We start from the raw sequence: 50808 nt of genomic DNA on the forward strand, positions 1-50808 counted from the left end.
GAGCGGAATCAATCAGCGGGCGGCTGCCTGAGGCATAATCCTGTAAAACCAGGTTCGCCCCCTGCAGGGACTGCCAACTGACCTCAAGCAACGCTGCCAGCGGGTCGTCGTCACGGCAGAGCAGCAAAAAAGGCTCAGAAAGAACGCTTTCGCATTCCAGATCGCTCACCTGGCCAGGATCGATCACAATACCAAAATCCACATCGCCCTGGCGGATGCTCTCCAGCACCCACTGCTGCGGTCTGTCATGCAGGACAAAATCAATATCAGGATAGCGATGGTTTCCCTCGGCAATACATTGCGGGATAAGGTGCGCGGATATCGTCTGGCTGGCCGCAACCCGCACGGTGCCCGACAGCTGCTGCCCCAGCCTCCCCACGTCTCTGAGCGTGCTGTTCAGCTCATCAAGCAGCCGTTCAAGACGCAGGGCCAGCTGCTGCCCCGCTTCGGTCAGGACCACTTCGCGCGTGGTGCGATCAAGCAACCTAACGCCGGTCTGGTTTTCCAGCTCTTTCACGCTGTGGCTGACCGCCGACTGGCTCAGGCCGATCATTTCACCTGCCCGGCTAAAGCTGCGGGCATGGGCGACAGTGACGAAAATGCGAAGCTGGCGTAGGGAATAATTCATCTGTTTAATTCATAAATGGATGCAATAAATCAATTTTATTTCTCAAATGGAAAAAAGCACAATAGCGACATCTGTTTTCAGGAGTCATTATGAAACTATTTCGTATTCTTGATCCGTTTACGCTCACCCTGGTGGCTACCGTTTTACTGGCCTCGTTCTTCCCTGCTCGCGGCGGTTTCGTCCCTTTTTTTGAGGGACTGACGACAGCCGCCATCGCTCTGCTGTTCTTTATGCACGGCGCAAAGCTCTCCCGCGAAGCGATTATCGCTGGCGGTAGCCACTGGCGACTGCACCTCTGGGTGATGTGCAGCACGTTTATTCTGTTTCCGATCCTCGGGGTGCTGTTTGCCTGGTGGGCACCGGTTAACGTCGATCCGGCGCTCTACACCGGTTTCCTGTATCTCTGTATTCTCCCGGCCACCGTGCAGTCTGCCATTGCCTTTACCTCTCTTGCCGGAGGGAACGTGGCAGCCGCGGTCTGCTCCGCATCGGCATCCAGCCTGTTAGGGATTTTCGTCTCCCCGCTGCTGGTGGGCCTGCTGATGAACATGCACGGCGCGGAAGGTAACCTTGAACAGGTCGGCAAAATCTGCCTGCAGCTGCTGCTGCCGTTTGTCCTGGGCCATCTCTCGCGTCCGTGGACCGGGGCGTTCGTGGCGAAGCATAAGAAATGGATCTCCAAAACCGACCAGTCGTCGATTCTGCTGGTGGTCTATTCCGCCTTCAGCGAAGCGGTCGTGAACGGGATCTGGCATAAGGTGGGCGCAGGCTCGCTGCTGTTTATCGTGGTGGTCAGCCTCGTTCTGCTGGCAATTGTCATTGCGGTGAACGTTTTTGTGGCGCGTAAGTGCGGCTTCAGCAAAGCCGATGAGATCACCATCGTCTTCTGCGGCTCCAAAAAGAGCCTGGCGAACGGCATCCCGATGGCGAACATTCTGTTCCCCACCTCGGTGATCGGGATGATGGTGCTGCCGCTGATGATTTTCCATCAGATCCAGCTGATGGTCTGCGCGGTGCTGGCGCGTCGCTACAAGCGCCAGACGGAAAAGCTGGCGCAGGAAGAGACCCGCGCCGCGAAGGCTTAAGGACGCTTCAGGGGCTGCACCAGCTGGGTCAGCCCCTCGGTTTTGATCAGTAACGTGATAGCCATCAGCTCGCCCAGGCGCCCGGCGGGGAACTCGTCCTTGCGGGCGAACCACAGCAGGTACTCCTCCGGCAAATCGATCAGCCTGCGGCCCTTATATTTACCGAACGGCATTTCCGTATTGGCGATCTCAACGAGCTGCTCTTTCTCCACGTTACTCTCCTAACAGGCGCATCATTTCCGCTTCGTCGATAACCTCAATGCCGAGCTCCTGGGCTTTCGCCAGCTTCGAACCCGCAGCTTCGCCGGCAATCACCAGGTCGGTTTTCTTCGACACGCTGCCCGCCACTTTGGCCCCCAGCGCCACCAGACGCGCTTTTGCATCGTCGCGTGAAAGCTGGCTAAGGCTACCGGTTAGCACCACGGTTTTACCGGCAAATGGGCTATCAATTTCTTCGGCGTTGACCACCACCGGCGCAGGCCATTTAATGCCCTCTTCCAGCAGCTTGCCGATGACCTCGCGGTTGCTCTCTTCGGCAAAGAAGTTAAAGACGTGCGTGGCGACGACGATGCCGACGTCCGGCACTTTCTGCAGCTCGTCGATGCTTGCCTTTTCCAGCGCCTCCAGCGTACCAAAGTACGCGGCTAAACCTGCCGCCGTCGCTTCGCCGACTTCACGAATGCCCAGCGCGTACAGGAAGCGGGCGAAGGTCGTCTCTTTCGCTGCTTCAAGCGCGTTAACCACGTTCTGGGCTGACTTCGGCCCCATGCGATCCAGACCGGTCAATTTGCCCGCCGTGAGCCTGAACAGATCCGCTGGCGTATGGACATACTCTTTCTCAACCAGCTGATCGATAATCTTGTCGCCCATGCCGTCAACGTCCATTGCGCGACGGGAAACAAAGTGCTTAAGCGACTCTTTACGCTGCGCGCCGCAGATCAGGCCGCCCGTACAGCGGGCCACCGCTTCGCCTTCCACACGCTCTACGTCAGAGCCGCATACCGGGCAGTGGGTCGGGAAAATGACCTCGCGCGTATCATCAGGACGCTCTGATTCAACAACGTTCACTACCTGCGGGATAACATCGCCCGCGCGGCGAATGACCACTTTGTCACCAATGCGCAGGCCGAGGCGTTCGATTTCATCGGCGTTGTGCAGCGTAGCGTTACTCACCAGCACGCCTGCGACCTGCACCGGCTCCAGTCGAGCGACCGGAGTAATAGCGCCCGTACGGCCCACCTGAAACTCCACGTCGCGAACGAAGGTCATCTGCTCCTGGGCAGGGAATTTAAACGCCACCGCCCAGCGCGGTGCACGCGCCACAAAGCCCAGCTGCTCCTGCAGCGCCAGCGAATTGACCTTGATGACAACGCCATCGATATCAAAGCCGAGCGTCGGACGGTCCTCTTCCACTTTGTGGTAGAACGCCAGCACCGCTTCCGGCGAGTCGCAGAGCTGAACGCGGTTGCTCACCGGCAGGCCCCAGGCTTTAAACTGCAGCAGACGCCCGAGGTGCGTGTCCGGCAGCTCGCCGCCTTCCAGAATACCGACGCCGTAGCAGAAGAAAGTAAGCGGTCGCTTCGCGGTGATGCGCGGGTCAAGCTGGCGCAGAGAGCCTGCCGCCGCGTTACGCGGGTTAGCAAACACTTTCCCGCCGGTGCGACGCGCCTCTTCGTTAATTTTCTCGAATCCCGCCTGCGGCAGGAACACCTCGCCGCGCACTTCCAGACGCGCGGGAATGTTGTCTCCCTGCAGCTTCAGCGGGATCGCGCGGATGGTTCGCACGTTAGTGGTGATGTCTTCACCCGTCGTACCGTCGCCACGCGTGGCGGCGCGCACCAGCACGCCGTTTTCATAGAGAAGGCTGACCGCCAGGCCGTCGAGCTTCAGCTCGCAGCACCAGGTGAGGGAATCGCTGCTTTTCAGACGGTCCTGCACGCGCTTGTTAAACGCGAGGAAGCTCTCTTCATCAAAGACGTTGTCCAGCGACAGCATCGGCACTTCGTGACGCACCTGGCTGAAAGCCCCCAGCGGCTCGGCGCCGACGCGCTGGGTCGGAGAATCTGGCGTAATCAGTTCCGGGTGCTGCGCCTCCAGCTCGCGCAGCTCGCGCATCAGCCGGTCATACTCCGCATCCGGCACTTCCGGTGCGTCCATAACATGATAGAGATATTCATGATGGCGAAGCGTGGTTCGCAGTTCAGTGAGTTGTTGTTCGATTGAGTCCATATCGCACCATCAATGAGAAAAAACCCCCGACAGGCGGGGGTTGAGGAGGAGTTGAAGTAAACGCGACAATTACGCGTTAGCTTCCTTTACTTCGCGGATGCGGTCCTGATACTCGCGCAGCTTCTGCGGGGTCATCATTCGACGCTGATCGTCGAGCACCACACCACCCACTTCATCAGCGATGTGCTGAGCGGACTGCAGCATCAGCTTGAAGTTTTGCAGCTCGTCGCCGTAGGACGGCACCTGCATAAAGATAGTGACACCCGGCGTCACGAAATCACCGGCCATTTCCGGGTCAAAGGTGCCTGGGTTGACCATATTGGCCAGGCTAAACAGCGCCGGGCCGCTACCATCCGGACTCAGGTGGCGATGGAAAATGTTCATATCGCCAAACTTGAAGCCTGCCTGTTGAATACTGTTGAGCAACACGTCACCGTTGAGATGGCTGCCGTGATGCGCGGCCACGTTCATGATGATCACCGCTTCTTTACGCTGCGGCTTTTCAACAACCGGTTCAGGCTCGACGACTGGCTCTGGCTCAACGTGCGGAGCCGGAGCGGGCTGCGGCGCAGGCTGTACATGAACAGGCTGCTGTGGCTGCTGCGCAGGTTGCTGTTGCACGGGCTGCTGCACAGGTTGCTGTTGAACCGGCTGTGGCGCAGCGGGCTGCTGTTGGACAGGCGGTTGCGGCGGCTGACGTACAGGTTCTTCCACTGGCTGCGGCGCTGGCTGGCGCGGCTGGGCAGAGGCATACGGCGGTTGATACTGGTGCTGCGGAGCGCGGGGGGCTTCATGCTCCCCATGAGCCGCGCCGGGCGCAGTATTGACCCGATGAACACGAACTTCACCCACGCCGTCGTCGTCGCTACCGGTGATGTCATCTTCAGTGTCATCATCATCACGACTGGACTTCATGCGCTTCAGTGGGCGATCGCGAAACATCGAGGAACGCTCTTTACGGCTGGTCCAGAAACCATGTACCAGTAAAGCGATTATGGCGATCGCGCCAACAATGATTAATATCAGACGCAAATCCTGCATCATTATATTCTCTGTTGTTCTAACACCTTGCCACCACGGCAAACATTTACTCACTAAGAGTATTTGCCGTTTACGTCAAGTGCAAGTGTGTGCAGAGCATTCGCAGCATAAAGATGAAGTAAATCGTGCTTTTTGCTGGTTTTTCGAACATTTCCGAACTGGTCATTGGTCCGCAAGTGGATAATATAGGCGGGCAATTCCACTGGTTGTGAAAAAAGGAGTACAGCCTGGTTATGGTTTCAACATCGTCTTCTCCCCCGCGCAGCGGCGTCTGGTATTTTTCTCAGGGCTGGAAGCTGGTTTCACTGCCAGGTATCCGTCGCTTCGTCATTCTGCCGCTGCTGATCAACATTATTCTGATGGGCGGCGCGTTCTGGTGGCTGTTCACAAAGCTCGAAAGCTGGATCCCGTCGCTGATGAGCTACGTGCCGGACTGGCTGCAGTGGCTTAACTACCTGCTCTGGCCGGTGGCGGTCATCTCCGTGCTGCTGGTATTCGGCTATTTATTCTCAACGATCGCGAACTGGATAGCCGCGCCGTTTAACGGCCTGCTGGCGGAACAGCTGGAGGCGCGGCTTACCGGCGCGACGCCACCGGACACGGGCGTGCTGGGGATCGTGAAAGATATCCCGCGCATTATGAAGCGCGAGTGGCAGAAGTTTGCCTGGTACCTCCCCCGCGCGGTTGTACTGCTTGCCCTCTACTTTGTCCCCGGCATTGGCCAGACGGTTGCGCCGGTGCTGTGGTTTCTGTTCAGCGCCTGGATGCTGGCCATCCAGTACTGCGACTATCCGTTCGATAACCACAAGGTGCCGTTTAAAGCGATGCGCACCGCGCTGCGCACCCGGAAGGTCGCCAATATGCAGTTCGGCGCGCTGACCAGCCTGTTCACCATGATTCCCTTCCTTAACTTGTTCATCATGCCGGTTGCGGTTTGCGGCGCGACGGCGATGTGGGTGGACTGTTATCGTGCTAAGCACGCGTTATGGAAATAATGCAAAAATGTGTAAAGCAGGGGTGGCTTATGCCGCCCCTTATTCCATACTGATCCCCATTATTTCCTTGCAGTATATAGATATGCGAATTCCTTACTTCCCCCTACCTGCTTAGCAGGTATGCTGGGTCGGTATCCCAATTTCATACAGTTAAGGACAGGCCATGAGTAAGATTTATGAAGACAACTCGCTGACTATCGGTCATACGCCCCTGGTTCGACTGAACCGTATCGGTAATGGACGCATTCTGGCGAAGGTCGAATCACGCAACCCGAGCTTCAGCGTAAAATGCCGCATCGGTGCAAACATGATTTGGGATGCTGAAAAACGCGGCGTGCTGAAGCCAGGCGTTGAGCTGGTGGAACCGACCAGCGGTAACACCGGTATCGCTCTGGCCTATGTTGCTGCCGCACGCGGCTACAAGCTGACCCTGACCATGCCGGAAACCATGAGCATCGAACGTCGCAAACTGCTCAAAGCGCTGGGGGCGAACCTGGTCCTGACCGAAGGCGCGAAGGGCATGAAAGGTGCCATTCAGAAAGCGGAAGAGATCGTGGCCAGCGATCCGGCGAAATATCTTCTGCTGCAGCAGTTCAGCAACCCGGCTAACCCTGAAATTCACGAGAAGACCACCGGCCCGGAAATCTGGGAAGATACTGACGGCCAGGTTGACGTATTTATCTCCGGCGTCGGCACCGGCGGCACGCTGACCGGCGTGTCTCGCTATATTAAAGGCACAAAAGGTAAAAAAGAGCTGATTACCGTTGCCGTTGAACCTACCGACTCCCCGGTTATCGCTCAGGCGCTGGCGGGTGAAGAGCTTAAGCCTGGCCCGCATAAAATTCAGGGCATCGGCGCGGGCTTCATTCCGGGTAACCTGGATCTGAAGCTGATCGATAAAGTCGTTGCCATCACGAACGAAGAAGCCATCTCTACCGCGCGTCGTCTGATGGATGAAGAAGGCATTCTGGCGGGTATCTCTTCCGGTGCGGCCGTTGCGGCAGCGCTCAAACTTCAGGAAGATGAAGCCTTTACCAATAAGAATATTGTGGTTATCCTTCCTTCCTCGGGTGAGCGTTACCTGAGCACCGCACTGTTTGCCGATCTGTTCACGGAAAAAGAGCTGCAACAGTAGTGCCAGTATGTTAATAACGCGTAAAAAAGCACCTTTTCGGGTGCTTTTTTGTGACCTGCTTCAGACTTTTGCCCCTCCTGGCATTGCTTCACCCCGATGTGTCTGGTATTTAAACCAGCAATTATTTTGAAGCGTGAAATTAATCAGTGAACGAAATACCCTTGCTGAATCGATTTTATGATTTGGTTCAAGTCTTCCTTTCGCTGCATAATGTTTAATGACGATTGAAACGTCAGCGCTAACAATACAGGCTAAAGTTAAGCCGCCAGGCTAGACTTTAGTTCCACAACACTAAACCTATAAGTTGGGGAAATACAATGTTCCAGCAAGAAGTTACCATTACCGCTCCGAACGGTCTGCACACCCGCCCTGCTGCTCAGTTTGTTAAAGAAGCGAAAGGCTTCACTTCTGAAATCACTGTAACTTCCAACGGCAAAAGCGCTAGCGCAAAAAGCCTGTTCAAACTGCAGACTCTGGGCCTGACTCAGGGCACCGTTGTTACCATCTCTGCTGAAGGTGAAGACGAGCAGAAAGCAGTTGAGCATCTGGTTAAACTGATGGCTGAGCTCGAGTAAGTTTCCGGGTTCTTTTAAATATCAGTCACAAGTAAGGTAGGGTTATGATTTCAGGCATTTTAGCATCCCCGGGTATCGCTTTCGGCAAAGCACTGCTGCTGAAAGAAGACGAGATCGTCATCGACCGGAAAAAAATTTCTGCCGACAAGGTTGATCAGGAAGTTGAACGTTTTCTGAGCGGTCGTGCCAAGGCATCTGCGCAACTGGAAGCGATCAAAACTAAAGCTGGCGAAACTTTCGGTGAAGAAAAAGAAGCCATCTTCGAAGGGCATATCATGCTGCTCGAAGATGAGGAGCTGGAGCAGGAAATCATAGCCCTGATTAAAGATAAAGGCATGACGGCCGACGCGGCTGCGCATGAAGTTATCGAAGGTCAGGCAACTGCCCTGGAAGAGCTGGATGACGAATACCTGAAAGAGCGTGCGGCTGACGTACGTGACATCGGTAAGCGCCTGCTGCGCAACATCCTGGGCCTGGCCATTATCGACCTGAGCGCGATTCAGGATGAAGTGATCCTGGTTGCCGCTGACCTCACCCCGTCTGAAACCGCACAGCTGAACCTGAAAAAGGTTCTCGGTTTCATCACCGACGCGGGCGGCCGTACCTCCCACACCTCAATCATGGCGCGTTCTCTGGAACTGCCTGCGATCGTGGGCACCGGTAGCGTCACCTCTCAGGTGAAAAACGGCGACTATCTGATTCTGGATGCCGTAAACAATCTGGTTTACGTCAACCCAACTAACGAAGAGATCGAAAAACTGCGCGCGGTTCAGGAGCAGGTTGCGACTGAAAAAGCGGAACTCGCTAAGCTGAAAGACCTGCCAGCCATCACCCTGGACGGCCATCAGGTAGAAGTGTGCGCAAACATCGGTACCGTACGCGACGTTGATGGCGCTGAGCGCAACGGTGCGGAAGGTGTTGGTCTCTATCGTACAGAATTCCTGTTCATGGACCGCGACGCGCTGCCAACGGAAGAAGAGCAGTTTGCTGCGTATAAAGCCGTCGCAGAAGCGTGTGGCTCACAGGCGGTTATCGTCCGTACCATGGACATCGGTGGCGACAAAGAGCTGCCGTACATGAACTTCCCTAAAGAAGAGAACCCGTTCCTGGGCTGGCGTGCCGTGCGTATCGCGATGGATCGTAAAGAGATCCTGCGTGACCAGGTTCGCGCTATCCTGCGTGCCTCCGCTTTCGGTAAGCTGCGCATCATGTTCCCGATGATCATCTCTGTTGAAGAAGTGCGTGCACTGAAGAAAGAGATCGAAATCTACAAACAGGAACTGCGCGACGAAGGTAAAGCATTTGACGAGTCAATTGAGATCGGCGTGATGGTGGAAACACCAGCGGCGGCGACCATTGCGCGTCATTTAGCCAAAGAAGTTGATTTCTTTAGTATCGGTACCAATGATTTAACGCAGTACACCCTGGCAGTTGACCGTGGTAATGATATGATTTCACATCTCTACCAGCCAATGTCACCGTCCGTACTGAACTTGATCAAGCAAGTTATTGATGCTTCTCATGCAGAAGGTAAATGGACTGGCATGTGTGGTGAGCTTGCAGGCGACGAACGTGCTACACTTCTGTTGCTGGGTATGGGTCTGGACGAATTCTCTATGAGCGCCATTTCCATCCCGCGCATTAAGAAGATTATCCGTAACACGAACTTCGAAGATGCGAAGGTGTTAGCAGAGCAGGCTCTTGCTCAACCGACAACGGACGAGTTAATGACGCTGGTTAACAAGTTCATTGAAGAAAAAACAATCTGCTAATCCACGAGATGCGGCCCAAATTACTGCTTAGGAGAAGATCATGGGTTTGTTCGATAAACTGAAATCTCTGGTTTCTGATGATAAGAAAGACTCCGGAACTATTGAGATTGTTGCTCCGCTCTCCGGCGAGATCGTCAACATCGAAGACGTGCCGGATGTAGTGTTTGCTGAGAAAATCGTTGGTGATGGCATTGCTATCAAACCAACTGGCAACAAAATGGTTGCTCCAGTTGACGGCACCATCGGTAAAATTTTTGAAACCAACCATGCGTTCTCTATCGAATCTGATAGCGGTATCGAACTGTTCGTTCACTTCGGTATCGACACCGTTGAACTGAAAGGCGAAGGCTTCAAGCGTATCGCGGAAGAAGGCCAGCGTGTTAAAGTTGGCGACCCGGTGATTGAATTCGATCTGCCACTGCTGGAAGAAAAAGCCAAGTCTACCCTGACGCCGGTTGTTATCTCCAACATGGACGAAATCAAAGAACTGATCAAACTGTCTGGCAGCGTCACCGTGGGCGAAACCCCGGTTATCCGCATCAAGAAGTAATTCTTGCCGCACAGAAAAATGGCGCCTTCGGGCGCCATTTTTGTTTATACAGGGAGGATAAGCTCGTCGTAGCCTTTCGACTGGGTATAAAGCATCACGTCAGTCACCCGATCGCCGGCCATGCGAATGGCGTCGGCAACGGTTTTCCCCTCAACAATGCCGCTCACCAGTTCTGAACAGAACAGATCCCCCGTCCCTTTCAGATCGGTTTCTACGCGCGGATGCGCGCTGACGGTCACGCCCTCACGCGTCACCAGCACCACGTGGATGTTTTGCGGGTCACCGGCGACCGGCGCGCTGGTGATCGCCACCCATTTCAGAGTGTCAGAAAGCAACCCCTGCGCGGCGGCAATAGCGCTTTCCGGCGTCCGGCACTGCTTACCGCTCAATACTTCCAGCTCATAGACGTTTGGCGTAATCCCCTGCGCCAGCGGCAGCAGGTGTTCCCGGTACGCTTCCGGGATATCCGGCTTCACGTACATTCCGCTGTCGATATCGCCGATAACCGGGTCGACCAGCACCAGCAGGTCAGGATGCTGCGCTTTGACCGCTTTCAGCCACTGCGCCAGCAGCGCGATCTGGCTGGCGCTGCCCATATAGCCGGTAGTGACCGCTTTAAGCTCGCGCAGGATCTCGCGCTCTTCCAGCGCCTTCAGGTAGCCGCTGAACCACTCGTCGGGGATCACCCCGCCGTAGAAGGTGTCGTAGTGCGGCGTGTTGCTAAACAGCACCGTCGGCACGGCGGTAACGTGCAGCCTGTGGGTACGAATGTTCGGCACAGCAATGCTGTTCCCCACGCTGCCGTAAACCACCTGCGACTGCACCGCGACAATGTCGGTTTGCTGCGCCCGGGTGTTATCCCGGAATAGAATCATCTCCATGACGCTTAAATCCCCGCCCCCTGCGAATAACTCTCTTCACCAAAGACGCCGGTAGACAAATAGCGATCGCCGCGATCGCAGATAATCGCCACCACGACCGCACCGGGATTTGCCTGCGCCACGCGCAACGCCCCCGCTACCGCGCCCCCCGAGCTGACCCCGCAGAAGATGCCTTCACGCACGGCCAGTTCACGCATGGTATTCTCCGCCTCGCGCTGATGAATATCCAGCACCCGATCCACCAGCTGCGCATTAAAGATGCCCGGCATATACTCCGCAGGCCAGCGGCGAATGCCCGGAATACTGCTCCCCTCTTCCGGCTGCAGACCAACAATGGTGACCGGTTTCTCCTGCTCGCGCAAAAAACGCGACACGCCGGTAATGGTGCCGGTGGTGCCCATGCTGGAGACAAAATGGGTGATGCGCCCGCCGGTTTGCTGCCAGATTTCCGGCCCGGTGGTGGTGTAGTGCGCGTACGGGTTGTCCGGGTTATTGAACTGATCGAGCAGTTTACCTTCGCCGCGCTCGGCCATCGCTAACGCTAAGTCTCGCGCCCCTTCCATCCCCTGCTCTTTGGTTACCAGAATCAGCTCGGCCCCGTAGGCACGCATCGCGGCGCGGCGCTCCTGGCTCATGTTGTCCGGCATCAGCAGCTTCATGCGGTAGCCTTTCAGCGCCGCAATCATTGCCAGCGCGATACCGGTGTTGCCGCTGGTGGCTTCAATCAGCACATCGCCTGGCTTAATTTCACCGCGTTTCTCGGCCTGGACAATCATCGACAGCGCCGCGCGGTCTTTCACCGACCCTGCCGGGTTATTGCCTTCGAGTTTGACCCAGATTTCGCTGCCGTTGGCACATCCCATGCGCTGAAGCTTGACCAGAGGGGTGTTGCCGATGGTGTGTTCGAGTGTATTCACGATTTTTACTCAATAAAAAGCCCGGTAAGCATCACGCCACCGGGCGAAAAACATACTCAATAACCTATCAGGCTGACTCCGCCAGAGCAATATCCTCGCGCGTCTCAATCCGCTCCTTACCGTGATAGATGCGCGCATGCTGCAGCCCGACAAACAGGCGCTCACCCCGGTGCGGCGGGACGTCGTCGCGCATGACCACGGTCAGCGGCTCGGTATACCAGCCCAGCGGCTGTACCACCAATTGGGTGTAGTGTCCTTTAGGGCTAGCTTCCAGCACCTGCACCGGCAGCGGGGAATCCAGGCTGGTGCGGCGGCTGACGTCCACTTCCCACGGGCGCAGGAACAAATCGACCGGCCCCTGATGCGCGGAGGTGTAGCCCAGCGGCCAGCGGTGCGCGCCCACGTGGAACTGACCGCCGCGGATGGTGCCCTGCAGTCGGTTCACCTCGCCCATAAACTCCAGCACGAAGCGGGTCGCCGGCTCGCGCCAGAGCTGTTCCGGCTCGTCAACCTGCTCGATGTTGCCCTGGCTCATGACCACCACGCGGTCCGCGACTTCCATCGCCTCTTCCTGATCGTGGGTCACGAAGACGCTGGTGAATTTCAGCTCTTCATGCAGCTGGCGCAGCCAGCGACGCAGCTCTTTGCGCACCTGCGCATCCAGCGCGCCGAAGGGTTCATCCAGCAGCAGTATTTGCGGCTCAACGGCCAGCGCGCGCGCCAGCGCCACGCGCTGCTTCTGCCCGCCGGAAAGCTGCGCCGGGAAACGGTCCGCCAGATGCGCCAGCTGCACCATCTCCAGCAGTTTGGTTACTTTCGCCTTAATGGTTGCTGCATCCGGGCGTTCACGACGTGGCAGCACCGTCAGGCCAAAGGCGATATTGTCGAAAACGGTCATGTGGCGGAACAGCGCGTAATGCTGGAAGACAAAGCCGACTTTACGATCGCGGGCGTGCAGGCGGCTCACGTCGGTGCCGTGGAAGCGGATGTGCCCGCTGGTCTGATGCTCAAGCCCGGCGATGATCCGCAGCAGCGTCGTTTTGCCCGAGCCAGACGGCCCCAGCAGCGCCACCATTTGTCCGGAAGGGATATCCAGCGAGATATCATTCAGCACCTGGGTGCGACCAAAAGACTTCTTAATATTGGCAATCTCAATGCTCATGATTTCCCTCCTGATGCTGACGTTTTTCCTGATTCTCTAAACGCCACTGCACCACACTCTTCAAAAACAGGGTCAAAATCGCCATCAGCGTCAGCAACGCTGCGGCAGTAAAGGAACCGACGGTGTTGTAGTCCTGTTCCAGTAATTCAATCTGCAGCGGCAGCGACAGCGTTTCACCGCGAATCGAGCCGGATACCACCGACACCGCACCAAACTCACCAATCGCACGGGCGTTGGTCAGCACCACGCCGTAAAGCAGCGCCCAGCGAATGTTCGGCAACGTCACGCGGCGGAACATCTGCCAGCCGGATGCGCCAAGCAGAACGGCCGCTTCGTCTTCATTGCTGCCCTGGCTTAACATCACCGGCACCAGCTCACGCACCACGAACGGACAGGTCACGAAGATCGTCACCAGCACCATGCCCGGCCAGGCGAACATGATCTGCAGGTTATGCTCATCCAGCCAGCCGCCCAGCGGGCCGTTGGAGCCGTAAAAGAGCAGGTAAACCAGACCGGCAACAACAGGCGACACGGCAAACGGAATATCCAGCAGGGTCAGCAGCAGCTGACGTCCCGGGAAGTTAAAGCGCGTCACCAGCCAGGCCAGCAGCGTACCGAAGACCAGGTTCACCGGCACGGTGATTAACGCAATCAGCACCGTCAGCCAGATGGCGTGCAGCATGTCCGGGTTCGCCAGGTTCTCCAGCGCGGGCATCAGCCCCTTGCTGAACGCCTGGACGAAGATATAAACCGTCGGCACGACGAGAATGAGGGCGGAAACCAGCACGCCCACGCCAATCAGAAACCATTTACCCCAGTTGATGCGGGGCGCATCGTATCGCTTCAATTGCGTAACTTCCGCCATCAGTGACCTACCACACGTCGACCAAAGCGACTTTGCAGAGTGTTTATCGAATACAGCAGCAGCAGCGAGGCCGCCAGAATCACCGAGGCAATCGCGCTCGCCGCCGGATAATCAAACTCCTGCAGGCGGATGAAAATCATCAGCGAGGTGACTTCCGTTTTCCAGGCGATGTTCCCGGCGATAAAAATCACCGCGCCGAACTCACCCAGACTGCGGGTAAACGACAGCGCGACGCCCGCCATCAGCGCCGGAGAGAGCTCCGGCAGAACCACTTTGCGGAAGCTCTGCCAGCGCGTGGCGCCCAGCGTTTCCGCCGCTTCTTCGTATTCCGGACCCAGCTCTTCCAGTACCGGCTGCACGGTACGCACCACAAACGGGATGCTGGTAAAGGCCATCGCAACCGCGATCCCGAGCCAGGTATAGGTCACCTTGATGTCAAATTTCGCCAGCCACTCTCCGTACAGCCCGTTCACGGAGAAGAGCGACGCGAGGGTTAAGCCCGCAACCGCCGTCGGCAGCGCAAACGGCAGATCCATCAGGGCATCAAGCAGCGTACGGCCCGGGAAGCGATAGCGGGTTAAGATCCACGCCATCAGCAGGCCAAACACGCCGTTAAAAATGGAGGCGACAAACGCCGACAGCAGCGTCACCTTATAGGCCGCCACCACCTGCGGGTTGGTGACCACGTCCCAGTACTGCGCCCAGCTCATCTGAGCAAGCTGCATCACCAGCGCGCTGAGCGGCAACAGCAGGATCAGGCAGACGAACAGCAGGCTGGTCCCGAGGCTTAAGGTAAAGCCCGGCAGCACGCGTTTTGTCGAGACTGCAAACATTACTTACGCCCCGCCGCCAGCAGTTTGTCTAACTCACCGCCGCTGGAAAAGTGCGTTTTCATCACCTCAGGCCAGGAGCCGAAATGATCTTCCACGCGGAACAGTGCGGTCTTCGGGAATTTGTCCTTCAGTTTGTTCATTACGTCGGGGTTGTTCACGCGGTAGTAGTAATCGGTGATGATGGCCTGCGCCTGCGGGCTGTACAGGTAGTTGAGATAGGCTTTTGCCGCTTTCTCGGTGCCGTTCGCCTGCACGTTTTTATCCACCCACGCCACCGGGAACTCGGCCAGGATGTTGGTTTTCGGAATAACCACCTCGAAGCCCTGCGCTTCGTACTGCTTGCGAATGTTGTTCACTTCGGATTCAAAGCTGATCAGCACGTCGCCCAGACCACGCTCGGCGAAGGTCGTGGTCGCCCCGCGGCCGCCGGTATCAAACACTTCGACGTTTTTCAGGAACTGTGTCATGAACTGCTCGGTCTTCGCTTTATCCTTACCGTCAGCCTTGTCTGCCGCGCCCCACGCGGCTAAATAGGTGTAGCGCGCGTTACCTGAAGTTTTTGGGTTCGGGAAAATCAGCTTCACGTCGGAACGCACCAGGTCGCTCCAGTCGTGGATGTTCTTCGGGTTGCCCTTACGCACCAGGAAGCCCATGGTGGAGTAGAACGGCGAGCTATTGTTTGGCAAGCGGCTCTGCCAGTCAGCCGGGAGCAGTTTGCCCTTGTCGTGCAGGATCTGCACGTCAGTCACCTGGTTGTAGGTCACGACGTCTGCTTTCAGCCCCTGCAAAATCGCCAGCGCCTGCTTGGATGAACCGGCGTGGGACTGCTTGATGGTCAGCTTATCGCCATTGTTTTCTTTCGCCCACTGCTGCTCGAACGGTGGGTTAAGGGCGGCAAACAGCTCGCGGGAGACATCATACGAGCTGTTCAGCAGCTCGGTCGCCTGCGCCTGGGCCACCAGCAGTAAACCTGCCAGCGCCAGAGTTCCTTTTTTCAGTACAGTAACGGCCATTGCGCACCCTTATAAATGTGATGACTATCTTATAGTCATAATATTTATAACGGGGATGAAAGGAGTAACGGTTTTATATACCGTTTGGTGATTTACAAGCAGAAAAGGGAATAAGGGTGCGGGGAAAATTGCCGGGTGGCGCTAACGCTTACCCGGCCTACGTATGGGGAGCGTTTTACAGCGCCAGCAGGCGCTCAACGGACGGCGCAAAATAGTAGCCGCCGGTGACCGGGCGGGTGAAGCGCAGCATGGCGTCGCGCTTGCCGTCAGTGTCACCGAACATGCTCAGCAGCTGCTGCTCAATATTGTGCAGCCGCGCGCAGTAGGCGCAGAAGTAGAGGCCGTGCGTGCCGCTTGCCGTGCCGTACGGCAGGCTCTGACGAACAATTTTGAGCCCCTTGCCGTCTTCCTTAAGGTCAACGCGGGACAGGTGCGAGGTCACCGGGCGCGCATCGCCGTCGATCTCTTCGTTGGCTTCTTTGGTGCGGCCAATCATCATCTCCTGGTCGTGCACGCTCATGCGGTTAAGCTGCTTGAGGTTGTGCTCCCAGCGCTGGACGAACACGTAGCTGCCGCCCGCGTCCAGGCCGTCTTTGATGACCGCCACGTCGCGACGAACCTCTTCACCCGCCGGGTTTTCGGTGCCGTCAACGAAGCCGCTCAGATCGCGCTCTTCCACCCAGCGGAAGCCATGAACCTCTTCCTGCACGTCGATGCTGTCGCCAAACGCTTCAACCGCCGCCTGAGCAACGGAGAAGTTCACGTCGTGGCGCAGAGAGAGGATGTGGATCAGCACGTCGTATTGGGTGGCTGGCGCCAGGCCTTTGCCATAAGGGATAAAATCCTTCAGCTCTTCCGCGCCTTCGCCGCCGCTCAGCTGACGCCAGACGTTATTGCCGAAAGCGACAACGGCACCCAGATGGGCGTCCGGGAATTTGGCCTGGAAGGTGGCCAGTTTATCAACGAAAACTTTGCTGGCCGCGCGCAGGGCATCCACGTCCCCTTTAACATTGGCTTCAATCCAAATCGCCGCGCGGCAATGTTCTGGCAAAATGCCACTCTGAACCTGAGACATCGCTCCTCCTGAAATAAAGATGCCACGTCAGCGTGGCATTGATGGCGGCTATTATACCCGGATTTCAGCGAGGCGGTTTGTTCAGGCGCAAATTACTGCTTCCACAATATTTTGCTCACTTTCCAGCTCTTTAGCGTGTCGTCAGAGGGCATCAATCCTTCCGGACCGCTCCAGGTTCCGGTGAAGACATAGCTGATGTGCTGGCTGCCTTCCGCCTTACATTCCACCGCCACGCCATCGTCTGAAGGGGCGCTACTGCAGTTGCCAAAGGCCTGTTTATAAAGATCGCTAAACGGAGTGCCCACCTTTACGCCGCTGACGGTCGGAATATCTTCGTCCATCACGGCAATGCGGTTCACCGTCCCTTTATCACCGTTAATCACCAGCGCCAGCTTGTCGCCCTTCAACGCTTCAAAGTAACGTACAATGTTGCCATTCTCGGTTTTCATCCCGCTACGCAGGCGATAGTCACTGCTCAGGGCATCCTGAATAGCGTCCTGATCGAGCGCGGTCGACGCGGTAATTTTTCCTACGCCCTGCTCGGTCACTTCGGTGGAAGAGCCAAACCAGTTCCACGGATACGCGGCGGACCAGTTAATGGAGGAGAGCGTCGAACAGCCGGTTAACGCCAGCGGGAGAGCGCATAAAAGTAAACGCAGCGATTTCATTGAAACGTCCTTTCTAATTAAATCAACGCTTGTTGGAGTGCGGCATCGGCAAAAAGTGCCGCGCTAATCTGACTCTTGCGTAAAACAGGCGCGTAAGCGGGGATTCGTCAGCAGCCACATCAGCGCCACAATATCCGCCGCCACCAGCGCGATGCCGATACCGGAAAGCGGTTCACCCAGCCACCAGAGCACGGGTTGCCAGAACAGCAGCGCAATCTGGGCGAGGATCAGCAGCCAGCGAAGCGCACGCCACAGACGCGGGATTACATGCCGTCGACCGCTGCACAAAAAAGCCACCACCGCTGGTACGCCCGGCAGTAAGCCGAGCCAGAAGGCATCATGGTCGGGATAAAAGAGATTCAGCAGCGTATCGCCCTGCCCGTGCGACGCACCGGCCATCACAAACAGTACCCAGGTACGGGCCTGGAGGAGCAAAACGCACCAGAATAAAAACGGCAGCCTGACGCGGCCCTGCGCGTCATAGTCAGCCGGGTGGATCTCAGTACTCTTCATCTTCGATCAGGCGCTTACCCAGCGTCAGCACGTCGGCGTGCTCGTAGCCCAGACGCTCATACATGCCCAGCACCACGTCGTTATCTTCCCGCACCATGATCTGGATTTTCGGGCAGCCGCGGGCGATGAGTTTCTTTTCCAGACGATTGAGCAGCGCGTTGGCGATGCCGCGCGCCCGGTATTCCGGGTGGACGCCCAGATAATAGGCCGAGCCGCGGTGGCCGTCGTAGCCGCCCATTACCGTCCCAACCACCTCGCCGTTCACTTCCGCGACCAGAAACAGGCTAACGTCGTGATTCACCTTACGTTCGATATCCATTTCCGGATCGTTCCACGGACGCAGCAGATCGCAGCGCTCCCAAAGGGTGATCACCTCTTCGAAATCTTCCTGGCGAAAAACGCGTATCTCCATGGTATTAACCGCCTTTTCGGGTTTAAAAACAGTGATTATGGCGTGAACGGGGCGTTTAGCCAATAACCGGGGAAAATCTCGCCAAAATTTGGCATAATGTCACTTTGTCACGTATTGAAATGAAAAGTAAAACAATTCTCAATAAGGACTGTCGTAACGGGAAACACGATACGATATAACACCAGGACCCCATTTTTCAGTATTCAGGCCGCATGAGCACATTCAAACCATTAAAAGCACTCACATCGCGTCGTCAGGTTCTCAAAGCGGGGCTGGCGGCCTTAACGTTAACGGGCATCGCTAAGCAGGCTCAGGCAAAAGACGAGAGCACGCTCAAAACCAGTAACGGACACAGCAAACCGAAAACCAAAAAGCCGGGCGCAAAGCGTCTGGTGATGCTCGATCCGGGCCACGGCGGAATCGACACCGGTGCCATTGGCAGAAACGGTTCGAAAGAAAAACACGTCGTGCTGGCAATTGCAAAAAATGTGCGCGCAATTTTACGCAGCAACGGCATTGATGCCCGCCTGACGCGCACGGGCGACACGTTCATTCCGCTGTATGACCGCGTCGAGATCGCCCACAAGCACGGCGCGGATCTGTTTATGTCGATCCACGCGGATGGCTTCACAAACCCTTCCGCCGCGGGCGCGTCGGTGTTTGCCCTCTCCAACCGCGGCGCCAGTAGCGCCATGGCGAAATACCTTTCCGATCGCGAAAACCGGGCGGATGAAGTAGCCGGGAAGAAAGCCACGGATAAAGATCATCTGTTGCAGCAGGTGCTGTTCGATCTCGTGCAAACGGACACCATCAAAAACAGCCTGACGCTCGGCTCGCATATCCTCAAGCGGATTAAGCCGGTGCACCGTCTGCACAGTAAAAGCACGGAACAGGCGGCGTTTGTGGTGCTGAAGTCACCGTCTATCCCGTCCGTGCTGGTGGAAACGTCCTTTATTACCAATCCGGAAGAAGAGCGCCTGCTCGGCACCACGGCGTTTCGCCAGAAGATCGCCAACGCCATCGCCTCCGGCATTATCAGTTACTTCAACTGGTTCGATAACCAGAAAGCGCACTCCAGGAAACGCTGATGAAACCCAATGCACAGTTGGTCAAAACGTTCCTGCTGCAGCTGCAGGATGAGATTTGCCAGAAACTGGCCGCCGCAGACGGCGGTGAATTCCAGGAAGATAGCTGGCAGCGCGAAGCGGGCGGCGGCGGGCGCAGCCGCGTGCTGCGTAACGGCGGCATCTTCGAACAGGCGGGCGTGAATTTTTCCCACGTTCACGGCGACGCCATGCCCGCGTCCGCTACCGCGCACCGCCCTGAGCTGGCGGGCCGCAGCTTCGAAGCGATGGGCGTCTCGCTGGTGATCCACCCGCATAACCCGTTTGTTCCGACCAGCCACGCCAACGTCCGCTTTTTCATCGCGGAGAAGCCGGGGGCCGATCCGGTCTGGTGGTTTGGCGGCGGTTTCGACATGACGCCCTACTACGGCTTCGAAGAGGATGCCGTGCACTGGCATACCACCGCGCGGGACCTTTGCCTGCCGTTTGGCGAGGACGTCTACCCGAAATTTAAAAAGTGGTGCGACGATTATTTTTACCTGAAGCACCGCGACGAACAGCGCGGCATCGGCGGGCTGTTCTTTGACGATCTCAACACGCCGGATTTTGATACGGCATTTAGCTTTATGCGCGCGGTGGGCGAAGGGTTCACCGACGCGTACCTGCCGATTGTCGAACGCCGTAAAAACACCGACTACGGCGTGCGCGAGCGTGAGTTCCAGCTTTATCGTCGCGGGCGGTACGTGGAGTTCAACCTGGTGTGGGATCGCGGGACGCTGTTCGGCCTGCAGACCGGCGGACGCACGGAGTCGATTCTGATGTCTATGCCGCCGCTGGTGCGCTGGGAGTACAGCTACGAGCCAAAAGAAGGCAGCCCGGAGGCTGCCTTGAGTGAGTTCCTTAAAGTACGCGACTGGATTTAACTGCCGGATGGTGCTGCGCTTATCCGGCCTACTCCATCCCCAGGTCGGGTAAGCACACGCGCCCTTACAGCGGCTGCGTCTGCGCCTCAACCACCGCCAGCGCCACCATGTTCACGATACGGCGCACGGAGGCAATCGGCGTTAACACATGCACCGGCTTCGCCACGCCCATCAGCACCGGTCCTACGGTCACCCCTTCAGAGCTGGAGACGCGCAGCAGGTTGTAACTGATACGCGCCGCTTCCACGTTCGGCATAATCAGGATGTTCGCCGATCCCTTCAGCGGGCTGTCCGGCATACGTTCGTTGCGGATGCTCTCCACCAGCGCGGCATCACCGTGCATTTCCCCGTCAATCATCAGCTCCGGCGCACGCTCGCGCACCAGTTCCAGAGTCTGGCGCATTTTGCACGCCGCCGCGGATTTAGACGAACCAAAGTTTGAGTGCGACAGCAGCGCCACCTTCGGCTCAATACCAAAGCGACGCACGGTCTCGGCGGCCATCACGGTGATCTCCGCCAGTTCGTCCGGGGTTGGATCGTCGTTCACGTAGGTATCGGCAATAAAGGTGTTGCCGCTCGGCAGCAGCAGCGCGTTCATCGCCCCGGCGGTGTGCACGCCGTCGCGATAGCCGAAGATCTCCTGCACCACGCTGAAATGCTCGTGGTAATCGCCGATGGTGCCGCAGATCAGCGCATCCGCCTCGCCGCGATGGACCATGATCGCGCCGATGACCGTAGTATTGCTGATCACCGCCCGCTGCGCCTGTTCCTGGGTGATCCCGCGACGCTTCATGATCGCGTAATATTCGTTCCAGTACTCCTTGAAGCGCGGATCGGATTCGTTGTTAACGATCTCGAAGTCGACGCCCGGTTTAATCTGCAGGCCCAGCTTCTGAATTCGCATCTCGATCACGCTCGGACGACCAATCAGGATCGGCTTCGCCAGCCCTAAGGTGATAAGCTCCTGCGTGGCGTGCAGCACGCGCGCCTCTTCCCCTTCCGCCAGCACCACGCGCTTCGCGTCTGCGCGAGCCTGAGAGAAGATCGGCTTCATAAACAGGTTAGTTTTGTAGACGAACTCGGTGAGCTTATCGACGTACGCGTCGAAATCCTGAATCGGACGCGTCGCCACGCCGGAGTCCATCGCCGCTTTGGCAACGGCTGGCGCAATTTTGACAATCAGGCGCGGATCGAACGGTTTTGGAATGATGTAGTCCGGGCCAAAGCTCAGATCCTGATCCCCATACGCGGAGGCGACCACTTCGCTCTGCTCAGCGTGCGCCAGCTCGGCGATGGCGTGAACGGCGGCAAGCTTCATCTCTTCGTTGATCGCCGTTGCGCCAACGTCCAGCGCCCCGCGGAAGATGAACGGGAAGCAGAGCACGTTGTTCACCTGGTTCGGGTAGTCCGAACGGCCGGTACAGATAATGGCGTCTTCGCGCACCGCTTTCGCCAGCGGCGGCAGGATTTCCGGTTCCGGGTTCGCCAGCGCCAGGATCATCGGTGCGCGCGCCATTTTCTGCACCATTTCCTGGGTCAGTACTTTCGGGCCTGAACAGCCGAGGAAGATATCCGCGCCGTCAATCACGTCCTCAAGCGTGCGCTTGCCGTCATCTTCCACGGCATACGCCGCTTTGGTTTCCGCCATGTTCGGCTCGCGGTCTTTGTAGATAACACCCTTAGAGTCGCAGACCACGATGTTGTGTTTCTGCATCCCCAGCGCCACCAGCAGGTTCATACAGGCGATGGCCGCCGCGCCCGCGCCGGAGACCACCATGCGCACGTCGGAGAGATTTTTCTCCACCACGCGCAGGCCGTTGAGAATGGCAGCGGTGCTGATAATCGCCGTGCCGTGCTGGTCGTCATGGAACACGGGAATGTTCATACGCTCGCGCAACTTCTGCTCGATATAGAAACATTCCGGCGCTTTGATGTCTTCCAGGTTGATCCCGCCGAAGGTCGGCTCCAGCGCGGCCACCACGTTGATGAACTTATCGGGATCGAGTTCGTCCACTTCGATATCGAACACGTCGATACCGGCAAATTTCTTAAACAGAACGCCCTTCCCTTCCATCACCGGTTTACCGGCCAGGGCACCAATGTTGCCCAGGCCCAGCACCGCCGTACCGTTAGAGATAACGGCGACAAGGTTGCCGCGCGCGGTGTATTTGTAGGCCGCCAGCGGATCTTTTTCGATCTCCAGACATGGCGCAGCCACGCCCGGCGAGTAGGCCAGCGCCAGATCGCGCTGGGTCGCCAGCGGCTTGGTTGGGGAGACCTGAATTTTACCGGGGACAGGGAACTCGTGAAAATCGAGGGCACTCTGTTTTAACTGATCGTCCATCTTGTTATTCCTTTTACGTATCGGTCAGATAGTATCGCCGCTGAGCAGCGCATAAACTTTGAAGGCTGCCAAACTCTCACCATCACACATTAAAAATTGTTATCAATTTATAACAGCCATGTTACCCGTCTCAAAAGCAATGCCTGCCCCGTCTGCTATGCTTTTTTGTTAAGTCCATCATGATTTTCTCAGAAGTGTGAACTAACGCACTCATCTAACTCTTTTATTTCCAAGGAGTAATTATTTATGAACCAGCTAGACGGCATCAAACAATTCACCACCGTGGTTGCAGACAGCGGCGATATCGAGTCGATTCGCCACTATCAGCCAGAGGACGCGACCACCAACCCTTCGCTGCTTCTGAAAGCGGCGGGGCTTGCCCATTTTAGCCATCTGATTGACGACGCGATTGCCTACGGTAAACAGCGCGGGAAAACGCAGGAGCAGCAGGTTGCTGAAGCCAGCGACAAGCTGGCGGTTAATTTTGGTGCGGAAATTCTGAAAAGCATTCCGGGGCGCGTGTCGACCGAAGTAGATGCCCGCCTCTCATTCGATCAGGAAAAGAGTATTAACAAAGCGCGCCGCCTGGTGGAGCTCTACCAGGAACAGGGGATCGATAAGTCACGCATTCTGATCAAGCTCGCGTCCACATGGGAAGGCATCCGCGCGGCAGAGGTTCTGGAAAAAGAGGGGATCCACTGCAACCTGACGCTGCTGTTCTCCTTTGCCCAGGCGCGCGCCTGTGCCGAAGCGGGCGTGTTCCTGATCTCGCCGTTTGTCGGGCGCATCTACGACTGGTATCAGGCGAAACAGCCGATGGACCCGTACGTGGTAGAGGAAGACCCTGGCGTGAAGTCGGTGCGTAATATCTACGATTATTACAAGCAGCATCGCTACGAAACCATTGTGATGGGGGCCAGCTTCCGCCGCACCGAGCAGATCCTGGCGCTCGCAGGGTGCGACCGTCTGACCATCTCCCCTGACCTGCTGAAAAAGCTGCAGGAGAGCGACGAAACGGTGATCCGCAAGCTGGTGCCGACCTCTACCGTCCTGCCAAAACCGAAAGCCATGACCGAAGCGGAGTTCCGCTGGGAGCATAATCAGGACCCTATGGCCGTGGAAAAACTGGCGGACGGCATCCGCCAGTTCGCCGTCGACCAGCGAAAACTCGAAGATCTTCTCGCCGCCAAACTTTAACCTTGCCACGGAGTGAACTATGTCCCGTAAAGAGCTCGCTAACGCCATTCGCGCCCTCAGCATGGATGCCGTACAAAAAGCCAATTCCGGCCACCCTGGCGCCCCGATGGGGATGGCCGATATTGCCGAAGTGCTGTGGAACGACTTCCTGAAGCACAACCCCACTGACCCAACCTGGTACGACCGCGACCGTTTTATTCTTTCCAACGGCCACGCCTCGATGCTGCTCTACAGCCTGCTGCACCTTTCCGGCTACGACCTGCCGCTTGAGGAGTTAAAAAACTTCCGCCAGCTGCACTCCAAAACGCCGGGCCACCCGGAGATCGGCTATACACCGGGCGTGGAAACGACCACCGGCCCGCTGGGCCAGGGGCTGGCGAATGCCGTCGGCCTGGCAATTGCCGAGCGTACGCTGGCCGCGCAGTTCAACCAGCCCGACCACGAGATTGTCGATCACTACACCTACGTCTTTATGGGTGACGGCTGCCTGATGGAGGGGATCTCCCACGAGGTCTGCTCGCTGGCGGGCACGCTGGGGCTCGGCAAGCTGATTGGCTTCTATGACCACAACGGCATCTCCATCGACGGGGAAACCGAGGGCTGGTTTACCGATGACACGGCAAAACGCTTTGAGGCCTATCACTGGCACGTGGTGCACGAGATTGACGGCCACGATCCGGAAGCGGTGAAAAAAGCGATTCAGGAAGCGCAGAGCGTGAAGGACAAACCGTCCCTGATTATCTGCCGTACCACCATTGGCTTCGGCTCGCCGAACAAAGCGGGCAAAGAAGAGGCGCACGGCGCGGCGCTGGGCGAAGAGGAAGTGGCGCTGACCCGCCAGAAACTGGGCTGGAAATATCCGCCGTTTGAGATCCCGAAAGAGATCTACAGAGCATGGGATGCGCGCGAAGACGGTGAGAAAGCGCAGCAGGCCTGGAACGAAAAATTTGCCGCCTACAAAAAAGCGCACCCGGAGCTGGCCGCCGAGTTTTCCCGCCGCATGAGCGGCGGCCTGCCGGTAGACTGGGACGATAAAACCCAGGCGCTGATTGAAAATCTGCAGTCCAACCCGGCGAAAATCGCTACCCGTAAGGCGTCGCAAAACACCCTGAACGCGATTGGCCCTCTCCTGCCTGAGCTGCTCGGCGGCTCGGCGGATCTGGCACCAAGCAACCTCACCATCTGGTCCGGCTCTAAATCCCTGAAGGAAGACATTGCCGGGAACTACATCCACTACGGCGTGCGCGAGTTTGGGATGACCGCGATTGCTAACGGCATCGCCCATCACGGCGGCTTCATACCCTACACCGCCACCTTCCTGATGTTCGTCGAGTACGCCCGAAACGCGGCGCGTATGGCGGCGCTGATGAAGGCCCGGCAGATCATGGTCTACACCCATGACTCCATCGGGCTGGGTGAGGATGGTCCGACGCACCAGGCGGTAGAGCAGTTGGCAAGCCTGCGCCTGACGCCAAACTTCAGCACCTGGCGTCCGTGCGACCAGGTGGAAGCGGCGGTGGGCTGGAAGCTGGCCGTTGAGCGTCATAACGGACCTACGGCGCTGATCCTGTCGCGCCAGAACCTGGCGCAGATCGAGCGCACGCCGGAGCAGGTAAAAAACATTGCCCGCGGCGGGTACATCCTGAAAGACAGCGGCGGCAAGCCGGACGTGATCCTGATTGCCACCGGTTCCGAGGTGGAAATCACGGTGAAAGCGGCGGAGAAGCTTACCGCCGAAGGTCACGCGGTGCGCGTGGTATCTCTGCCTTCAACGGATATTTTTGACGCCCAGGACGAGGCGTATCGGGAATCGGTGCTGCCTTCCAGCGTTGCGGCGCGCGTGGCGGTGGAAGCGGGTATTGCCGACTACTGGTATAAGTACGTGGGGCTGAAAGGGGCAATTGTGGGCATGCGGGGTTACGGTGAATCCGCTCCTGCCGACAAGCTGTTCCCGTATTTCGGCTTTACCGTTGAGAACGTGGTGGAGAAAGCGCTGAGCGTGTTGTAGTGCGACAGCGCTATCCGGCAAAACTAGCGTGTGATCCACAGCGTGGGCCAGGCGTCTGGCCCATTCCAGCTATCGCAGCTTGGCTCTTCCGCATAGCGCACCAGGCGGAAGCGCTGGCCGTCAAAACGCCAGCGCGTCTGGATCCCGCAGTCTCCTATACCGCGTCCCAGCGCCAGCGTCGTCAGCTCGCGCGTTTTCTCATCGAAGCGGGCGTTCATCAGCTCCATGTCGCTGCTCTGGCTGGAGGGGGTGAACGGCAGACGTAACCTGACGCTACGGGCGGCGAACGGTTTTTTACGCGAGACCTGCCACGCCAGATCGACCGTGTTATAGGCCCCCGCTTCACAGCTGACGATCAACAGCGCTTTGTCATCCGTTAATGCAGTGACGCGTACTTCACGACGGTTAGGATCCAGCGAGCACTGGCTGTTGTTCATCCGCCACGTCCCATAATCCAGCAGATCGTTCAGCTCGCTATGCGTCAGCGGCGTTGGCGTCGGATTCACCACTGCCACCTTTTTTAATGCCGGTGCAGGAGGCACGCTCAGCGGCGGGCTATCTCCTTTTTTAATCCATGCCGTTTCGCTGCCAACGCGCTTCTGCTGGGCGTCGATAAACAGCAGCGCCGCCTTCAGACCGACCAGCGAGATCGTCTGCTTCCCCCCGCGCAGGGTCAGCGCCTGCCCTTCCTGAATGGTTTTCAGAAACGTGGTGATGGTACCCGCATCTTCAGTTTTGAGATGCCAGGGGGTTAACTGCCAGTGCTGCGAATTGAGCTTTAACGGAACGTTGTCGAGCAGCAGGCGCGGGGCAATGTCAGGCTCTTTAACCGGCGGGGCCGAAAGCCCGCCGAGATCGATGCGCAAGCTGGCGTCCGTTTTCGCGCCTGCACTACGGCTCAGCGTCATGACCAGACCGCGATGCTCGCCGGTGTTTCGCGCCACGCAGAAATTCTGGTTGTTGCAGGTAACCTGCCAGTCTGAAAAAGACTGCTGCGCGGGCGCAGCCCACACCAGAGGCGCGGGTAGCACGCAGAAAATGAAGAAAAGCAAAACGCAGTAGCGCATGAATGGCACAGCCCCGGAAACGAAAAGGTCAATCTGGGGCGTATCTTCGTGCCCAGGGCGGGCGGGCTCAATCGGATTTATCGGATAGATTTATCTGAAATACACGTTATCACGACATCGGTTTAGGGTTCATTAAGCCGCTGGTTTGCAGATACTGTAACAGGATCACCGCTTTACCGTCGCGGATCTCGCCGCTTTTCACCATCTCAACGGCCTGGGTGAAAGGCATTTCCAGCACTTCAATGTCTTCATCCTCCACGCCGCCGCCGCGATGCGTGCGCTGGGCATCGGTGTATTCCGCAATGAAGAAATGGACCAGCTCGGTCACCCCGCCAGGGGACATGAAAAGCTCAAAGACTTTTTGCACCTCGCCCACTTCAAAACCGGTCTCCTCAACGGCCTCCTTGCGGATGCAGACTTCCGGCTCATCGTCATCAAGCAGGCCGGCGCAGGTTTCAATCAGGCGCCCGTCCGCATTGCCGTTGACCCAAGTCGCGACCCGGAACTGGCGAATCAGCACTACGCTTTGCTTTTCACGGTTATACAGCAGAATGGTTGCGCCATTGCCCCGGTCGTAGACTTCGCGTTTGTGGCGAATCACGTCACCGTTCTTACGGGTTAAATCGTAAGTGATGTTACGCAGGACAAAGTAATTTTCAGAAAGGATTTTGTCTTTGATAACGGTAATGTTCAGGGACATACGGGCTCCACGGCTAAATGAGTCTGTTTATACTACCCCGTGAAGCCCGCTTTGTCGTCCGTCGGCTCAAACGGCGCGTTACTTCTCGCCAGATTTCAGGTTAATACCCAAAGCGGCTTTTGGATCAATAACCTTATCTTTAGTATGAATAAGCTATTTGCTCGCTACTGCGTTATCAGGCAATGTACAACTGCCCATGACCTGTGGCTGAGCCATTTTATGCAGAGATCCGTTCCGTGACCGTTAAACGCCCCGTTTCCGGAAGCCTTGCCTGGGCTTTCTTTTCGATCATTGCCCTGTCCGTGCTGACCAGCACCGTCGCGCTGCTGACGCTTGCCAGCAGCCAGCGTGACGCCGAAGCTATCAACATTGCGGGCTCGCTGCGCATGCAGAGTTACCGCCTCGGCTACGAGATGCAGCGCAACAGCCCCTCCCTTATGGCGCATCGTGAGAACTGGCAGCGAACGTTAAGCGCGCCTTCCCTGGAGAAGCTGAACCGCTGGTACGTCCCGGACAACGTCAAGGCGCGCTATCAGCAGCTGCATGTGGCCTGGCTGGACATGGACAAGCACATCGCCCGCGGCGACAGCGCATGGTATGACGCTCACATTGAGGATTTTGTCGGCCGCATTGATGCCTTTGTGCTCGCCCTCCAGCACTACACCGAAAATAAAATCCAGACGGTGACCCTCCTCTCTCTGGCTGGCGCGCTCGGGATCCTGCTGCTGACGCTGTTTACCCTGCGGCGCATCCGTCGCCAGGTGGTGTTGCCGCTGAACAACCTGGTGGCCGCCAGCGAACGCATTGAGCGAGGGGAATTTACCACCCCGGCGCCGGACACCGCGCTCCCCAACGAGCTGGGCCAGCTCTCCCGCGCCTTCAACCATATGTCGGGCGAGCTACATACTCTCTATCGGTCGCTCGAAGCCTCCGTCGCGGAAAAGACGCGCCATTTGCATGAAGCCCACCAGCAGCTCGACATGCTGTTCAAATGCTCCCAGGCGCTGAATACCGGGCAGATAGACAGCCTGTGCTTCCGGCATATTTTGCAGATTGTGCATGAATACACGCAGATGAATTACCTGGAGCTACGCACCAGCGACGACTGGCGGCTGTGTGAAGGAACAGAGGTGAGCGGCATTTCTCTGCAAACCCTGCCGGTGCTGATGCAGGATACCCTCTACGGCGAGCTGCGCTGGCAAAGCGAGACGGGCAGCGTTCCTCTTCCGCTGATGAGAAGCGTGGCGACCATGCTCGGACGTGGGCTGTACTTTAACCAGGCGCAGAAGCATTACCAGCAGCTGCTGCTGATGGAGGAGCGCGCCACCATCGCCCGCGAGCTGCATGATTCGCTGGCGCAGGTACTCTCCTATCTGCGGATCCAGCTCACGCTGCTTAAACACGCCGTGCCGGCGGAAAATGCCTCCGCGCAGACGATCATCACCGACTTCTCCCGCGAGTTGAACAACGCCTGGCAGCAGCTGCGCGAGCTGCTGACCACCTTCCGCCTGACGCTAAACCATGCGAATTTACCCGCGGCGCTGCAGGAGTCCCTCGATGCCCTGCAGAGCCAGACGCAGGCGAAGCTGCACCTCGACTGCCGCCTCTCCACCCTGGCGCTTGACGCGCAGAAGCAGGTGCATTTGCTGCAGATCGTGCGGGAGGCCGTCCTGAATGCGATTAAGCACGCGCAGGCCAGCGAGATCACCGTCAGCTGCGTGACCGCCTTGGACGGCACGCACAGCGTCAGCATTCGCGACAACGGCATCGGGATTGGCGAGGCCAGCGAGCCGCCGGGACACTACGGGCTGAACATTATGCGAGAACGCGCGCAACGGCTCGGCGGAATGCTGCACTTCTCGCAGCCGCAAAACGGCGGCACGCAGGTCAGCGTGACGTTCCCCGCACCCGCGCCGTTAACAGGTAAATAACGGTAAAGGGGGAAGCGCCGGGAAAAGCGCATGATAATTTACATTATCTCCTTTATTTCTCCACGTTTGGCCTGGGCCTTACCGCTAAAGTGATGCGGGCAATAAACAATAATGACGTGCAGCAAAACGAGGTCACACTTTCATGGCGAATTTTTTCATCGATCGCCCCATTTTTGCCTGGGTGCTTGCCATCCTGTTGTGTCTGACAGGTGTCCTGGCGATTACTTCTCTTCCCGTTGAGCAATATCCCGATCTGGCACCGCCTAACGTGCGTGTCACAGCAAACTACCCCGGCGCGTCCGCACAAACGCTGGAAAATACCGTGACGCAGGTTATCGAGCAGAACATGACGGGTCTGGATAATCTGATGTACATGTCCTCCCAAAGCAGCGCCACGGGACAGGCGACTGTCACCCTGAGCTTTGAGGCGGGCACCGACCCGGACGAAGCGGTGCAGCAGGTACAAAACCAGCTGCAGTCGGCCATGCGTAAACTGCCCCAGGCCGTGCAGAACCAGGGCGTCACCGTGCGTAAAACCGGTGATACCAACATTCTGACCATCGCGTTTGTCTCCACCGATGGCTCAATGGATAAACAGGACATTGCGGACTACGTCGCCAGTAATATTCAGGACCCGCTCAGCCGTATTAACGGCGTGGGGGATATCGACGCCTACGGCTCACAGTACTCGATGCGTATCTGGCTCGATCCCAACAAGCTGAACAGCTATCAGATGACGGCGACCGACGTGACGGACGCCATCAAAGCACAGAACGCCCAAATTGCCGTGGGGCAACTGGGAGGCACGCCTTCCGTCGATAAACAGGCCCTGAACGCCACCATTAATTCACAATCTCTGCTTCAGACCCCGGACCAGTTCCGCAACATCACCCTGCGCGTGAATCAGGATGGCTCAGAAGTGCGTCTGGGCGACGTTGCTAAGGTGGAAATGGGTGCAGAGAAATACGATTACCTGAGCCGCTTTAACGGCAACCCGGCCTCTGGACTGGGAATTAAGCTGGCCTCCGGCGCAAACGAAATGGCGACGGCGAAGCTGGTATTGGACCGTCTGGATGAGCTGTCGCAGTATTTCCCGCACGGGCTGGAGTACAAGGTCGCCTATGAAACCACCTCCTTCGTTAAAGCTTCGATTGAGGACGTAGTCAAAACCCTGCTGGAAGCGATCGCCCTGGTGTTCCTGGTCATGTACCTGTTCCTGCAAAACTTCCGCGCCACGCTGATCCCCACCATTGCCGTCCCGGTGGTGCTGCTGGGCACCTTTGCGGTGCTTTACGCGTTCGGCTACAGCATCAACACCCTGACGATGTTTGCCATGGTGCTGGCGATTGGCCTGCTGGTGGACGATGCTATCGTGGTGGTCGAAAACGTCGAGCGCATCATGAGCGAAGAGGGGCTTTCCCCGCGTCAGGCGACGCGTAAATCGATGGGACAAATTCAGGGGGCGTTAGTCGGTATCGCGATGGTGCTGTCGGCGGTCTTTATCCCGATGGCCTTCTTTGGCGGTACAACCGGGGCGATTTACCGTCAGTTCTCAATCACCATCGTCTCGGCGATGGTGCTCTCCGTACTGGTGGCGCTGATCCTCACTCCCGCGCTCTGCGCCACCCTCCTTAAGCCGCTGCACAAAGGGGAACATCACGGCCAGAAAGGGTTCTTCGGCTGGTTTAACCGCACGTTCAACCGCAACGCCGAGCGGTATGAATCTGCCGTCGGCAAAGTGCTACACCGCAGCCTGCGCTGGATGATGATTTACGTTGTGCTGCTGGGCGGCATGGTGTGGCTGTTCCTGCATCTTCCCACCTCGTTCCTGCCGCAGGAAGACCGGGGGATGTTCATCACCTCGGTGCAGCTCCCGAGCGGATCCACCCAGCAGCAGACGCTGAAGGTGGTTCAGAACGTTGAGCAGTACTTCTTCACCAAAGAGAAAAATAACGTTGTTTCGGTCTTCTCTACCGTCGGCTCCGGCCCGGGCGGGAACGGGCAGAACGTCGCCCGCATGTTTGTCCGCCTGAAAGACTGGGACGAACGCGACGCCAGAACGGGAACCTCGTTCGCCATCATTGAACGCGCAACCAAAGCGTTTGCCCGCATTAAAGAGGCGCGCGTCTTTGCCAGCAGCCCGCCCGCGATCAGCGGCCTGGGCAGTTCCGCCGGGTTTGATATGGAGCTACAGGATCACGCCGGCGCGGGCCACTCGGCCCTGATGGCCGCGCGCGATAAGCTGCTAGAACTAGCAGGGAAAGATCCCGGCCTGACCCGCGTTCGTCACAACGGTCTTGACGACAGCCCGCAGCTTCAGGTGGATATCGACCAGCGTAAGGCGCAGGCGCTGGGCGTGTCGATCGAGGATATCAACGACACCCTGCAAACCGCATGGGGCTCAAGCTACGTAAATGACTTTATGGATCGCGGCCGAGTGAAAAAAGTGTATGTCCAGGCAGCCGCGCCGTTCCGCATGTTGCCGGATGATATTAACCGCTGGTTTGTACGCAATAATTCTGGCGGGATGGTCCCCTTCTCCGCCTTTGCCACCTCGCGCTGGGAGAGCGGTTCGCCGCGTCTGGAGCGCTATAACGGCTATTCGGCAGTTGAAATCGTCGGGGAAGCCGCGCCGGGCGTCAGCACCGGTACCGCCATGGACACCATGGAAAAACTGGTGCAGCAGTTGCCCGCCGGTTTTGGTCTGGAATGGACGGCCATGTCTTACCAGGAGCGTCTCTCCGGGGCGCAGGCCCCTGCCCTCTATGCGCTTTCTTTGCTGGTGGTCTTCCTCTGCCTTGCCGCGCTGTATGAGAGCTGGTCGGTTCCGTTCTCGGTCATGCTGGTGGTGCCGCTTGGGGTTATCGGTGCGCTGCTGGCGACCTGGATGCGCGGCCTGGAGAACGACGTTTACTTCCAGGTGGGGCTACTTACGGTGATCGGCTTGTCGGCGAAAAACGCCATTCTGATCGTTGAGTTTGCCAACGAGATGAATGCCAAAGGCCACGAGCTGATGGCCGCCACGCTGCACGCCTGCCGCCAGCGCCTACGTCCGATCCTGATGACCTCACTGGCGTTTATTTTTGGCGTACTGCCGATGGCAACCAGCACGGGTGCAGGCTCAAGCAGCCAGCATGCGGTGGGTACCGGCGTCATGGGGGGGATGATTTCGGCCACCATCCTGGCGATTTATTTTGTGCCGCTGTTCTTTGTGCTGGTGCGTCGTCGCTTCCCGCTCCGGGAGCGACAGGAATAACCCGCAGTCATAAAAAAGGCGGCTTAATCGGCCGCCTTTTTATTGTGTGATTAATTCACACTATGGTTATTTTACTTATTTTAGTGCTCTTGCAATTCTTACTGAATGTCATTTACGAAGCATGCCTTCGATAAAATCTTTCCAGTTCCCCAGTTCACGTTCAATCATAACAACCTCTCTTATTATTATGCGCATTCTACGAAAACGTATCATCATTGTGAAGACTGTTTAACCAATCGCTGTGATTGTACCCCGCCACCGTTGGGGATTTATGATAAATATGAACGGAGGAGTTTAAATTTTGTGTGACGGCCAGCAATATTTTGAAATAACCCTACGCACGGGTGAGTTTTATTTTACGCGCTGAGTTTATTCAGAATTTAAACACGGTGGACATCTATGCTTAAATGGTGAAAGTATATTCAGCGTACAAGTGTGAGTTGAATTAAGAAGAAGTGTAAATCCAGAGCATTCTTGAGTGTGTTATATTCCACCTAAAGATATATCTTCGAATTTATTGAACGTTTAATCGCCATAAGAGCAAAAGGATTCAACATGGTTGTGATGTACGGCATTAAAAATTGCGACACCATCAAAAAAGCACGCCGCTGGCTGGAAACTAATAACGTCGAGTACCGCTTCCACGATTATCGTGCCGACGGGCTTGATGCAGAATTTCTGCATACCGCCATTAACGAACTGGGATGGGAAGCGCTGCTGAACACCCGCGGCACCACCTGGCGTAAGCTGGACGAATCCGTGCGCGCCAGCATCGTTGACGCCGACAGCGCGGCAAAGTTAATGCTCGACATGCCGGCAATTATCAAACGCCCATTGCTCTGCAAGCCAGGTCAGCCTATGCTGCTGGGTTTCAGTGAAACCCTTTATTCTGACTTTTTCGTAGAGGTGTAGTGTATGTCATGCCCGGTCATTGAGCTGACTCAACAGCTTATTCGCCGTCCCTCCCTTAGCCCGGACGACGCAGGTTGTCAGGCATTAATGATTGAGCGCCTGCGCGCCATCGGTTTTACCGTTGAGCGCATGGATTTTGGCGACACCCAGAACTTCTGGGCGTGGCGTGGCCAGGGCGAAACGCTGGCCTTTGCCGGGCACACTGACGTCGTTCCCGCGGGTGACGCCGATCGCTGGATTAATCCGCCGTTTGAGCCGACCATCCGCGATGGCATGCTCTTCGGCCGCGGCGCGGCAGACATGAAAGGTTCGCTGGCGGCAATGGTTGTGGCGGCAGAGCGCTTTGTGGCTCAGCATCCGAACCACAAAAACCGTCTCGCGTTCTTGATCACCTCCGATGAAGAAGCCAGCGCCCATAACGGTACCGTGAAGGTCGTTGAGGCGCTGATGGCGCGCAATGAACGTCTTGACTACTGTCTGGTCGGCGAGCCTTCCAGTACCGAAGTGGTGGGTGATGTCGTCAAAAATGGTCGCCGCGGCTCGCTGACCTGTAACCTGACCATACATGGGGTTCAGGGGCACGTGGCCTACCCGCATCTGGCCGATAACCCGGTCCACCGTGCCGCGCCAATGCTGAACGAACTGGTAGGCATCGAGTGGGATAAAGGCAACGAGTTCTTCCCGCCGACCAGCATGCAGATCGCCAACGTCAAGGCCGGAACCGGCAGCAACAACGTCATCCCGGGAGATTTCTTTGTCCAGTTCAACTTCCGCTTCAGTACCGAACTGACCGACGAGACGATCAAAGCGCGCGTTGTCGCTCTGCTGGAAAAATACAACCTGCGCTACACCGTTGACTGGTGGCTTTCCGGCCAGCCGTTCCTGACGCAGCGCGGCAAGCTGGTGGATGCGGTGGTGAACGCCATTGAGCACTATAATGAAATTAAGCCGCAGCTGCTGACGACGGGCGGCACCTCAGACGGACGCTTTATCGCCCGCATGGGTGCACAGGTTGTCGAACTGGGTCCGGTTAACGCGACGATTCACAAAATCAACGAGTGTGTGAACGCAGCCGATTTACAACTGCTGGCCCGCATGTATCAACGTATTATGGAGCAACTCGTCGCCTGACGAGCGCTCAGAGAGGAATAGCGAATGGATTGGCTTGCAAAGTACTGGTGGATTCTGGTGCTGGTGTTTCTGGTCGGCGTACTGCTGAACGTGATTAAAGACCTTAAGCGCGTTGACCACAAAAAGTTTCTCGCGAATAAGCCGGATCTCCCGCCGCACCGTGATTTTAACGACAAGTGGGACGATGACGACGACTGGCCGAAGAAAGACCAGAAGAAGTAATCGGTCTGTATCCCCTCTCCTGTGGAGAGGGGATAACCTCACATAAACTCAACAATATCATCATCATTCGGCTTACCGCCGCTGAGCGCTTCATCAAAGTAGTGCTTCGGCACGGTATAGCGCAGATGGTCGAGCGCAAACTGCATGCTGCGGTCGTCGATCGCGTGGCCCAGATCGTCAACAATATCCAGCGTCACATCCCCGCCCTCGCGCACCAGCGCTTCCTGGGCAGCTACCGCATGCGAAAGCTCAATCACCCGATCTTCACCACCGTGAATGAGATGGATGGTGGTCTGCGTGGTCGCGCTTGTCGGTAGCGTTGCATAACGCCCGTTAAAGGCGATGACGCGTGAAGCCAGACCGGGCTGCGCTTTTACGCTTTCCAGCGACATGATTGACCCCTGCGAGAAGCCAATCAGCGCCGTTGCGTCAGCGCCTACGCCGCTCTGCTGCTGCCAGTAGCGCACGATGTCGATAAACGTGGGCATGATCGCATCAATGCGCGCCTGACGGTTCTCCTCCGTCACTCCCTGAACCGGGAACCACTGCCGTCCGTCTGGACCGCACGGCTCCACGCCGCCGATGCTGACGATCAATGCTTCCGGAAAAACGGGCGCAAACCAGCGGCCAATCTGTCCCATATTGACGGCATTATCGCCCACGCCATGAAACAGGAGCAGTAACTGTTTAGCCGGTTTGTCAGGGCTTTGAACAACAAAATGGTCGTGTTTCATGGCGGTCTCCTTAATTGATGAGCAGGATTTTACGCCTCTGCGGGGTAATGACCATGCCACTTTACTGAAGAAGTCATTGAAAAAATTGCCATTGCAAAATGTCGGCTTTCAGCTGCTGGCAGCGGGAATAATCAAGGCTCTCAAGCGCTTGCGCGGTTTCACTCCGCAGTTTAGACAGCAGCGCTTTTCGCCCCTTCTCCTCCGTCTTACCCTCTATTTTCCCGCGCAGCGCCGGAAGCGGCATGTCTGTAGCTAACACCAGCCGCGTCAGGGCAGCAACCGAGGTTGAAAATGCCCGGTGCGCAAAGGCAAATCCCGCCAACTCCAGCCAGTCGTCACTATTAAGGGTAGCTTCCCAGGCATCGGTCACCGGGATCTTTTCGCCGTTCCAGGCTGAAAGAACGCGCATATCACGACACAGGCGCTGGTGCTCCTGCGCGCACAGGCGGTGCCCGGCCTCGCTATGCGGCAGTAAGGCCATCGCCGTGTAGCACCCGCTGCTGGCTTCCCGATGGCTGCCCATTCGCACCAGCACAAAGCCGCACTGCCGCCAGAAACGCCACAGCTCGTCGGTATAGCCAAAACTTACCGAGAGATAATCTTCACCGCTGGCGCTGCGAATAAGCCGCTGGCCGATACCTTCCCGTTGACGGTGGGGATGCACCGCAATGCGGCTAATCCGCCGCCCCTTCAGCGTCGCCGCAAGAGGCGACCCGCCGTGCGCCGCCAGTGATTGCGCCACAAGGTTCCCGCGAGGACGACGAAAGCCCGCCCACACCGCGCGGCTCAGATCGGGGGGCAATCCCCCCTCTTCCACCAGCCAGAGCGCGCCCGCCATATCCGCACCCGCGTGTGCAACCGCAAAGTGCTGGCCGGGGGCGTCCATCATACGGCGTAAATCGAGCGGGGACGTCCGGTAGTGCGCGGCACACAGCAGTTCATACACGCTTGCCACGCGCGCCGGGTCGCTCTCCCACATCCGCGGCTCCAGCAACCGTATACGCACGTCACCTTCCGGTTTGCGGTCAATAAGCGCGTCGTCAAACAGCAGCGTATTCGCCACTATCCGCTCAAGCGGACACCCGAACGCCCAGCGAATGGGGGTGGTTAAGGTATAGCGCCGCAGCCCGCTGAACCGGGCGCAGAACTTGAGCAGAAACCCCCTGCCCGTGCCTTCATAACCCTGTACCGTGGTGGTCAGCAACACGCGGGGAAAGCGCGACACCAGCTTGTCCAGCAGCGGGCCGGGGATGGCTGCGGCTTCATCAACAATCAACCAGTCGGCTTCTGTCGTGGAGGCCAGCAGCGCATCCGGGGCCATAAAGTGAAAATGCTCGCCAGCGAAGCGCGCAATGACATCCGTTGCCCCTTTGGCCGGTGCAGTGACCACCGCACTCCCCTGAATGCTGTTGAGCAGCATCCCCGCGAGGGCTGACTTTCCGCGCCCCCGCGGTGCCGTCACGGCAGCGACGCCCTCAGGCATGGTCAGAAGCGCGTCGAGGATCTCCGCCTGCTCGCGCTGCGGCTCGCCGCTGGCTGGCTGCCAGGCGGGCGAATCCGGCGCAGCGGGAAGAGAGAGAGGACGGTGCTGTTGCCAGACGATCGCATCCGCATCGGCGGCAAGCGTCCGGCAAAAATGGTGAACGAAGCGCGGGGTGGCGATGGGTTCTGCGCTGTCGCTCCAGCGCACGGAATCGCCGTCGGGCTTGTCGGCCCAGTCAGCGAGAGGCGGCACCAGCAGCACCAGCAGGCTTCCGGCGCGCAGCGTCCCGCTGAGTGCGGCAAAGGCTGAAACATCAAACCCGGCACGCGCATCAAAAACGGCGTGCAGGTATTCGCGCCCCAGCATCCCGCTAACGGCTTTTGAGGGATTCTCCTCCAGCCACAGCCAGTCTCCCGGCAAGGCATCACGCAGGCCAGCCGCCTGGCTCAACGTCCATTGCTCATCGCCAGTGAGCACCACCAGACGGCGGTGCCCGGTACGCTCAAGCTCGCGCGTCAGATGTTCAAACGACACCATCACATGGCTTTGCCAAAGGTATTACACTGGGCCGGATCGCCGCTGTCAAAGCCGCGCTTGAACCAGCTGTAGCGCTGCTGTGACGTACCGTGAGTGAAACTGTCCGGCACGACATGACCCTGGCTCTGCTGCTGCAAACGGTCGTCGCCGATGGCCTCAGCCGCGTTTAATGCCTCTTCAAGATCCCCGGATTCCAGCACGCCCTGCTGCTGCATACTGTGGCCCCAGACGCCCGCGAAGCAGTCCGCCTGCAGTTCCATTTTGACGGAAAGGCGGTTCACTTCGGCCTGAGACGCGTTCTGCTGCAGCTGGCGCACTTTGGGCTCAATCCCCAGCAGCTTTTGCACGTGATGGCCGACTTCATGCGCGATAACGTAGCCCTGAGCAAAATCACCGTCAGCGCCAAGCTTGCGTTTCATGTCATCGTAAAAAGAGAGATCGATATAGACGGTGCCGTCTGCCGGGCAGTAGAACGGCCCCATCACAGATTGCCCGGTACCGCATCCGGTGCGGGTTGCGCCCCGGTACATCACCAGCTTAGGCTGCTGGTAGGTGCGCCCCATCTTCTCGAACTGCTGACTCCAGGTGTCTTCAGTTGTGGCGAGAATAACGGAGGTAAATTTGGCCGCTTCATCTTCATTCGGGCTGATGGAGCGCTGAGACTGTTGCTGCTGCAGCGGTTGACCGGTCATCAGACCGGTGAGGTCGACCCCGTAGTAACCTGCGACCAGCACCACAATCAGCAGGATGATACCGCCCTTGCCGCTGGGTAAGCGGAAGCCGGGCCCGCCCATTGAAGGACCGCCACCATCACTGCGTCTGTCTTCTACATTGTCACTTTCACGACGCCCTTGCCAGCGCATAACCACCTCGAACTATTCCATTAATAATAGCTATGATCGTAGGCGGTTAACGGCAAGATTACCATAGGAAACAAAGGTAAGACGCCAAAGGATGCGAACATCCTTTGGCAACTGAGGAACTTAGTCGAGCTTAACGCCTAAACGGTGAGCTACCGCCTCGTACGCTTCAATCAGGCCACCCAGGCTCTGACGGAAACGGTCTTTGTCCATTTTATCCAGGGTTTCTTTATCCCACAGGCGGCTGCCGTCCGGGGAGAACTCGTCGCCCAGCACCACTTCACCTTTGAACAGACCAAACTCCAGCTTGAAGTCGACGAGGATCAGGCCCGCGTCATCAAACAGCTTTTTCAGCACGTCGTTGGCTTTGTAGGTCAGTTCCTGCATGCGCGCCAGGTTCTCTTTGCTCACCCAGCCGAAGGTTTCGCAGTAGGATTCGTTGACCATTGGGTCGTGCATGGCATCGTTTTTCAGGAACAGGTCGAACAGCGGTGGATTCAGCTCAATACCTTCTTCAATGCCCAGACGCTTCACCAGGGAGCCTGCCGCACGGTTACGAATCACGCACTCAACCGGAACCATATCCAGTTTTTTCACCAGACATTCCGTATCGGACAGCAACGCTTCCATCTGGGTCGGGATACCCGCTTCGGCCAGTTTGGTCATAATGAAGTGGTTGAACTTGTTGTTCACCATGCCTTTACGATCGAACTGCTCAATGCGGGCGCCATCCCCTGCTGACGTATCATTGCGGAACTCGAGCACCAACAGATCCGGGTTCTCCGTGCTGTATACGGTCTTCGCTTTGCCACGATACAACTCAGCTTGCTTCTGCATCTTCATTACTCCTGGTGTGATAATTTGCGTTCAAAACGGGGTATATTATGCCACGCACACGTTTGCGTAGCACGAAAATAAAAAGGGCGGGATTAACCCGCCCTCGTATTTATTTGCTGAATGCTGCCTGGAAGACAGCGACCAGCGCATCGTTCTGCGCCTGGGTCAGCGTGTGACCTTTTGGATCGATAAACTGCAGGCTGCTGCGGTTATCGAGGTCACCTACCTGAATCTTGTAATCACCGGAGGAAAGCTGAGGATCTTTGGCGCCCAGTTCCTGCCACGCGCTGTCGGACAGCGGCTTATAGGTCGCCGTTATGCTGCCGGTTGAACGGGTGCTGTCGGTCACTTTCATGCCCACTTTTTCCAGCGTCGCTGGCAGGCGCTGCCAGGTCTGGTTAAACGGTGCACGCACCACCAGCATTGGCAGGCCGGTGTCATCCGCGCCGCTCTGAACGTCGTAAGTGACGCCGTTACGGTTCTGCGCGGCGTTCGCGGCATCGGTAGCGGTCTTATCCAGACCTGCGGCGATCACGTTCAGCATTTCAGTGCTGTAACGCTGCATAGAGGCGGCATCCGCAACCGGTTTACCCGCCTGCTCCAGGTTCAACAGCTTAACGTTAACTGCCTGCTGGTAACCCTGTGGTTTCACGGAGACCTGATAGCGTCCACGGTACTGCTGATCTTCATCAAGACGGTTCCACTCGATCCAGTCGGTGGTTAACGTCTGGCTGGCGTCATCGCGCTTATCAATGGTGTAATTCTTCGCCTGAATAACGCTGACGACCTGTGGCCACAGATTGCTTCCGCGCGCGCTTTCAACCAGCAGAGACGCCGTATCACCGGTGAACTGGGTACGCGCCCCGCTTACCAGCGCCAGAGGCTGTGCTGGCGGACGAATATCAAGCGCTTTACCAACCAGGCCGCTGCCGTTGGTCACGGGAATATTATAATCGCCGTTTTGAATCGGCAGGATCATACCAGCCGGTGCATGAAGTTCAGCAAGCGGGGTCGCATCCAGATAGGATTCATCACCGCTCACCTGGCGCTTGTAGCGCGAGTCTGAACTACAGGCAGCGAGCAGCATAACAAGCGAAACACTCGCAACCTTCGCCAGGCGCGACTTCTGTACTGAATAAGCCATCAAATCTCCCTAAACTTTACAGCAAACCGGCATGCTTCAGCGCTGCCCTGACGATGTCGCGACCGTGGTCGGTAATCGGTGTCATTGGCAAACGCAGCGTATCGGATGCTACAAGCCCCAACTCCTTACACGCCCATTTCACTGGGATCGGATTGGGTTCGACAAATAATTTATTGTGCAACGGCATCAGACGCTGATTAATGACACGCGCTTCATTATAGTGACCGGCTGCGGCCAGTTTGCACATTTCAGCCATATCGCGCGCCGCAACGTTCGCCGTTACGGAGATCACGCCATGACCACCAAGCTGCATAAAGTCCAGCGAGGTCGCATCATCACCACTCAACAGGATAAAGTCGTCTGAAACCAGCTCTTTGATCTGATGAACGCGGCTTAAGTTCCCTGTCGCCTCTTTAATACCGATAATATTTTTTACTTCCGAGAGACGACCAACGGTTTCCGGCAGCATATCGCAACCGGTACGGGACGGCACATTATACAGAATTTGTGGCAAGTCAGTATGTTCAGCGATGGCTTTGAAGTGCTGGAACAAACCTTCCTGAGTAGGACGGTTGTAGTAAGGGGTGACCGTCAGACAGCCCACGATGCCGCTGTCGTTAAAACGTTTGGTCAGGCTGATCGCTTCTGCGGTCGCATTAGCACCTGTCCCCGCAATGACCGGAATACGTCCGTCAGCCAGTTCCAGGGTCAGCATAACCACATCGCCGTGCTCTTCGTGGCTCAGCGTTGCAGATTCACCGGTAGTCCCTACCGAAACGATCGCCGAGGTTCCATTGGCGACATGGTAATCAATCAGCTTTTTCATGCTGGACCGGCAGACATTACCTTTTTCATCCATCGGTGTAACAAGCGCGACAATACTTCCCGTGAACATGAGCCATCCTCTGTGCGAACAAGAGCCTCAATGGTACGTTTGGAACTGTAATAAAAGCAAGCGACCTGAGGCCCTCTGGCGGTTGTATGCACGTTTTTTTTATGCTTTCCTTATGAAGACTTAACCATGCAAAGGAAGAACAGGTTTGACAACCTCATCACAACATTACCTGGTTATCACCGCGCTGGGTGCCGACAGGCCGGGTATCGTGAACACCATCACCCGTCACGTGAGCAGCTGCGGCTGTAACATCGAAGACAGCCGCCTGGCGATGCTCGGCGAAGAGTTCACGTTTATCATGCTGCTGTCCGGAACATGGAATGCCATTACCCTTATTGAATCCACCCTGCCGCTGAAAGGCGCGGAGCTGGATTTGCTGATCGTCATGAAGCGCACCACCGCGCGCCCGCGTCCGGCCATGCCCGCGACCGTCTGGGTGCAGGTTGAAGTCCCTGATTCTCCGCATCTGATTGAGCGCTTTACCGCGCTGTTCGACAGCCATCAGATGAACATTGCCGAACTCGTCTCCCGCACGCAGCCGGGCGACGAAAGCACCGTTCCCACGCTCTTTATTCAAATTACCGCACACAGCCCTGCCTCGCAGGATGCGTCAAATATCGAGCAAGCGTTCAAAGCCCTCTGTACAGAATTAAACGCGCAGGGCAGTATAAGCGTCGTCAATTATTCGCAGCACGAACAGGATGGAGTTGAGTAATGAATCCACTGAAAGCCGGTGACATCGCACCGAAATTTAGCTTACCGGATCAAGACGGTGAGCAAGTAAATTTGACCGACTTCCAGGGACAGCGTGTTCTGGTCTATTTCTACCCGAAAGCCATGACCCCCGGCTGCACCGTACAGGCCTGCGGCTTACGCGACAATATGGACGAGTTGAAGAAAGTCGGCGTGGAAGTGCTGGGAATCAGCACGGATAAACCAGAAAAGCTGTCACGATTTGCGGAAAAAGAGCTGCTGAACTTCACGCTGCTTTCCGACGAAGACCACCAGGTCTGCGAGCAGTTCGGCGTCTGGGGTGAAAAGACCTTTATGGGTAAAACCTACGACGGCATTCACCGCATCAGCTTCCTGATTGACGCTGACGGTAAAGTTGAACATGTGTTTGACGACTTCAAAACCAGCAACCACCACGACGTGGTGTTGAACTGGCTGAAACAAAGCGCCTGAAAGTGAGTGTCGGGTGGCGGCTTCGCCTTACCCGACCTACAAGAATAAGTAGGCCGGGTTAGCGCAGCGCCACCCGGCGAAACTACTTCTCTTCCACCGCAGGCACATCCGGCCACGCGTGCACCACCGCTTTAATCAGCGTCGCCAGCGGAATGGCAAAGAACACGCCCCAGAACCCCCACAGCCCGCCGAAAATCACCACCGACAGGATAATCACCAGCGGATGCAGGTTCACGGCCTCGGAGAACAGCACCGGCACCAGCAGGTTACCGTCCAGCCCCTGAATAATCAGGTATACCGCAAAGCAGCTCCAGAACTCGGTACCCAGCCCAAACTGGAACAGCGCAACGCCCACCACCGGAATGGTCACCACAAACGCGCCGATATACGGGATCAGAACCGAAAACCCGACCAGCACCGCCAGCAGCAGCGAGTAGTTCAGGCCGAAGATCAGGAAGCCAATCCAGGTGGCTACCCCCACGACTATCATCTCCAGCACCTTGCCGCGAATGTAGTTGGTGATCTGCTGGTTCATCTCCTGCCAGACCTGCCCGGCCAGCCCGCGATTGCGCGGCAGCACGCGGCGTACCGCGTTCAGCATCTGCTCTTTGTCCTTGACCAGGAAGAACACCATTAGCGGCACGAGCACAAGATAGACGGCCAGCGTCAGCAGACCCACCAGCGAGGCCAGAGAGTATTTCACCACCGAATCGCCCATCGTCATGATGCGGGCGCGCATGTTTTCGGCCATCGCATCTATGATCCCCGCATCCATCAGCGCGGGGTAACGACGCGGCAGCGTGGCGGCGAAATCAGACAGCTTGTTCAACATGCCGGGCATATCGCGGATCAGGTAGATCCCCTGCTGCCAGGCAACCGGCATCACCACAAATGCCATCAGCAGCAGAATGCCGACAAACAGCACCAGCACGATACTCGTTGCCCAGCGGCGCGAACAGCCGATATGTTCCAGGCGCGCCGTTGGCCACTCCAGCAGGTATGCGAGCACAATCGCCACCAGCAGAGGGGCGAGAAGGCCGCTGAAGAAGAACAGAATACCGAACCCGGCAACCAGAATAACCAGCAAAGCAATGGCTTCCGGGTCACTGAACCGACGCCGATACCACTGCATTAACATTTCGAGCATACAACCCTTCCCTGAATCGATTGGCGGGAGTGAGACGGTGAATTGTATCTAACTGTCACAAAAAAGACTTTCGCTTTTTGTATCCCTGTCACAATCCGCAAAAGCCTGATGAATGGGATTTTCTTCATGCGGTAACACGGCTACACTCGCAGGGCAGCAGAGATGAACGATATGCCGGTTCATCGGTCAAATTAGCACCTCCAACATACAGGACAGTGGTTATGTTCAGGCAGTTGAGAAAAACACTGGTTGCAACACTGATTGCCGCAGTGACGGTCGGTCAGGTGTTGCCCGCTTTCGCTGACTCGTCCGATTCATTGCCGGACATGGGCACCACGGCAGGAAGCACGCTCTCTATCGGGCAAGAGATGCAGATGGGTGATTACTATGTGCGCCAGCTGCGCGGCAGCGCCCCGCTGATCAACGACCCTTTGCTGGTGCAGTACATTAACGGGCTGGGGATGCGCCTGGTGGCGCACGCCGATTCGGTAAAAACGCCCTTCCACTTCTATTTGATTAATAACGACGAAATCAACGCCTTCGCCTTCTTCGGCGGAAACGTGGTGCTGCATTCGGCGTTATTCCGTTACTCAGACAACGAAAGCCAGCTGGCTTCGGTAATGGCGCACGAAATTTCGCACGTTACCCAGCGCCACCTCGCGCGTGCAATGGAAGACCAGAAGCGTAACGCCCCGCTCACCTGGGTGGGCGCACTGGGCTCTATTCTGCTGGCGATGGCCAGCCCGCAGGCCGGGATGGCGGCCCTGACCGGTACGCTTGCGGGAACGCGTCAGGGGATGATCAGCTTCACCCAGCAAAACGAGCAGGAAGCTGACCGCATCGGCATTCAGGTTTTACAGCGCTCCGGCTTTGACCCGCAGGCCATGCCGAGCTTCCTGGAAAAACTGCTCGACCAGGCACGGTATTCTTCCCGTCCGCCGGAAATTTTGCTCACCCACCCGCTGCCGGAAAGCCGTCTCTCGGATGCACGCAACCGTGCCAACCAGATGCGCCCGGTGGTCGTGCAGTCTTCGCAGGACTTCTACATGGCGAAAGTAAGAACGCTCGGCATGTACAACTCCGGACGTAACCAGCTCACCAGCGATCTGCTGGATACCCTGGCGAAAGGCAACGTGCGGGAAAAAAATGCCGCGCAGTATGGTCAGGCGCTACAGGCGATGGAAGCCAGTAGATACGACGAGGCGCGTAAAGCGCTGCAGCCGCTGCTGGCAGCCGACCCGAACAATCCGTGGTATCTCGATCTCTCGACGGACATCGATCTGGGGCAGAAGAAAGCCACTGATGCGATTAACCGCCTGAAAGGGGCGAAAGACATACGGACCAACCCGGTGCTGCAGCTTAACCTGGCGAACGCTTACTTGCAGGGCGGTCAGCCTGCGCAGGCCGTGACCATTCTGAACCGCTACACGTTTAACAATAAAGACGACCAGAACGGCTGGGAGCTGCTCGCTCAGGCGCAGGGGCAACTGGGTAACCGCGATCAGGAACTGGCGGCGCGTGCTGAAGGGCTGGCGCTGGCGGGCCGTCTCGATCAGGCTATTTCCCTGCTCAGCAGCGCCAGCTCGCAGGTGAAGCTCGGCAGCCTGCAGCAGGCCCGCTACGACGCGCGTATCGACCAGCTGCGCGGCCTGCAACAACGCTTTAAGCCGTACGAGAAGATGTAATAAAGGAGAAGTCATGACAGACGCGGTAAAAATTTACCATAACCCTCGCTGCTCCAAGAGCCGCGACACCCTCAGCCTGCTGAAATCTAACGGCATCGACCCGGAAGTGGTGCTGTATCTGGAGACGCCGCCGGACGCACAGACGATCCGCGAGCTGCTGAACATGCTGGGGATGGGCAGCGCGCGCGAACTGATGCGTCAGAAAGAGGATCTGTATAAATCGCTTAATCTGGATGACAGCCGCCTCACCGAGGCTGAGCTGGTACAGGCGATGGTCGACAATCCAAAGCTGATTGAGCGCCCGATTGTGGTGGCGAACGGCAAGGCACGCATTGGCCGTCCGCCGGAAGATGTGCTCGATATCCTCTAGTCCCTACGCCGCAGCGCTTCCAGAAACGCCTGCGGCGTACTCTCTCCCAGCTTTTTCTGCGTTTTGCCCCGGTTATAAAACTCGCACAGCGCGATCAACACCTCTCCCGCCGGTTCATCATTCACGCGAGGAATAACATCGCCTAATGGCACCGCTACCTGAAGCGCGTTGTGTTTTTGGAGATGCGTTTTTACAGCCACATCTTTTGCAGCCTCCGTCAGCTCAAAACCAAAAGTCTCAATAGATTGTATATCAGCCGGACAGTCATCAAGCAGCGCCCGCGTCCAGGTATTGAGCAACTGGGGCGACAGTCCTGCATAGAGCCGGGCATAACACCAACCGCTCACTGGTTCGCGCGCCCAGAGCAGGTGTTGTTCACCCCCATCGTCCATGTGCAGGGATAAAGGCAGATGATGGAGCATCAGCGTATGCGGCCGCATGCCAGCCTTCAGTGCTTTTATTCCCTTCAACGGCCCCCCTTTTAGCTTCGCGGAGGCCGGTTTGAGATAGCGATTCAGCGTTGCCCTTGAAACGCGGATCCCCAGCACGTCGTTAACCATCTGCAGCAGTTCATCTAACGGCGCCCCTGAGATGTCGCGCAGCGCATTCACCAGCGCCACCTGCTCCTGTCTCAACGCTTTGTGTATCACTTTTGGCGTGGTGTGGTTATCCGAAACCTGGTCGCGGTTGCGCCAGCGCCTGACGGTCGTGACCGAGATCCCCAGCTCAACAGCAAGCTCTCTGTCGCTTTTATCTGACTGTTGCAGATAGCGGCGGATGCGCGGCGTGGTGGTCGCATTGGCGTGAAGTTTAATTTCCATCGCAACAATTCCGTTAACTAATCATGTGAGATTTATATAACACAGGCGATTGCTTTGTGACCGGTTTCACCTTTCGCTCGCCGCGCTTCACTGATAATCCACAGACATAACATAAACAACACCCCTCAATCTTGTACGGAGTTCACAATGAACAATGTTCTGGGATTTCTTGAAGCAAAACTGATGCCCCTGGCGGCGAAAACGGCCCAGCAGCGTCATCTCGGGGCCATTCGCGGTGCCTACGTGTCATTCATGCCATTTATTATCGTCGGCTCCATTCTGCTGGTTATCTCTTCCTTCCCTAACCAGGCCTATCAGCAGTTTATGTCTCAGGCCTTTGGTGAGAGCTGGAGCGCGATTATTGAAATTCCATTCAACGCGGTGTTCTCCACCATGTCGCTGTTCATCAGCTTCCTGGTCGCCTTCCGCCTGGCGGAACACTACGGCGAGGACCGCATCTCCTGCGGCATTCTGGCGCTGGTCGCGTTTCTGATCCTGACGCCGTTTATTAAGGTGGCGGAAAACGGCGGTATTACCGTGATGCCGGTGGAGTGGATTGGCAGCAAAGGATTGTTCGTGGCGATGATCGGCTCGCTGCTCTGGACGGAGCTGTTCTGCTGGCTGAAGCGCAAAAATCTGGTCATTAAAATGCCGGACGGCGTGCCTCCTGCGGTGCAGGAGTCGTTCGCGGCGCTGATCCCCGCCCTGCTGGTGATGATTCTGGTGCTGGGTATCCGCATCGTCTTCGAAAACACTCACTACAACACCATCCACCAGTTTATTTATGAAGTGGTTGCTACCCCGGTGCGCCACTACGGCACCTCCTATTTCGGTGCGCTGATGACCGTCTTCAGCATCACCATTCTCTGGTCAGTGGGCATTAACTCCGGCTCGATGATTAACGGCATCATTCGTCCGCTGTGGATGGAAAACCAGACCGACAACATCGCCGCGATCCAGGCGGGGACGACGCCGCCGCACATTATCACGGAACAGTTTTTTGACATGATCTGGATGGGCGGCGCGGGTGCTACGCTGTCGCTGGTGATTGCGATGCTGATTTTCGCCCGCAGTAAAAACATGCGCGAAGTGGCGCGCCTCGGCGCCGGGGCGTCGGTGTTTAACATCAACGAGCCGATTCTGTTTGGCCTGCCGGTGATCATGAACCCGATCATGCTTATTCCGTTCAATCTGGTGCCGCTGGTGCTGGTCACCGTGCAGTATGCGGCGATGAAGATTGGCGCGGTCGCCGTCACCACCGGGGTGTTTATCCCCTGGACGCTGCCGCCGGTGATCAGCGGTTTTATCGTCACCGGACACCTGAGCGGCAGCGTGATGCAGCTGATCAACCTGCTGATTGGCGCCATGCTGTACCTGCCTTTCATGCGTATCGTGGACAAACAGTACCGCGCGGCGGAAATTGCCACCGTTACGCAAACCGACACCACCCTTGCAAAACAGGAGTAAAGCATGTGGGGAATTATCGCAACCTGGCGAATGGCGCTTGAAGGGGTAACGGAATCTGCGTCTGCCCTGGCGGCGGGAAAACCGGTCGCTACGGCGGTGGTTGATGCCGTCGCCGCCGTCGAAGACTTTCCGTTTTATAAATCCGTCGGCTACGGCGGGCTGCCGACCGAAAACGGCGAAGTCGAGCTGGACGCGGCATTCATGGACGGCGACACGCTGGCGTTCGGTGCCGTGGGGAACCTGGTGGATATCGCCAACCCGGTGCGCGTGGCGCACGCGCTCAGCCGCCAGCGCTACAACAGCCTGCTGGTCGGCCAGGGCGCGCGTGAATGGGCGCTAAGTCAGGGCTTTGCCGACAAAAGCATGCTCACCGAACGGGCTATGCAGCACTACCGCAAACGCTGCCGCGAGACGCTGGATAAAGGCTTAAGCCCGTACGACGGACACGACACCGTCGGCATTATCGGCCTCGATAAGCAGGGGTCGATGAGCGTTGCCACCTCCACCAGCGGCCTGTTTATGAAAAAACGCGGCCGCATTGGGGATTCGCCGATTATCGGCTCCGGCTTTTACTGCGACAGCGAAACCGGCGCGGCCACCGCTACGGGCGTCGGTGAAGATCTGATGAAAGGCTGCACGAGCTACGAAATCGTTCGTCGCATGGCGCAGGGTATGACGCCGCAGCAGGCGGCAGACTCCGTGGTGTTCGAGCTGGAAGACAAGCTGATGTCGCGCTTCGGTCGCGTGGGCGATCTCTCCGTGGTGTGCATGAACAACAGGGGCGAATTTGGTGCCGCTACTAACATCAAAACATTCTCGTTTGTGGTGGCGACGGCCCGTCAGCCCCTCACCGTTTTTCGTACCGAGCGCCTGCGGGAGAAAACGCACTATCACGCCGTGGACGAAGAGTGGATGCAGGCCTACGCCGCGCGGATCCGCGCACCGATTGAGGAGTCATGATGATCGCGTATCAGTTTATCACCGCGCTTTCTGACGCGAAGCCGCGAAGCCATTTAATCGCCCGCGTCTCCTGTGCGCAGTTGCCGCAAACCGCGCTTGTTGCGGAAATGCGTGACTCTGACGGCATCGCAGACACCCGCTTTGGCTGCGCGCCCTTTGCGCGCATCACCCTGCTGCCGGATACGCTCTGGCATGACGCGCTCACTGAAGGCCTGCTTGCCGCCCTGCGACCGCTGTTTGCCTCTCCCGTCAGCGCAGATATCGTGCTGGACGTGACGGATATCGACGAGGTAGTGCTGGCGCAGGTGATGCGTTTTCTCTTTAATCAGGCGCACAGGCTGAGCGATTTACAGCTGAAAAAAACCAGTGAGTGCGTTCGTATTAAGCACATCACCGCCCTCTGCCTGCCTGAGCAGCAGGCAAAGCTGGAAACAATTTTCCGCCAGCAGCAGGCCATCGCTCACGGCATGGTCGCGGCGCGTCGCCTGGCGGATATACCGTCCGATCGCTGTACGCCGCAGTTTATGGTCGAAGAGGCGCAAAAACTGTGTGCCGCCTACCCTGCCCTGCGCTGCGAGGTGCTGAACGAAAAGGCTATTGTTGAGCAGGGTCTTGGGCTGCTGAACGCCGTCGGCAAAGGGGCGACCTGCCCGCCACGTCTGCTGGCTATTCATTACGACGGCGTTTCTGACGGCCCGGTGCGCTGCTACGTAGGTAAAGGCATTACCTTCGATACCGGCGGCCTGTGGCTGAAGGAAGGCGCAGGCATGTACACCATGAAATACGACATGTGCGGTGCGGCCAACGTGCTGGGGCTGATGCTGACCGTAGCAGAGCTGGCGCTGCCCGTACGCATCATGGGCGTGCTGGCGCTGGCGGAAAACGCCATCGGCCCGGACGCCATGCAGCCCGGCTCGGTAGCAACGGCCTGCAACGGCATGACGGTTGAAATCAACAACACCGATGCCGAAGGCCGACTGGTGCTGGCGGATGCCATCGCCTGGGCCAGCCAGCGCCATCCGCAGGCGCGCTATATCATTGATATGGCGACCTTAACCGGTGCGGTGGTAAAAGCGCTGGGGTATGAGCTGAGCGGGCTGATGACGCAGGATGAACCGCTGCGCGCCGCGTTGACGCAGGCGGGAAAACGGAGCGGTGACGAAGTGTGGTCCCTGCCGCTGGATGCGCGGCTGAAAAAGCAGACCGACAGCGCGATTGCCGATCTGTGCAACACGCCAACCAACAATGCGGCAATCAGCGCGTCGGCGGCGTGGCTGCTGCACCATTTTTGCCCGCAGACGATCCCGTGGGCGCATCTGGACATCAGCGGCACGGCGCTGTGGCGCGAGAATGGCAGGAGCGTGGCGTCGGGAAGGCCGATTCCGCTGCTGGTGGAGCACTTGCTGGGGGATCTTTAGCCCGGTGGCGCTGCGCTTACCGGGCCTACGGGCACCATATGTAGATACTGTTATGCCATGCAAGCATTTTCCTGATGCAACGTGGCATCGAACGGGCGTCCTGATTTCAGGACGCCATACGCCACCTGCGCCAGCTTACGCATCATCGCTCCGATTATCAG

The 50808-nt window shown here is 57.4% G+C and carries 48 protein-coding genes (1 of these 48 only partly in view); 22 read left to right on the forward strand and 26 right to left on the reverse strand.

What is annotated here, in order from left to right:
• On the reverse strand, positions 1 to 628 hold the 5' portion of the coding sequence (locus ACMWL8_RS05640) for a LysR family transcriptional regulator (protein ID WP_041908810.1). The gene continues 308 nt to the left of window position 1, outside the view; only the first 628 of its 936 coding nucleotides appear in the window; its start codon is at positions 626 to 628; its stop codon lies beyond the left edge, outside the window.
• Between the two features lie 89 nt (positions 629 to 717).
• On the opposite strand from ACMWL8_RS05640, the gene ACMWL8_RS05645 reads away from it, so the two are divergent.
• Positions 718 to 1713 carry a bile acid:sodium symporter family protein gene (locus ACMWL8_RS05645; protein WP_041908807.1) on the forward strand — a complete coding sequence of 332 codons (996 nt, stop codon included), beginning with the start codon at positions 718 to 720 and terminating at the stop codon, positions 1711 to 1713.
• Here the strand turns inward: ACMWL8_RS05645 and ACMWL8_RS05650 are convergent.
• The 3 genes from ACMWL8_RS05650 to zipA form a co-directional block, all read right to left on the reverse strand.
• A complete protein-coding gene (locus tag ACMWL8_RS05650; RefSeq protein ID WP_003861328.1) occupies positions 1710 to 1925 on the reverse strand; it encodes a DUF3820 family protein in 216 nt (71 codons plus the stop codon). The genes ACMWL8_RS05645 and ACMWL8_RS05650 overlap by 4 nt on opposite strands.
• A 1-nt stretch (position 1926) precedes the next feature.
• The gene (gene ligA / locus ACMWL8_RS05655; protein WP_045261148.1) at positions 1927 to 3942 is read right to left on the reverse strand and encodes an NAD-dependent DNA ligase LigA; all 2016 of its coding nucleotides are present in this window, start codon (positions 3940 to 3942) and stop codon (positions 1927 to 1929) included.
• Positions 3943 to 4011: 69 nt separating this feature from the next.
• Positions 4012 to 4986, reverse strand: a complete 975-nt coding sequence (zipA, locus tag ACMWL8_RS05660; protein ID WP_045261149.1) for a cell division protein ZipA — start codon at positions 4984 to 4986, stop codon at positions 4012 to 4014.
• A gap of 230 nt (positions 4987 to 5216) precedes the next feature.
• On the opposite strand from zipA, the gene cysZ reads away from it, so the two are divergent.
• From cysZ to crr, 5 genes are all read left to right on the forward strand, one after another.
• On the forward strand, positions 5217 to 5978 hold the full coding sequence (cysZ, locus tag ACMWL8_RS05665; RefSeq protein WP_028013995.1) for a sulfate transporter CysZ: 762 nt from the start codon (positions 5217 to 5219) through the stop codon (positions 5976 to 5978).
• 163 nt (positions 5979 to 6141) lie between these two features.
• A complete protein-coding gene (gene cysK / locus ACMWL8_RS05670) occupies positions 6142 to 7113 on the forward strand; it encodes a cysteine synthase A (protein WP_028013996.1) in 972 nt (323 codons plus the stop codon).
• A gap of 317 nt (positions 7114 to 7430) precedes the next feature.
• A complete protein-coding gene (ptsH, locus tag ACMWL8_RS05675) occupies positions 7431 to 7688 on the forward strand; it encodes a phosphocarrier protein Hpr (RefSeq protein WP_000487600.1) in 258 nt (85 codons plus the stop codon).
• A gap of 44 nt (positions 7689 to 7732) precedes the next feature.
• Entirely contained in the window at positions 7733 to 9460 is a 1728-nt protein-coding gene (gene ptsI, locus ACMWL8_RS05680) for a phosphoenolpyruvate-protein phosphotransferase PtsI (protein WP_008501604.1), read from the forward strand.
• Positions 9461 to 9500: 40 nt separating this feature from the next.
• Positions 9501 to 10010: a PTS glucose transporter subunit IIA gene (gene crr, locus ACMWL8_RS05685; protein WP_003861316.1), complete on the forward strand. Its 510-nt coding sequence runs from the start codon at positions 9501 to 9503 to the stop codon at positions 10008 to 10010.
• A gap of 44 nt (positions 10011 to 10054) precedes the next feature.
• On the opposite strand, the gene pdxK is transcribed toward crr, so the two are convergent.
• The 10 genes from pdxK to ACMWL8_RS05735 form a co-directional block, all read right to left on the reverse strand.
• The gene (gene pdxK / locus ACMWL8_RS05690) at positions 10055 to 10891 is read right to left on the reverse strand and encodes a pyridoxine/pyridoxal/pyridoxamine kinase (protein WP_045261150.1); all 837 of its coding nucleotides are present in this window, start codon (positions 10889 to 10891) and stop codon (positions 10055 to 10057) included.
• A 5-nt stretch (positions 10892 to 10896) separates the two neighbouring features.
• Positions 10897 to 11808, reverse strand: a complete 912-nt coding sequence (gene cysM / locus ACMWL8_RS05695; RefSeq protein WP_028013998.1) for a cysteine synthase CysM — start codon at positions 11806 to 11808, stop codon at positions 10897 to 10899.
• 67 nt (positions 11809 to 11875) lie between these two features.
• Complete coding sequence (gene cysA / locus ACMWL8_RS05700; RefSeq protein ID WP_008501607.1) at positions 11876 to 12970, reverse strand: sulfate/thiosulfate ABC transporter ATP-binding protein CysA; 1095 nt, start codon at positions 12968 to 12970, stop codon at positions 11876 to 11878.
• Positions 12960 to 13835, reverse strand: a complete 876-nt coding sequence (cysW, locus tag ACMWL8_RS05705; RefSeq protein WP_045261151.1) for a sulfate/thiosulfate ABC transporter permease CysW — start codon at positions 13833 to 13835, stop codon at positions 12960 to 12962. Before cysW ends, cysA begins: the two co-directional genes overlap by 11 nt.
• The gene (cysT, locus tag ACMWL8_RS05710) at positions 13835 to 14668 is read right to left on the reverse strand and encodes a sulfate/thiosulfate ABC transporter permease CysT (protein ID WP_004123378.1); all 834 of its coding nucleotides are present in this window, start codon (positions 14666 to 14668) and stop codon (positions 13835 to 13837) included. The genes cysW and cysT overlap by 1 nt, the downstream gene beginning before the upstream one ends.
• Positions 14668 to 15681, reverse strand: a complete 1014-nt coding sequence (locus ACMWL8_RS05715; protein WP_045261152.1) for a sulfate ABC transporter substrate-binding protein — start codon at positions 15679 to 15681, stop codon at positions 14668 to 14670. The genes cysT and ACMWL8_RS05715 overlap by 1 nt, the downstream gene beginning before the upstream one ends.
• Positions 15682 to 15856: 175 nt before the next feature.
• Positions 15857 to 16756, reverse strand: coding sequence for a Dyp-type peroxidase (locus ACMWL8_RS05720; RefSeq protein WP_045261153.1), 900 nt, complete (start codon positions 16754 to 16756; stop codon positions 15857 to 15859).
• Between the two features lie 92 nt (positions 16757 to 16848).
• Positions 16849 to 17424, reverse strand: coding sequence for an RpoE-regulated lipoprotein (locus ACMWL8_RS05725; RefSeq protein WP_045261154.1), 576 nt, complete (start codon positions 17422 to 17424; stop codon positions 16849 to 16851).
• 63 nt (positions 17425 to 17487) lie between these two features.
• Positions 17488 to 17937, reverse strand: coding sequence for a DUF2919 domain-containing protein (locus ACMWL8_RS05730; RefSeq protein ID WP_045261155.1), 450 nt, complete (start codon positions 17935 to 17937; stop codon positions 17488 to 17490).
• Positions 17924 to 18349, reverse strand: coding sequence for a GNAT family acetyltransferase (locus ACMWL8_RS05735; RefSeq protein ID WP_003861292.1), 426 nt, complete (start codon positions 18347 to 18349; stop codon positions 17924 to 17926). Before ACMWL8_RS05735 ends, ACMWL8_RS05730 begins: the two co-directional genes overlap by 14 nt.
• 212 nt (positions 18350 to 18561) lie before the next feature.
• Here ACMWL8_RS05735 and amiA point away from each other — a divergent pair, with 212 nt between their 5' ends.
• Together amiA and hemF are read left to right on the forward strand one after the other, a co-directional pair.
• Positions 18562 to 19437, forward strand: a complete 876-nt coding sequence (gene amiA / locus ACMWL8_RS05740; RefSeq protein WP_045261156.1) for an N-acetylmuramoyl-L-alanine amidase AmiA — start codon at positions 18562 to 18564, stop codon at positions 19435 to 19437.
• The gene (gene hemF, locus ACMWL8_RS05745; RefSeq protein WP_045261157.1) at positions 19437 to 20336 is read left to right on the forward strand and encodes an oxygen-dependent coproporphyrinogen oxidase; all 900 of its coding nucleotides are present in this window, start codon (positions 19437 to 19439) and stop codon (positions 20334 to 20336) included. Before amiA ends, hemF begins: the two co-directional genes overlap by 1 nt.
• A gap of 64 nt (positions 20337 to 20400) precedes the next feature.
• On the opposite strand, the gene maeB is transcribed toward hemF, so the two are convergent.
• Entirely contained in the window at positions 20401 to 22680 is a 2280-nt protein-coding gene (gene maeB / locus ACMWL8_RS05750; RefSeq protein WP_028014008.1) for an NADP-dependent oxaloacetate-decarboxylating malate dehydrogenase, read from the reverse strand.
• A gap of 246 nt (positions 22681 to 22926) precedes the next feature.
• Between maeB and tal the strand changes: the two genes are divergently transcribed.
• Together tal and tkt are read left to right on the forward strand one after the other, a co-directional pair.
• Positions 22927 to 23877: a transaldolase gene (gene tal, locus ACMWL8_RS05755; protein ID WP_028014009.1), complete on the forward strand. Its 951-nt coding sequence runs from the start codon at positions 22927 to 22929 to the stop codon at positions 23875 to 23877.
• A gap of 19 nt (positions 23878 to 23896) precedes the next feature.
• Complete coding sequence (gene tkt / locus ACMWL8_RS05760) at positions 23897 to 25885, forward strand: transketolase (RefSeq protein WP_045261158.1); 1989 nt, start codon at positions 23897 to 23899, stop codon at positions 25883 to 25885.
• Between the two features lie 23 nt (positions 25886 to 25908).
• Here the strand turns inward: tkt and ACMWL8_RS05765 are convergent, their stop codons facing one another.
• Both ACMWL8_RS05765 and nudK read right to left on the reverse strand, forming a co-directional pair.
• Positions 25909 to 26952 (reverse strand): DUF1176 domain-containing protein, encoded by a 1044-nt coding sequence (locus ACMWL8_RS05765; protein ID WP_045261159.1) that lies wholly within the window; start codon positions 26950 to 26952, stop codon positions 25909 to 25911.
• Between the two features lie 109 nt (positions 26953 to 27061).
• Positions 27062 to 27652, reverse strand: a complete 591-nt coding sequence (nudK, locus tag ACMWL8_RS05770) for a GDP-mannose pyrophosphatase NudK (RefSeq protein WP_041908784.1) — start codon at positions 27650 to 27652, stop codon at positions 27062 to 27064.
• A gap of 236 nt (positions 27653 to 27888) precedes the next feature.
• On the opposite strand from nudK, the gene narQ reads away from it, so the two are divergent.
• Both narQ and acrD read left to right on the forward strand, forming a co-directional pair.
• Entirely contained in the window at positions 27889 to 29583 is a 1695-nt protein-coding gene (gene narQ / locus ACMWL8_RS05775) for a nitrate/nitrite two-component system sensor histidine kinase NarQ (protein WP_045261169.1), read from the forward strand.
• Positions 29584 to 29725: 142 nt separating this feature from the next.
• Entirely contained in the window at positions 29726 to 32839 is a 3114-nt protein-coding gene (gene acrD / locus ACMWL8_RS05780) for a multidrug efflux RND transporter permease AcrD (RefSeq protein ID WP_045261160.1), read from the forward strand.
• A 108-nt stretch (positions 32840 to 32947) separates the two neighbouring features.
• Here acrD and ypfM read toward each other — a convergent pair whose 3' ends face one another.
• Positions 32948 to 33007 (reverse strand): protein YpfM, encoded by a 60-nt coding sequence (ypfM, locus tag ACMWL8_RS05785; protein ID WP_015572204.1) that lies wholly within the window; start codon positions 33005 to 33007, stop codon positions 32948 to 32950.
• A 387-nt stretch (positions 33008 to 33394) separates the two neighbouring features.
• Between ypfM and ACMWL8_RS05790 the strand changes: the two genes are divergently transcribed.
• The 3 genes from ACMWL8_RS05790 to ACMWL8_RS05800 are packed head-to-tail and all read left to right on the forward strand — an operon-like array spanning position 33395 to position 35104.
• Positions 33395 to 33751 carry an ArsC family reductase gene (locus tag ACMWL8_RS05790; protein WP_045261161.1) on the forward strand — a complete coding sequence of 119 codons (357 nt, stop codon included), beginning with the start codon at positions 33395 to 33397 and terminating at the stop codon, positions 33749 to 33751.
• Between the two features lie 3 nt (positions 33752 to 33754).
• A complete protein-coding gene (gene dapE, locus ACMWL8_RS05795; RefSeq protein WP_028014016.1) occupies positions 33755 to 34882 on the forward strand; it encodes a succinyl-diaminopimelate desuccinylase in 1128 nt (375 codons plus the stop codon).
• A 24-nt stretch (positions 34883 to 34906) separates the two neighbouring features.
• Complete coding sequence (locus tag ACMWL8_RS05800; protein ID WP_013098222.1) at positions 34907 to 35104, forward strand: YpfN family protein; 198 nt, start codon at positions 34907 to 34909, stop codon at positions 35102 to 35104.
• Positions 35105 to 35142: 38 nt separating this feature from the next.
• Here the strand turns inward: ACMWL8_RS05800 and ypfH are convergent, their stop codons facing one another.
• From ypfH to dapA, 6 genes are all read right to left on the reverse strand, one after another.
• The gene (gene ypfH / locus ACMWL8_RS05805; RefSeq protein ID WP_028014017.1) at positions 35143 to 35838 is read right to left on the reverse strand and encodes an esterase; all 696 of its coding nucleotides are present in this window, start codon (positions 35836 to 35838) and stop codon (positions 35143 to 35145) included.
• 73 nt (positions 35839 to 35911) lie between these two features.
• Positions 35912 to 37858 (reverse strand): tRNA(Met) cytidine acetyltransferase TmcA, encoded by a 1947-nt coding sequence (locus ACMWL8_RS05810; RefSeq protein WP_045261162.1) that lies wholly within the window; start codon positions 37856 to 37858, stop codon positions 35912 to 35914.
• The gene (locus ACMWL8_RS05815) at positions 37858 to 38721 is read right to left on the reverse strand and encodes a neutral zinc metallopeptidase (protein WP_045261163.1); all 864 of its coding nucleotides are present in this window, start codon (positions 38719 to 38721) and stop codon (positions 37858 to 37860) included. The genes ACMWL8_RS05810 and ACMWL8_RS05815 overlap by 1 nt, the downstream gene beginning before the upstream one ends.
• Positions 38722 to 38841: 120 nt before the next feature.
• The gene (gene purC, locus ACMWL8_RS05820; RefSeq protein ID WP_023332985.1) at positions 38842 to 39555 is read right to left on the reverse strand and encodes a phosphoribosylaminoimidazolesuccinocarboxamide synthase; all 714 of its coding nucleotides are present in this window, start codon (positions 39553 to 39555) and stop codon (positions 38842 to 38844) included.
• A gap of 109 nt (positions 39556 to 39664) precedes the next feature.
• Positions 39665 to 40699, reverse strand: coding sequence for an outer membrane protein assembly factor BamC (gene bamC, locus ACMWL8_RS05825; protein WP_045261164.1), 1035 nt, complete (start codon positions 40697 to 40699; stop codon positions 39665 to 39667).
• Between the two features lie 16 nt (positions 40700 to 40715).
• Positions 40716 to 41594, reverse strand: a complete 879-nt coding sequence (gene dapA / locus ACMWL8_RS05830) for a 4-hydroxy-tetrahydrodipicolinate synthase (RefSeq protein ID WP_028014021.1) — start codon at positions 41592 to 41594, stop codon at positions 40716 to 40718.
• A 145-nt stretch (positions 41595 to 41739) separates the two neighbouring features.
• Here dapA and ACMWL8_RS05835 point away from each other — a divergent pair, with 145 nt between their 5' ends.
• Positions 41740 to 42309 (forward strand): glycine cleavage system transcriptional repressor, encoded by a 570-nt coding sequence (locus tag ACMWL8_RS05835; protein ID WP_028014022.1) that lies wholly within the window; start codon positions 41740 to 41742, stop codon positions 42307 to 42309.
• Complete coding sequence (gene bcp, locus ACMWL8_RS05840) at positions 42309 to 42779, forward strand: thioredoxin-dependent thiol peroxidase (protein ID WP_014171119.1); 471 nt, start codon at positions 42309 to 42311, stop codon at positions 42777 to 42779. The genes ACMWL8_RS05835 and bcp overlap by 1 nt, the downstream gene beginning before the upstream one ends.
• A gap of 82 nt (positions 42780 to 42861) precedes the next feature.
• On the opposite strand, the gene ACMWL8_RS05845 is transcribed toward bcp, so the two are convergent.
• A complete protein-coding gene (locus ACMWL8_RS05845) occupies positions 42862 to 43926 on the reverse strand; it encodes an AI-2E family transporter (RefSeq protein ID WP_028014023.1) in 1065 nt (354 codons plus the stop codon).
• 221 nt (positions 43927 to 44147) lie between these two features.
• Between ACMWL8_RS05845 and bepA the strand changes: the two genes are divergently transcribed.
• On the forward strand, positions 44148 to 45611 hold the full coding sequence (gene bepA, locus ACMWL8_RS05850) for a beta-barrel assembly-enhancing protease (protein ID WP_028014024.1): 1464 nt from the start codon (positions 44148 to 44150) through the stop codon (positions 45609 to 45611).
• A 13-nt stretch (positions 45612 to 45624) separates the two neighbouring features.
• A complete protein-coding gene (arsC, locus tag ACMWL8_RS05855) occupies positions 45625 to 45981 on the forward strand; it encodes an arsenate reductase (glutaredoxin) (protein WP_045261165.1) in 357 nt (118 codons plus the stop codon).
• Here the strand turns inward: arsC and ACMWL8_RS05860 are convergent.
• Entirely contained in the window at positions 45978 to 46802 is an 825-nt protein-coding gene (locus ACMWL8_RS05860; protein WP_045261166.1) for a homeodomain-like domain protein, read from the reverse strand. The genes arsC and ACMWL8_RS05860 overlap by 4 nt on opposite strands.
• 147 nt (positions 46803 to 46949) lie before the next feature.
• Here ACMWL8_RS05860 and celB point away from each other — a divergent pair, with 147 nt between their 5' ends.
• The 3 genes from celB to ACMWL8_RS05875 are packed head-to-tail and all read left to right on the forward strand — an operon-like array spanning position 46950 to position 50647.
• Positions 46950 to 48269: a PTS cellobiose transporter subunit IIC gene (gene celB, locus ACMWL8_RS05865; RefSeq protein WP_045261167.1), complete on the forward strand. Its 1320-nt coding sequence runs from the start codon at positions 46950 to 46952 to the stop codon at positions 48267 to 48269.
• 3 nt (positions 48270 to 48272) lie between these two features.
• Positions 48273 to 49229, forward strand: a complete 957-nt coding sequence (locus ACMWL8_RS05870; protein ID WP_028014028.1) for a N(4)-(beta-N-acetylglucosaminyl)-L-asparaginase — start codon at positions 48273 to 48275, stop codon at positions 49227 to 49229.
• Positions 49229 to 50647 (forward strand): leucyl aminopeptidase family protein, encoded by a 1419-nt coding sequence (locus ACMWL8_RS05875; RefSeq protein ID WP_241277012.1) that lies wholly within the window; start codon positions 49229 to 49231, stop codon positions 50645 to 50647. Before ACMWL8_RS05870 ends, ACMWL8_RS05875 begins: the two co-directional genes overlap by 1 nt.
• Positions 50648 to 50808 lie beyond the last annotated feature (161 nt).

Source organism: Enterobacter sp. 04-C-12-SI-ECC, assembly GCF_047530715.1.
Lineage (GTDB): Bacteria > Pseudomonadota > Gammaproteobacteria > Enterobacterales > Enterobacteriaceae > Enterobacter > Enterobacter bugandensis.

Bases quoted from the DNA above. Each gene is read 5' to 3' on its own strand.
- ACMWL8_RS05645 (WP_041908807.1), top strand. From the start codon at position 718: ATGAAACTATTTCGTATTCTTGATCCGTTTACGCTCACCCTGGTGGCT.
- ligA (WP_045261148.1), bottom strand. From the start codon at position 3,942: ATGGACTCAATCGAACAACAACTCACTGAACTGCGAACCACGCTTCGC.
- zipA (WP_045261149.1), bottom strand. From the start codon at position 4,986: ATGATGCAGGATTTGCGTCTGATATTAATCATTGTTGGCGCGATCGCC.
- cysZ (WP_028013995.1), top strand. From the start codon at position 5,217: ATGGTTTCAACATCGTCTTCTCCCCCGCGCAGCGGCGTCTGGTATTTT.
- cysK (WP_028013996.1), top strand. From the start codon at position 6,142: ATGAGTAAGATTTATGAAGACAACTCGCTGACTATCGGTCATACGCCC.
- ptsH (WP_000487600.1), top strand. From the start codon at position 7,431: ATGTTCCAGCAAGAAGTTACCATTACCGCTCCGAACGGTCTGCACACC.
- ptsI (WP_008501604.1), top strand. From the start codon at position 7,733: ATGATTTCAGGCATTTTAGCATCCCCGGGTATCGCTTTCGGCAAAGCA.
- crr (WP_003861316.1), top strand. From the start codon at position 9,501: ATGGGTTTGTTCGATAAACTGAAATCTCTGGTTTCTGATGATAAGAAA.
- pdxK (WP_045261150.1), bottom strand. From the start codon at position 10,891: ATGGAGATGATTCTATTCCGGGATAACACCCGGGCGCAGCAAACCGAC.
- cysA (WP_008501607.1), bottom strand. From the start codon at position 12,970: ATGAGCATTGAGATTGCCAATATTAAGAAGTCTTTTGGTCGCACCCAG.
- cysW (WP_045261151.1), bottom strand. From the start codon at position 13,835: ATGGCGGAAGTTACGCAATTGAAGCGATACGATGCGCCCCGCATCAAC.
- cysT (WP_004123378.1), bottom strand. From the start codon at position 14,668: ATGTTTGCAGTCTCGACAAAACGCGTGCTGCCGGGCTTTACCTTAAGC.
- ACMWL8_RS05715 (WP_045261152.1), bottom strand. From the start codon at position 15,681: ATGGCCGTTACTGTACTGAAAAAAGGAACTCTGGCGCTGGCAGGTTTA.
- ACMWL8_RS05720 (WP_045261153.1), bottom strand. From the start codon at position 16,756: ATGTCTCAGGTTCAGAGTGGCATTTTGCCAGAACATTGCCGCGCGGCG.
- ACMWL8_RS05725 (WP_045261154.1), bottom strand. From the start codon at position 17,424: ATGAAATCGCTGCGTTTACTTTTATGCGCTCTCCCGCTGGCGTTAACC.
- ACMWL8_RS05730 (WP_045261155.1), bottom strand. From the start codon at position 17,937: ATGAAGAGTACTGAGATCCACCCGGCTGACTATGACGCGCAGGGCCGC.
- ACMWL8_RS05735 (WP_003861292.1), bottom strand. From the start codon at position 18,349: ATGGAGATACGCGTTTTTCGCCAGGAAGATTTCGAAGAGGTGATCACC.
- amiA (WP_045261156.1), top strand. From the start codon at position 18,562: ATGAGCACATTCAAACCATTAAAAGCACTCACATCGCGTCGTCAGGTT.
- hemF (WP_045261157.1), top strand. From the start codon at position 19,437: ATGAAACCCAATGCACAGTTGGTCAAAACGTTCCTGCTGCAGCTGCAG.
- maeB (WP_028014008.1), bottom strand. From the start codon at position 22,680: ATGGACGATCAGTTAAAACAGAGTGCCCTCGATTTTCACGAGTTCCCT.
- tal (WP_028014009.1), top strand. From the start codon at position 22,927: ATGAACCAGCTAGACGGCATCAAACAATTCACCACCGTGGTTGCAGAC.
- tkt (WP_045261158.1), top strand. From the start codon at position 23,897: ATGTCCCGTAAAGAGCTCGCTAACGCCATTCGCGCCCTCAGCATGGAT.
- ACMWL8_RS05765 (WP_045261159.1), bottom strand. From the start codon at position 26,952: ATGCGCTACTGCGTTTTGCTTTTCTTCATTTTCTGCGTGCTACCCGCG.
- nudK (WP_041908784.1), bottom strand. From the start codon at position 27,652: ATGTCCCTGAACATTACCGTTATCAAAGACAAAATCCTTTCTGAAAAT.
- acrD (WP_045261160.1), top strand. From the start codon at position 29,726: ATGGCGAATTTTTTCATCGATCGCCCCATTTTTGCCTGGGTGCTTGCC.
- ACMWL8_RS05790 (WP_045261161.1), top strand. From the start codon at position 33,395: ATGGTTGTGATGTACGGCATTAAAAATTGCGACACCATCAAAAAAGCA.
- dapE (WP_028014016.1), top strand. From the start codon at position 33,755: ATGTCATGCCCGGTCATTGAGCTGACTCAACAGCTTATTCGCCGTCCC.
- ACMWL8_RS05800 (WP_013098222.1), top strand. From the start codon at position 34,907: ATGGATTGGCTTGCAAAGTACTGGTGGATTCTGGTGCTGGTGTTTCTG.
- ypfH (WP_028014017.1), bottom strand. From the start codon at position 35,838: ATGAAACACGACCATTTTGTTGTTCAAAGCCCTGACAAACCGGCTAAA.
- ACMWL8_RS05810 (WP_045261162.1), bottom strand. From the start codon at position 37,858: ATGGTGTCGTTTGAACATCTGACGCGCGAGCTTGAGCGTACCGGGCAC.
- ACMWL8_RS05815 (WP_045261163.1), bottom strand. From the start codon at position 38,721: ATGCGCTGGCAAGGGCGTCGTGAAAGTGACAATGTAGAAGACAGACGC.
- purC (WP_023332985.1), bottom strand. From the start codon at position 39,555: ATGCAGAAGCAAGCTGAGTTGTATCGTGGCAAAGCGAAGACCGTATAC.
- bamC (WP_045261164.1), bottom strand. From the start codon at position 40,699: ATGGCTTATTCAGTACAGAAGTCGCGCCTGGCGAAGGTTGCGAGTGTT.
- dapA (WP_028014021.1), bottom strand. From the start codon at position 41,594: ATGTTCACGGGAAGTATTGTCGCGCTTGTTACACCGATGGATGAAAAA.
- bcp (WP_014171119.1), top strand. From the start codon at position 42,309: ATGAATCCACTGAAAGCCGGTGACATCGCACCGAAATTTAGCTTACCG.
- ACMWL8_RS05845 (WP_028014023.1), bottom strand. From the start codon at position 43,926: ATGCTCGAAATGTTAATGCAGTGGTATCGGCGTCGGTTCAGTGACCCG.
- bepA (WP_028014024.1), top strand. From the start codon at position 44,148: ATGTTCAGGCAGTTGAGAAAAACACTGGTTGCAACACTGATTGCCGCA.
- arsC (WP_045261165.1), top strand. From the start codon at position 45,625: ATGACAGACGCGGTAAAAATTTACCATAACCCTCGCTGCTCCAAGAGC.
- ACMWL8_RS05860 (WP_045261166.1), bottom strand. From the start codon at position 46,802: ATGGAAATTAAACTTCACGCCAATGCGACCACCACGCCGCGCATCCGC.
- celB (WP_045261167.1), top strand. From the start codon at position 46,950: ATGAACAATGTTCTGGGATTTCTTGAAGCAAAACTGATGCCCCTGGCG.
- ACMWL8_RS05870 (WP_028014028.1), top strand. From the start codon at position 48,273: ATGTGGGGAATTATCGCAACCTGGCGAATGGCGCTTGAAGGGGTAACG.
- ACMWL8_RS05875 (WP_241277012.1), top strand. From the start codon at position 49,229: ATGATCGCGTATCAGTTTATCACCGCGCTTTCTGACGCGAAGCCGCGA.